General features: G+C 70.3%; 60 protein-coding genes and 1 pseudogene (1 of these 61 only partly in view). 36 read left to right on the plus strand and 25 right to left on the minus strand.

Annotation, left to right across the window (positions count from 1 at the left end; all coding sequences use genetic code 11):
- Nucleotides 1–40 precede the first annotated feature (40 nt).
- From EZJ19_RS13210 to EZJ19_RS13220, 3 genes are all read right to left on the minus strand, one after another.
- A complete protein-coding gene (locus EZJ19_RS13210) occupies nucleotides 41–277 on the minus strand; it encodes a hypothetical protein (RefSeq protein ID WP_131448349.1) in 237 nt (78 codons plus the stop codon).
- 70 nt (nucleotides 278–347) lie between these two features.
- Entirely contained in the window at nucleotides 348–851 is a 504-nt protein-coding gene (locus EZJ19_RS13215; protein WP_131448351.1) for a CZB domain-containing protein, read from the minus strand.
- A gap of 141 nt (nucleotides 852–992) precedes the next feature.
- A complete protein-coding gene (locus EZJ19_RS13220) occupies nucleotides 993–1529 on the minus strand; it encodes a gamma carbonic anhydrase family protein (RefSeq protein WP_240754772.1) in 537 nt (178 codons plus the stop codon).
- Between the two features lie 67 nt (nucleotides 1530–1596).
- Here EZJ19_RS13220 and EZJ19_RS13225 point away from each other — a divergent pair, with 67 nt between their 5' ends.
- The 6 genes from EZJ19_RS13225 to EZJ19_RS13250 are packed head-to-tail and all read left to right on the plus strand — an operon-like array spanning nucleotide 1597 to nucleotide 6299.
- The gene (locus EZJ19_RS13225) at nucleotides 1597–3618 is read left to right on the plus strand and encodes a M3 family metallopeptidase (protein ID WP_131448354.1); all 2022 of its coding nucleotides are present in this window, start codon (nucleotides 1597–1599) and stop codon (nucleotides 3616–3618) included.
- A gap of 21 nt (nucleotides 3619–3639) precedes the next feature.
- Nucleotides 3640–4134 carry a glutaredoxin family protein gene (locus EZJ19_RS13230; RefSeq protein ID WP_131448355.1) on the plus strand — a complete coding sequence of 165 codons (495 nt, stop codon included), beginning with the start codon at nucleotides 3640–3642 and terminating at the stop codon, nucleotides 4132–4134.
- Nucleotides 4131–4484 carry a nucleotide pyrophosphohydrolase gene (locus EZJ19_RS13235; RefSeq protein WP_420813134.1) on the plus strand — a complete coding sequence of 118 codons (354 nt, stop codon included), beginning with the start codon at nucleotides 4131–4133 and terminating at the stop codon, nucleotides 4482–4484. The genes EZJ19_RS13230 and EZJ19_RS13235 overlap by 4 nt, the downstream gene beginning before the upstream one ends.
- Complete coding sequence (locus tag EZJ19_RS13240; RefSeq protein WP_131448356.1) at nucleotides 4481–4792, plus strand: (2Fe-2S) ferredoxin domain-containing protein; 312 nt, start codon at nucleotides 4481–4483, stop codon at nucleotides 4790–4792. Before EZJ19_RS13235 ends, EZJ19_RS13240 begins: the two co-directional genes overlap by 4 nt.
- Entirely contained in the window at nucleotides 4789–5391 is a 603-nt protein-coding gene (locus EZJ19_RS13245) for an alpha/beta hydrolase (protein WP_131448357.1), read from the plus strand. Before EZJ19_RS13240 ends, EZJ19_RS13245 begins: the two co-directional genes overlap by 4 nt.
- Nucleotides 5388–6299, plus strand: a complete 912-nt coding sequence (locus tag EZJ19_RS13250; protein ID WP_131448358.1) for an ATP-binding cassette domain-containing protein — start codon at nucleotides 5388–5390, stop codon at nucleotides 6297–6299. The genes EZJ19_RS13245 and EZJ19_RS13250 overlap by 4 nt, the downstream gene beginning before the upstream one ends.
- A 4-nt stretch (nucleotides 6300–6303) precedes the next feature.
- Here EZJ19_RS13250 and EZJ19_RS13255 read toward each other — a convergent pair whose 3' ends face one another.
- Both EZJ19_RS13255 and EZJ19_RS13260 read right to left on the minus strand, forming a co-directional pair.
- Entirely contained in the window at nucleotides 6304–9405 is a 3102-nt protein-coding gene (locus EZJ19_RS13255; RefSeq protein WP_131448359.1) for a bifunctional diguanylate cyclase/phosphodiesterase, read from the minus strand.
- Nucleotides 9406–9409: 4 nt separating this feature from the next.
- Entirely contained in the window at nucleotides 9410–10246 is an 837-nt protein-coding gene (locus tag EZJ19_RS13260; RefSeq protein WP_131448360.1) for a PhnD/SsuA/transferrin family substrate-binding protein, read from the minus strand.
- A gap of 123 nt (nucleotides 10247–10369) precedes the next feature.
- Between EZJ19_RS13260 and EZJ19_RS13265 the strand changes: the two genes are divergently transcribed.
- Nucleotides 10370–11122 (plus strand): ABC transporter permease, encoded by a 753-nt coding sequence (locus EZJ19_RS13265; protein WP_131448361.1) that lies wholly within the window; start codon nucleotides 10370–10372, stop codon nucleotides 11120–11122.
- Nucleotides 11123–11163: 41 nt separating this feature from the next.
- Nucleotides 11164–11595 (plus strand): hypothetical protein, encoded by a 432-nt coding sequence (locus EZJ19_RS13270; RefSeq protein WP_131448362.1) that lies wholly within the window; start codon nucleotides 11164–11166, stop codon nucleotides 11593–11595.
- 11 nt (nucleotides 11596–11606) lie between these two features.
- On the opposite strand, the gene EZJ19_RS13275 is transcribed toward EZJ19_RS13270, so the two are convergent.
- Genes EZJ19_RS13275 through EZJ19_RS13295 form a run of 5 tightly spaced genes read right to left on the minus strand, consistent with a single transcriptional unit; the run spans nucleotide 11607 to nucleotide 15322 of the window.
- Entirely contained in the window at nucleotides 11607–12884 is a 1278-nt protein-coding gene (locus EZJ19_RS13275; RefSeq protein ID WP_131448364.1) for a dihydroorotase, read from the minus strand.
- Nucleotides 12881–13837: an aspartate carbamoyltransferase catalytic subunit gene (locus tag EZJ19_RS13280; RefSeq protein WP_206199430.1), complete on the minus strand. Its 957-nt coding sequence runs from the start codon at nucleotides 13835–13837 to the stop codon at nucleotides 12881–12883. The genes EZJ19_RS13275 and EZJ19_RS13280 overlap by 4 nt, the downstream gene beginning before the upstream one ends.
- On the minus strand, nucleotides 13834–14328 hold the full coding sequence (gene pyrR, locus EZJ19_RS13285) for a bifunctional pyr operon transcriptional regulator/uracil phosphoribosyltransferase PyrR (protein WP_131448368.1): 495 nt from the start codon (nucleotides 14326–14328) through the stop codon (nucleotides 13834–13836). The genes EZJ19_RS13280 and pyrR overlap by 4 nt, the downstream gene beginning before the upstream one ends.
- The gene (gene ruvX, locus EZJ19_RS13290; protein WP_131448370.1) at nucleotides 14325–14762 is read right to left on the minus strand and encodes a Holliday junction resolvase RuvX; all 438 of its coding nucleotides are present in this window, start codon (nucleotides 14760–14762) and stop codon (nucleotides 14325–14327) included. Before ruvX ends, pyrR begins: the two co-directional genes overlap by 4 nt.
- Nucleotides 14762–15322 carry a YqgE/AlgH family protein gene (locus EZJ19_RS13295; protein ID WP_131448372.1) on the minus strand — a complete coding sequence of 187 codons (561 nt, stop codon included), beginning with the start codon at nucleotides 15320–15322 and terminating at the stop codon, nucleotides 14762–14764. The genes ruvX and EZJ19_RS13295 overlap by 1 nt, the downstream gene beginning before the upstream one ends.
- A 56-nt stretch (nucleotides 15323–15378) precedes the next feature.
- Here EZJ19_RS13295 and EZJ19_RS16710 point away from each other — a divergent pair, with 56 nt between their 5' ends.
- From EZJ19_RS16710 to mbfA, 8 genes are all read left to right on the plus strand, one after another.
- Nucleotides 15379–16167, plus strand: a complete 789-nt coding sequence (locus EZJ19_RS16710; RefSeq protein ID WP_338069437.1) for a deoxyribodipyrimidine photo-lyase — start codon at nucleotides 15379–15381, stop codon at nucleotides 16165–16167.
- A gap of 20 nt (nucleotides 16168–16187) precedes the next feature.
- Nucleotides 16188–16745: an FAD-binding domain-containing protein gene (locus EZJ19_RS16715; RefSeq protein WP_338069438.1), complete on the plus strand. Its 558-nt coding sequence runs from the start codon at nucleotides 16188–16190 to the stop codon at nucleotides 16743–16745.
- Nucleotides 16736–17272: a DOMON-like domain-containing protein gene (locus EZJ19_RS13305; RefSeq protein ID WP_206199431.1), complete on the plus strand. Its 537-nt coding sequence runs from the start codon at nucleotides 16736–16738 to the stop codon at nucleotides 17270–17272. Before EZJ19_RS16715 ends, EZJ19_RS13305 begins: the two co-directional genes overlap by 10 nt.
- A 68-nt stretch (nucleotides 17273–17340) precedes the next feature.
- Nucleotides 17341–17577, plus strand: coding sequence for a DUF4160 domain-containing protein (locus EZJ19_RS13310; protein ID WP_131448374.1), 237 nt, complete (start codon nucleotides 17341–17343; stop codon nucleotides 17575–17577).
- The gene (locus EZJ19_RS13315; protein WP_131448376.1) at nucleotides 17558–17833 is read left to right on the plus strand and encodes a DUF2442 domain-containing protein; all 276 of its coding nucleotides are present in this window, start codon (nucleotides 17558–17560) and stop codon (nucleotides 17831–17833) included. Before EZJ19_RS13310 ends, EZJ19_RS13315 begins: the two co-directional genes overlap by 20 nt.
- Nucleotides 17834–17890: 57 nt before the next feature.
- Complete coding sequence (locus EZJ19_RS13320; RefSeq protein WP_131448378.1) at nucleotides 17891–18325, plus strand: hypothetical protein; 435 nt, start codon at nucleotides 17891–17893, stop codon at nucleotides 18323–18325.
- A 10-nt stretch (nucleotides 18326–18335) separates the two neighbouring features.
- Nucleotides 18336–19541 carry an exo-beta-N-acetylmuramidase NamZ family protein gene (locus EZJ19_RS13325; RefSeq protein WP_131448380.1) on the plus strand — a complete coding sequence of 402 codons (1206 nt, stop codon included), beginning with the start codon at nucleotides 18336–18338 and terminating at the stop codon, nucleotides 19539–19541.
- Nucleotides 19542–19566: 25 nt separating this feature from the next.
- Nucleotides 19567–20577, plus strand: a complete 1011-nt coding sequence (gene mbfA, locus EZJ19_RS13330) for an iron exporter MbfA (RefSeq protein ID WP_131448382.1) — start codon at nucleotides 19567–19569, stop codon at nucleotides 20575–20577.
- Nucleotides 20578–20586: 9 nt separating this feature from the next.
- On the opposite strand, the gene EZJ19_RS13335 is transcribed toward mbfA, so the two are convergent.
- On the minus strand, nucleotides 20587–21450 hold the full coding sequence (locus EZJ19_RS13335) for an SDR family oxidoreductase (protein WP_131448384.1): 864 nt from the start codon (nucleotides 21448–21450) through the stop codon (nucleotides 20587–20589).
- A 24-nt stretch (nucleotides 21451–21474) separates the two neighbouring features.
- Between EZJ19_RS13335 and EZJ19_RS13340 the strand changes: the two genes are divergently transcribed.
- Nucleotides 21475–22479: a CDP-6-deoxy-delta-3,4-glucoseen reductase gene (locus EZJ19_RS13340; protein WP_131448386.1), complete on the plus strand. Its 1005-nt coding sequence runs from the start codon at nucleotides 21475–21477 to the stop codon at nucleotides 22477–22479.
- 6 nt (nucleotides 22480–22485) lie between these two features.
- On the opposite strand, the gene EZJ19_RS13345 is transcribed toward EZJ19_RS13340, so the two are convergent.
- The 4 genes from EZJ19_RS13345 to hemC are packed head-to-tail and all read right to left on the minus strand — an operon-like array spanning nucleotide 22486 to nucleotide 25760.
- On the minus strand, nucleotides 22486–23013 hold the full coding sequence (locus tag EZJ19_RS13345; RefSeq protein WP_131448388.1) for a heme biosynthesis HemY N-terminal domain-containing protein: 528 nt from the start codon (nucleotides 23011–23013) through the stop codon (nucleotides 22486–22488).
- A complete protein-coding gene (locus tag EZJ19_RS13350; RefSeq protein WP_131448390.1) occupies nucleotides 23013–24053 on the minus strand; it encodes a uroporphyrinogen-III C-methyltransferase in 1041 nt (346 codons plus the stop codon). The genes EZJ19_RS13345 and EZJ19_RS13350 overlap by 1 nt, the downstream gene beginning before the upstream one ends.
- The gene (locus EZJ19_RS13355; protein WP_131448392.1) at nucleotides 24046–24834 is read right to left on the minus strand and encodes a uroporphyrinogen-III synthase; all 789 of its coding nucleotides are present in this window, start codon (nucleotides 24832–24834) and stop codon (nucleotides 24046–24048) included. The genes EZJ19_RS13350 and EZJ19_RS13355 overlap by 8 nt, the downstream gene beginning before the upstream one ends.
- The gene (gene hemC, locus EZJ19_RS13360; protein ID WP_131448394.1) at nucleotides 24834–25760 is read right to left on the minus strand and encodes a hydroxymethylbilane synthase; all 927 of its coding nucleotides are present in this window, start codon (nucleotides 25758–25760) and stop codon (nucleotides 24834–24836) included. Before hemC ends, EZJ19_RS13355 begins: the two co-directional genes overlap by 1 nt.
- 56 nt (nucleotides 25761–25816) lie before the next feature.
- Between hemC and EZJ19_RS13365 the strand changes: the two genes are divergently transcribed.
- From EZJ19_RS13365 to EZJ19_RS13375, 3 genes are all read left to right on the plus strand, one after another.
- A complete protein-coding gene (locus EZJ19_RS13365; protein ID WP_131448396.1) occupies nucleotides 25817–26305 on the plus strand; it encodes a thioredoxin family protein in 489 nt (162 codons plus the stop codon).
- Between the two features lie 28 nt (nucleotides 26306–26333).
- Nucleotides 26334–27728, plus strand: a complete 1395-nt coding sequence (gene argH, locus EZJ19_RS13370; protein WP_131448398.1) for an argininosuccinate lyase — start codon at nucleotides 26334–26336, stop codon at nucleotides 27726–27728.
- 116 nt (nucleotides 27729–27844) lie between these two features.
- Nucleotides 27845–28213 carry a hypothetical protein gene (locus EZJ19_RS13375; RefSeq protein WP_131448400.1) on the plus strand — a complete coding sequence of 123 codons (369 nt, stop codon included), beginning with the start codon at nucleotides 27845–27847 and terminating at the stop codon, nucleotides 28211–28213.
- A 7-nt stretch (nucleotides 28214–28220) separates the two neighbouring features.
- On the opposite strand, the gene EZJ19_RS13380 is transcribed toward EZJ19_RS13375, so the two are convergent.
- From EZJ19_RS13380 to cyaY, 4 genes are all read right to left on the minus strand, one after another.
- Nucleotides 28221–29567 carry an MATE family efflux transporter gene (locus EZJ19_RS13380; RefSeq protein WP_131448402.1) on the minus strand — a complete coding sequence of 449 codons (1347 nt, stop codon included), beginning with the start codon at nucleotides 29565–29567 and terminating at the stop codon, nucleotides 28221–28223.
- Nucleotides 29568–29648: 81 nt separating this feature from the next.
- Nucleotides 29649–30116: a Crp/Fnr family transcriptional regulator gene (locus EZJ19_RS13385; RefSeq protein WP_131448404.1), complete on the minus strand. Its 468-nt coding sequence runs from the start codon at nucleotides 30114–30116 to the stop codon at nucleotides 29649–29651.
- Complete coding sequence (locus tag EZJ19_RS13390; RefSeq protein WP_131448406.1) at nucleotides 30116–30670, minus strand: Crp/Fnr family transcriptional regulator; 555 nt, start codon at nucleotides 30668–30670, stop codon at nucleotides 30116–30118. The genes EZJ19_RS13385 and EZJ19_RS13390 overlap by 1 nt, the downstream gene beginning before the upstream one ends.
- Entirely contained in the window at nucleotides 30667–30990 is a 324-nt protein-coding gene (gene cyaY, locus EZJ19_RS13395) for an iron donor protein CyaY (RefSeq protein ID WP_131448408.1), read from the minus strand. Before cyaY ends, EZJ19_RS13390 begins: the two co-directional genes overlap by 4 nt.
- Nucleotides 30991–31044: 54 nt before the next feature.
- On the opposite strand from cyaY, the gene lptM reads away from it, so the two are divergent.
- Nucleotides 31045–31167 carry an LPS translocon maturation chaperone LptM gene (lptM, locus tag EZJ19_RS16475; RefSeq protein ID WP_240754773.1) on the plus strand — a complete coding sequence of 41 codons (123 nt, stop codon included), beginning with the start codon at nucleotides 31045–31047 and terminating at the stop codon, nucleotides 31165–31167.
- The gene (lysA, locus tag EZJ19_RS13400) at nucleotides 31164–32408 is read left to right on the plus strand and encodes a diaminopimelate decarboxylase (protein ID WP_131448410.1); all 1245 of its coding nucleotides are present in this window, start codon (nucleotides 31164–31166) and stop codon (nucleotides 32406–32408) included. The genes lptM and lysA overlap by 4 nt, the downstream gene beginning before the upstream one ends.
- Nucleotides 32409–32535: 127 nt before the next feature.
- Here the strand turns inward: lysA and EZJ19_RS15925 are convergent, their stop codons facing one another.
- Nucleotides 32536–32922: a hypothetical protein gene (locus tag EZJ19_RS15925; protein ID WP_165873574.1), complete on the minus strand. Its 387-nt coding sequence runs from the start codon at nucleotides 32920–32922 to the stop codon at nucleotides 32536–32538.
- Nucleotides 32923–33354: 432 nt separating this feature from the next.
- On the opposite strand from EZJ19_RS15925, the gene EZJ19_RS13410 reads away from it, so the two are divergent.
- From EZJ19_RS13410 to EZJ19_RS13420, 3 genes are all read left to right on the plus strand, one after another.
- Nucleotides 33355–34488 (plus strand): pyridoxal-phosphate-dependent aminotransferase family protein, encoded by a 1134-nt coding sequence (locus tag EZJ19_RS13410; RefSeq protein ID WP_206199432.1) that lies wholly within the window; start codon nucleotides 33355–33357, stop codon nucleotides 34486–34488.
- Nucleotides 34489–34612: 124 nt separating this feature from the next.
- Complete coding sequence (locus EZJ19_RS13415; RefSeq protein ID WP_131448412.1) at nucleotides 34613–34957, plus strand: hypothetical protein; 345 nt, start codon at nucleotides 34613–34615, stop codon at nucleotides 34955–34957.
- 78 nt (nucleotides 34958–35035) lie between these two features.
- On the plus strand, nucleotides 35036–35320 hold the full coding sequence (locus tag EZJ19_RS13420) for a hypothetical protein (RefSeq protein ID WP_131448414.1): 285 nt from the start codon (nucleotides 35036–35038) through the stop codon (nucleotides 35318–35320).
- On the opposite strand, the gene EZJ19_RS13425 is transcribed toward EZJ19_RS13420, so the two are convergent.
- Together EZJ19_RS13425 and msrP are read right to left on the minus strand one after the other, a co-directional pair.
- The gene (locus EZJ19_RS13425) at nucleotides 35317–35925 is read right to left on the minus strand and encodes a protein-methionine-sulfoxide reductase heme-binding subunit MsrQ (RefSeq protein ID WP_131448416.1); all 609 of its coding nucleotides are present in this window, start codon (nucleotides 35923–35925) and stop codon (nucleotides 35317–35319) included. The two genes, EZJ19_RS13420 and EZJ19_RS13425, sit on opposite strands and share 4 nt — an antisense overlap.
- Nucleotides 35925–36845, minus strand: a complete 921-nt coding sequence (gene msrP / locus EZJ19_RS13430) for a protein-methionine-sulfoxide reductase catalytic subunit MsrP (RefSeq protein ID WP_131448418.1) — start codon at nucleotides 36843–36845, stop codon at nucleotides 35925–35927. Before msrP ends, EZJ19_RS13425 begins: the two co-directional genes overlap by 1 nt.
- Nucleotides 36846–36935: 90 nt before the next feature.
- Between msrP and EZJ19_RS13435 the strand changes: the two genes are divergently transcribed.
- The 8 genes and pseudogenes from EZJ19_RS13435 (at nucleotide 36936) to EZJ19_RS13470 (ending at nucleotide 47005) form a co-directional block, all read left to right on the plus strand.
- On the plus strand, nucleotides 36936–38069 hold the full coding sequence (locus tag EZJ19_RS13435; protein ID WP_131448420.1) for an efflux RND transporter periplasmic adaptor subunit: 1134 nt from the start codon (nucleotides 36936–36938) through the stop codon (nucleotides 38067–38069).
- Nucleotides 38070–38109: 40 nt separating this feature from the next.
- A complete protein-coding gene (locus tag EZJ19_RS13440; RefSeq protein WP_131448422.1) occupies nucleotides 38110–41178 on the plus strand; it encodes an efflux RND transporter permease subunit in 3069 nt (1022 codons plus the stop codon).
- 98 nt (nucleotides 41179–41276) lie between these two features.
- Nucleotides 41277–41648: a thioredoxin gene (trxA, locus tag EZJ19_RS13445; protein WP_131448424.1), complete on the plus strand. Its 372-nt coding sequence runs from the start codon at nucleotides 41277–41279 to the stop codon at nucleotides 41646–41648.
- A 38-nt stretch (nucleotides 41649–41686) separates the two neighbouring features.
- Complete coding sequence (locus tag EZJ19_RS13450; protein ID WP_276320115.1) at nucleotides 41687–42382, plus strand: pseudouridine synthase; 696 nt, start codon at nucleotides 41687–41689, stop codon at nucleotides 42380–42382.
- Entirely contained in the window at nucleotides 42373–42909 is a 537-nt protein-coding gene (locus EZJ19_RS13455) for a YaeQ family protein (RefSeq protein ID WP_131448426.1), read from the plus strand. Before EZJ19_RS13450 ends, EZJ19_RS13455 begins: the two co-directional genes overlap by 10 nt.
- Before the next feature lie 38 nt (nucleotides 42910–42947).
- Nucleotides 42948–46028, plus strand: a complete 3081-nt coding sequence (locus EZJ19_RS13460; protein WP_131448428.1) for an ATP-binding protein — start codon at nucleotides 42948–42950, stop codon at nucleotides 46026–46028.
- A 350-nt stretch (nucleotides 46029–46378) separates the two neighbouring features.
- Nucleotides 46379–46426, plus strand: a pseudogene (locus EZJ19_RS16815) (hypothetical protein); the annotation flags it as partial.
- 150 nt (nucleotides 46427–46576) lie between these two features.
- Nucleotides 46577–47005, plus strand: a complete 429-nt coding sequence (locus EZJ19_RS13470; RefSeq protein WP_131448432.1) for a hypothetical protein — start codon at nucleotides 46577–46579, stop codon at nucleotides 47003–47005.
- Between the two features lie 12 nt (nucleotides 47006–47017).
- On the opposite strand, the gene EZJ19_RS13475 is transcribed toward EZJ19_RS13470, so the two are convergent.
- The 3 genes from EZJ19_RS13475 to mtnA are packed head-to-tail and all read right to left on the minus strand — an operon-like array spanning nucleotide 47018 to nucleotide 49855.
- The gene (locus tag EZJ19_RS13475; RefSeq protein WP_131448434.1) at nucleotides 47018–48088 is read right to left on the minus strand and encodes a hypothetical protein; all 1071 of its coding nucleotides are present in this window, start codon (nucleotides 48086–48088) and stop codon (nucleotides 47018–47020) included.
- A 22-nt stretch (nucleotides 48089–48110) separates the two neighbouring features.
- The gene (gene hda, locus EZJ19_RS13480) at nucleotides 48111–48779 is read right to left on the minus strand and encodes a DnaA regulatory inactivator Hda (protein ID WP_240754774.1); all 669 of its coding nucleotides are present in this window, start codon (nucleotides 48777–48779) and stop codon (nucleotides 48111–48113) included.
- Entirely contained in the window at nucleotides 48776–49855 is a 1080-nt protein-coding gene (gene mtnA, locus EZJ19_RS13485; RefSeq protein ID WP_131448436.1) for an S-methyl-5-thioribose-1-phosphate isomerase, read from the minus strand. The genes hda and mtnA overlap by 4 nt, the downstream gene beginning before the upstream one ends.
- 153 nt (nucleotides 49856–50008) lie before the next feature.
- Between mtnA and EZJ19_RS13490 the strand changes: the two genes are divergently transcribed.
- The 3 genes in view from EZJ19_RS13490 to ubiB are tightly spaced (at most 54 nt apart) and all read left to right on the plus strand, a layout consistent with a single transcriptional unit that may run on beyond the window.
- The gene (locus tag EZJ19_RS13490; RefSeq protein WP_131448438.1) at nucleotides 50009–51085 is read left to right on the plus strand and encodes a GGDEF domain-containing protein; all 1077 of its coding nucleotides are present in this window, start codon (nucleotides 50009–50011) and stop codon (nucleotides 51083–51085) included.
- Between the two features lie 54 nt (nucleotides 51086–51139).
- Complete coding sequence (locus tag EZJ19_RS13495; protein WP_131448440.1) at nucleotides 51140–51715, plus strand: ubiquinone biosynthesis accessory factor UbiJ; 576 nt, start codon at nucleotides 51140–51142, stop codon at nucleotides 51713–51715.
- Nucleotides 51712–53214, plus strand: partial view of a ubiquinone biosynthesis regulatory protein kinase UbiB gene (gene ubiB, locus EZJ19_RS13500; RefSeq protein ID WP_131448442.1) — the 5' portion only. The gene runs 12 nt beyond the window's last position; the window shows 1503 of its 1515 coding nt (coding positions 1–1503); it begins with the start codon at nucleotides 51712–51714; its stop codon lies beyond the right edge, outside the window. Before EZJ19_RS13495 ends, ubiB begins: the two co-directional genes overlap by 4 nt.

Consider the following 53214-nt stretch of genomic DNA (forward strand, 5'->3'; position numbering starts at 1 on the left):
ACACCCTGGCCTGCCGGGTGCGCGCGACGACTGAGGCCGGTCAGGACCGGCCGGCCTGCCTGATGATGTCCTGCAGCAGGCCTTCCAGCTCGTAGTCCGGCACGCTTGGATAGAGCTTGTGCAGCTCCACCAGGGCCAGATAGAGCACGGTATCCATGTCCTTCTCGCCGGCCAGCCCCAGGATGGGCGCGACCCTGTGGCGGACGAGTTCCTGATCGAAATGGTAACGGACCGGTGCCCGGAGCACGGGCCCGGCCGCCGCTTGCGACGCTGTCATGATGGTGTCTCCCCGGAAATGCCTTCGGTATACCGCCGTTCAGTTACAGCCTGATGTCGGCGGGCGGCGGTCAGTGCTTCTCGGCGACCTGGACGTAGAGCCGGGCCAGATGCAGCTTGACCCTGGCGGAGGCACGCGAGTAGTCGCCGGAACGCAGCTTCTGGCCGGCGCCTTCCTTGTCCCCGGCGATGCAGCAGGCGAGGACGTCACCCGCGCAGAGATGGAAACGGGCGTGTTCCATCTTCATCTCCTGGAACTCGCGCAGGTGGCCGAAGCGCTGGCTGCCGACGCCCTGGATCCACTTGCCCAGCGGGCATTGGTCGTCGCGCGACACCACGTCGACCAGCAGACCCTCCTGGTTGTCGTTCTCCATGCACGCTTCCAGGCGCACCTTCCACTTCATGTGGGCGTCGATCGCGGTCTTGAAGTTGAGCCCCGCCACGGTGCCTTCCTCCTCCGCCGCGCCGGCGGCCTGGGCCGGCTGCGCCAGCCCGCCCTCCGGTGCCGCGTCGGACGCGGCCTCGTCGCCCGGCGTGCCGGCGGCGAGATTCTTGAACCAATCCATCAGTCCCATGCTTGTTCCTCCATCCAGATCATCCAGGACACGTACTCGTTATGTGGGCGACGCGCCGTGACGGCCGCCCCCGGGGGCTCGCCGGACGGCCGCACCCGATAGGTATTTGTACGCGATGATACCGCCTGCGGCGGCGCCGGCCTACTCCCGGCCGCCCCGGTACTCGGCGGCCAGGGCCTGGTAACGCTCGGCACCGGCACGGAGATCGGCGATCTCCGCCTCGGCCAGGCGCCGCACCGGCCGGGCCGGACGGCCCAGATAAAGCCAGCCCGACTCCAGCACCCGGCCTTCCGACACCAGGCTGCCGGCGCCGACCAGGACCTGCGGTTGCAGCACGGCACGGTCCATGACGATGGCGCCCATGCCGATCAGGCACTCGTCGCCGATCTCGCAGCCGTGCAGGATGCAGGCGTGGCCGACGGTGACGCGGCGGCCGAGGACCAGCGGCGCGCCGCCCGGGTGGGCCGGGCTGGGCCGGCTGACGTGCAGCACGGAATTGTCCTGGACGTTGCTGCCGGCACCGATGCGGATGTGGTTGACGTCGCCGCGCACGACGACCCCGGGCCAGATCGAGACCCCGTCGCCGAGGACCACGTCGCCGATCACGCTGGCGGACGGGTGCACGTAAACGGCAGCGCCCAGGGTCGGGGCCACGCCTTTGTAGGAATCTATGGACACGATAGGAAGCTCCCTCCGAAGGCCACCAGTATAATTCCCGCCAACACAGCCCAGATCGATTGCCACCATGAACCCATTGCTCGACTTCTCCAGCCTGCCGCGCTTCGCGGAGGTCAAACCCGAACACGTCACCCCCGCCATCGACCAGTTGCTCGCCGAGGCGCGCGCCGAGGTCGAGCGCCAGGCGGGCGCCCAGGGCGAACCGGGCTGGGACGATTTCGTCGCCCCCCTGGAAGACGCCAACGAACGCCTGGCCCGCGCCTGGGGCCAGGTCTCGCACCTGCATTCCGTGCTGGACAGTCCGGAACTGCGCGAGGTCTACAACGAGAACCTGCCCAAGATCACCCAGTACTATGCCGAACTGGGCCAGCATGCCGGCCTGTTCGCCCGCTACAAGGCGCTGCGCGCCCGGCGCGCGTTCCAGGACCTGTCGCCGGCCCGGCGCAAGGTGGTGGAGAACGAGCTGCGCGACTTCCGCCTCGGCGGTGCCGACCTGCCCGAGGACCAGAAGGCCCGCTTCATGGCGATCCAGGAAGAACTGGCCAAGCTGTCCGCGAAGTTCGAGGAGAACCTGCTCGACGCCACCAATGCCTGGAGCAAGCTGATCGAGGACGAGGCCGAACTGGCCGGCGTGCCCGAGGACACCAAGGCGATGTTCCGGGCCCAGGCCGAGAAGGCCGGCAAGACCGGCTTCCTGCTCAACCTGCGCGGCCCGTCCTACCTGCCGATCATGCAGTTCTGCGGCAACCGTGCCCTGCGCGAGGAGATGTACAAGGCCTACGTCACCCGGGCCTCCGAGTTCGGTCCCGAAGCCCTCGACAACAGCCGCCTGATCGACCGCATCGTCGAGTTGCGCGGCGAGGCCGCCCGCATGCTCGGCTTCGCCAACTACGCCGAGCTGTCGCTGGAGCCCAAGATGGCGCGTGCGCCGGCCGAGGTGCTCGACTTCCTGGAGACCCTGGCCGGGCGCGCCAAGCCCTACGCCGAACGCGACATGGCCGAGATCCGCGAGTTCGCCGGCCAGGAACTCGGCCTGGCCGACCCGCAGGTCTGGGACGTCGGCTACGTCTCCGAGAAGCTGCGCGAGGCGCGTTACGCCTTCTCCGAGCAGGAGGTGAAGCAATACTTCCCCGAGCCGGTGGTGCTCAAGGGCCTGTTCCACCTGATCGAAACGCTGTACGGCCTGGACATCCGCGCCGACGACGCCCCAGTCTGGCACGAGTCGGTCCACTTCCACGCCATCCACGACAAGGCCGGCAAGCTGGTCGGCCAGTTCTACCTCGACCTCTACGCCCGCGAGAGCAAACGCGGCGGCGCCTGGATGGACGACGCCATCACGCGCCGGCGCACGGACGGGGGCATCCAGACCCCGGTGGCCTACCTGACCTGCAACTTCACCAGCCCGATCGGCGACAAGCCGGCCCTGTTCACCCACGACGAGGTGATCACGCTGTTCCACGAGTTCGGCCACGGCCTGCACCACCTGCTCACCCGGGTCGACGAACTGGGCGTGTCGGGCATCAACGGCGTCGAGTGGGATGCGGTCGAACTGCCGTCCCAGTTCATGGAGAACTTCTGCTGGGAATGGGACGTGCTCAAGCACATGACCGCCCACGTCGACAGCGGTGCGCCGCTGCCGCGCGAGCTGTTCGACAAGATGCTCGCGGCGAAGAACTTCCAGGCCGGCATGCAGACCATGCGCCAGCTCGAGTTCGCCCTCTTCGACATGCACCTGCACAGCGACTTCGACCCGGCCGGCCAGAGCCCGCAGCAGCTGCTCAACGCCATCCGGCGCCGCTTCGCCGTGCTCATCCCGCCCGAGTACAACCGCTTCGCCAACAACTTCTCGCACATCTTCGCGGGCGGCTATGCGGCCGGCTACTACAGCTACAAGTGGGCCGAGGTGCTGTCGGCCGACGTCTACGCCCTGTTCGAGGAACACGGCGTCCTCAACCCGGAGATCGGCGAGCGTTTCTGGAGCGAAATCCTGGGCGTCGGCGGCAGCCGCGACGCGATCGACTCGTTCAAGGCCTTCCGCGGCCGCGAACCCACCATCGATGCCCTGCTCAGGCATAATGGCATGGTCTGATCCCACCCCGGGAGGCGTGCCATGAAACGTGTCTGCGTCCTGCTCTTCGCCCTGCTCGCCGGCCTGCCCGTCCTGGCCGGCGACCTTTACCGCTGGACCGATTCGCACGGCCAGGTGCACTACTCGGACCAGCCGCCGCCGGCCGGCGCCAAGACCGTCAAACGGCTGGGCGCCAGTGCCGATACCGGCACCGACACGGTCCGCCAGCCAGTGGTGCTGTTCACCGCCAACTGCGGTTCCGCCTGCGACCAGGCGGCCGACTACATGAGCCAGCGCAACATTCCCTACACGCTCAAGAATGTCGACGGCAACGCCAAGCTGCTCGCCGAGTTGAAGCAGCGCACCGGCAACAACGAGGTGCCGGTGCTGTTCGTCGGCGAGTCGATGCAGCGGGGCTTCTCGCCCGGCATCTGGGACAAGATGCTCGAGATGGGCGGCTACCCGGCGGGCGCCGCTCAGGCGCCGGCCGGCGCACCGGCCGACCAGCCGCCCGGGCCGCCGCAGGAGCAGCCGTGACCATCGCCACCCTGCCCGAACTGGCCGAGGCGGTACGCGCCTTCGGCCGCGAGCGCGACTGGCACCTCTACCACACGCCCAAGAACCTCACCGCCGCCCTCATCGTCGAGGCCGCCGAACTCCTGGAGCCGTTCCAGTGGCTCACCCCGGAGCAGAGCCTGAACCTGCCCGCGGCCAAGAAGGAGGCGGTGCGCCAGGAAATGGCCGACGTCCTGATCTACCTGGTCAGCCTGGCCAACTGCCTGGACATCGACCTGATCAAGGCGGCCGAGGACAAGCTGGCCATCAACGCCGCCAAGTACCCGGTCGAAAAGGCCAAGGGCAACGCGGCCAAGTACGACGAACTATGAGCCATTTCCGACACCACCTGTTTTTCTGCCTCAACCGGCGCGAGGACGGCGGCCAATGCTGCGGCGACCGCGACGCCGAGGCGATGTTCGAACACGCCAAGAAGAAGGCCAAGCAGATGGGCCTGCACGGCAAGGGCGGCGACTGCCGGGTCAACCGGGCCGGCTGCTTCGACCGTTGCGGCGAGGGCCCGGTCTGCGTGGTCTACCCGGACGCCGTCTGGTACACCTACGTCGACGCCGCCGACATCGACGAGATCCTGGAATCGCACCTGCGCGACGGCAAGGTCGTCGAACGCCTGAAGATTTGAAGGCGCACCGACTCCAGATCGCCTGCCCGGGCGCCAGCGTCGAGACCGTGGTGGAGGACCCGGGCCGCGAGTTGGCCGGCCTCGCCCTGATCGCCCATCCGCACCCGCTGCATGGCGGCAGCCTGGACAACAAGGTCGCCTATACCCTGGCGCGTGCCGCCCTGGCGCGCGGTTACCTGGCGGTGCGGCCGAACTTCCGCGGCGTCGGCGCCAGCACCGGCGCCTACGACTACGGCATCGGCGAGGCGCGCGACCTGGTCGCCGTCGCCGAACACCTGGCCGCCCAGTTCGGCTACCTGCCCTGGACCCTGCTCGGCTTCTCCTTCGGCGCCTACGTGCAGCACCGGGTGGCGCGCGAGATCGAGGCCCGGCGCCTCGTCATGGTCGGCCCGGCCGTGTCCATGTACGACTTCGGTGCCCCGGCCGTACCGACCGCCATCGTGCACGGCGAGGAGGACGAGTTGATCCCCCTGGCCGCGGTGCGCGCCTATGCCGAGGCGCACGCCGTCCCGCTCCACACGATCCCCGGCGCCGGCCACTTCTTCCATGGCAAACTGGTGCCCCTGCGTACCCTGGTGGAAGGCCTGCTCGAACCATGACCGCCCCTCTCGTCCTGACCAACCTGACCAAGCGCTACGGGGCGACCGCCGTGGTCGACGGCGTCAGCCTGAGCATCCGGGCCGGCCAGTGCCACGGCCTGCTCGGGCCCAATGGCGCCGGCAAGACCACCACCCTGCGCCTGGCCCTGGGCCTGATCGCGGCCGACGCCGGCGACATCCGCCTGCTCGGCGAGCCGATGCCGGCCGGCGCGCGCCGCGCCCGGGCCCGGGTCGGCGTGGTGCCGCAGACCGACAGCCTGGACCCGGACTTCACGGTGCGCGAGAACCTGCTCGCCTACGGCCGTTACTTCGGCCTCAAGCCCGCCGAGGTCGAGGCCCGGGTACCCGACCTGCTCGACTTCGCCGGCCTGGCCGGCAAGGCCGACGCCACGGTGCCCAGCCTGTCGGGCGGCATGAAGCGGCGCCTGACCCTGGCGCGCGCCCTGATCAACGACCCCGACCTGGTGGTCCTGGACGAACCCACCACCGGCCTCGACCCGCAGGCCCGCCACCTGGTCTGGCAAGGTCTGCGCCGGCTCACCGCGCGGGGCAAGACCCTGCTCCTGACCACCCATTTCATGGACGAGGCGGAGCGCCTGTGCGACGTCATCAGCATCATCGACCGCGGCCGCATCATCGCCGAGGGCTCGCCGCGCGCGCTCATCGCCGAGCATATCGAGCCGCAGGTGGTGGAGATCTTCGGCGACACCCTGGCCGACTGGCGCGATTGCGCCCTGGACTACTGCCAGCGCTGCGAGCGGGCCGGCGAGTCGCTGTTCTGCTACACCGGCGACCCCAGGCCGGTGATCGCCGAGCTGGACCGCCAGGCCGGCCTGCGCTACCTGCACCGGCCGGCCAACCTGGAGGACGTGTTCCTCAAGCTGACCGGGCGCGACCTGCGCGACTGAGCGGCTAGAGCGGCAGGCTGCCGCCCGCCTGCAGCAGCGCGGTGGCCTCGGCGGCCGGGATCGGCCTGGAGAGGTGGTAGCCCTGGGCGCTGTCGCAGCCCATCTCGCGCAGCAGGTGCAACTGTTCCACGGTCTCCACCCCCTCGGCCAGCACGCGCAGGCCGAGCTCGTGGCCGAGCGCCACGGTGGCCCGGACGATGGCGCGGTCGCTGACGTCGTCGACGATGTCGCGCACGAAAGCGGCGTCCACCTTGAGCACCGAGATGGGCAACTGCTTCAACCGGGCCAGGGACGAGTGGCCGGTACCGAAGTCGTCGATGTACAGCTTCACGCCGAGGTCGCGCAGCTGGCTCAGCTTGGCGAGCACGCCGGCCGGCTGCTCCATGATCGCCGTCTCGGTGATCTCCAGGCCCAACTGCGCCGCGTCCAGGCCGGTCTCGCGCAGGACCTCGCGCACCAGTTCGCCGAGGCGGTCGCCGGACAGCTGGCTGCCGTCGACGTTGACGCTCACGGCCGCGCCCAGGCCGGCGGCGTGCCAGGCCGCCGCCTGGGCCGCCGCGACGCGCATCACCCAGCGGCCGATGTCGTGCATCATGCCGGCCTCGCTGGCGACGTGCAGGAAGGCCGCCGGAGAAAGCATGCCGCGGCCGGGATGGCGCCAGCGCAGCAGGGCCTCGAAGGCCAGGATGCGGCCGCTGCCGAGTTCGACCTTGGGTTGGTAATGCAGGACCAGTTCGTCCTCGGCCAGCGCCCGGCGCAGTTCCGCCTCCAGGACCAGGCGCTCGGCCGCGTCGCGGGCCAGGGACGGGTTGGAGAAACGGTAGGTGTTGCCGCCTGCCTGCTTGGCCAAATACATCGAGGCGTCGGCGTGGCGCAGCAGGGTGGGCACGTCGACACCGTCGTCGGGGTACAGGCTGATGCCGACCGAGCCGCCGACGTAGACGCTGTGGCCCTGCACCGCGAAGGCCGGGCGCAGGGCGGCGATCAGCTTGTCGGCGACCTGGGCGGCGTCGCGGCCGTCGCCCAGATCCTCGACCAGGATGACGAATTCGTCGCCGCCCTGGCGCGCCAGGGTGTCTTCCTCGCGGATGCAGGCGGTCAGGCGGGCCGCGCAGTCGACCAGCAGGCGGTCGCCGGCGTCGTGGCCGAGGCTGTCGTTGACCTGCTTGAAGCGATCCAGGTCCATGAACATCACGGCCAGGTGGCGGCGGTTGCGGGCGGCGCGCGCGATGGCGTGTTCGAGGCGGTCGCCGAACAGGGCCCGGTTGGGCAACCCGGTGAGCTGGTCGTGGTGGGCCAGGAAGTCCAGCTTGGCCTCTTTCTCCTTGATGTCCGAGATGTCGTTGAACACCGCCACGTAGCTGGTCGCCCGGCCCTCGTCGTCGAGGATCGCGGCGATCGACAGCCAGGCCGGGAACAGGCTGCCGTTCTTGCGCCGGTTGTACACCTCGCCCTGCCAGTAGCCGGTCTCCGCGATGCTGGCCCACATGGCGCGGAAGAACTCCGGCGTATGCCGGCCGGAACGCAGCAGCTTGGGTTCCATGCCGACGATGTCGGATTCCGTGTAGCCGGTCATGCGGGTGAAGGCGTGGTTGACCGCGACGACCCGGTTGCGGGCGTCGGTGATCATCACGCCCTCGACCGTCTGGTTGATGGCGGCGTCGCTCTGGCGCAGCTTGGATTCCACCGCCAGGCGCTCGCGGATGTCGCTGAACACGGTCACCACGCCGGATATCTCGCCCAGCTCGCGGATCGGCGAGGCGGTGACCTCGACCGGCACCGTGGTGCCGTCCTTGCACCGGAAGGTCTCGGCGCTGCTCACGTAGTTGCCGCCGTTCAGGGTGACGCGGACGATCGGGCAGTCGGCGGCCGGTACCGCCATGTGGTCGCTCTCCAGGTGCAGCAGGTCGTGCGCGTGCTGGCCGACCAGTTCGTCGGGACGGTAGCCGAGTATCGCCTGCACCGCCGGGTTGGCGTAGGTGACGACGCCGGCCCGGTCGATCACGTAGATGCCCTTGCCGACGTGTTCGCTGATCGCCCGCATGCGGGAGCGGGCGCGCAGGCCGGAGACGCCGAGGAAGCCGAGGCCGAGCACGGACAGGGCGCCGAACAGGAAGGTGCCGGACAGGAACGCCACCCGGCTGACCTGGCCGACGTCCGGGCCGTAGGCCACCACGTAGGCGGCCAGCGCGCCGCCGGCCTCGCGGACGGGCAGGAAGTTGACCAGGTAGCAGTCGTCCAGCGCCAGGCAGGCGTGCCGCGAGAACTCGGCGCCGGTCGCCATGCCGGCGGCCACGGCGGCATCGCCGCCGATCACCCGTTCGAGCCGGCCGGCGTAGCCGGGCAAGGGCTCGGCGGCCTCGCCGAAGAGCGGGTGGACGAGGTCCTCGGTCAGGTAGCCGTCGTTGATCGGCGAGACCAGGTACATCGACTTCATCAGGGCCAGCATGCCGGACCGGTCCTCGCCCGAGGCCAGGGCCTGGGCCAGTTCGTCCCGGCGCAGCAGGAAGCGGACCGTGGTGCCTTCCGGCAGCGTCTTGCCCATCAGGCGCCGGATGGCGGTGAACGACAGGCTGATTTCCATGGCGCCGGCGACCCGCTCGCCGGTGTACACCGGATAGACGAAGCGGAAGCCGCTGAACACGCGGCCGTATTCGAAGCCGGTGCGCGGCTGCCCGGTGGCCAGGACCGAGGCGACCAGGGGGCGCAAGTCGGCGATCTTGTCGCCGTACAGGTCGGGCGCGTGCATGCGCAGGCGGGAATAGCCCTCCCGGTCGATGAAGTGGAGCTGGCGCACCTGCTTGGCGCGCAGGGACTCGTACATCGGGTACAGCCGGCGGTAGAGCAGGCCGGCCGCGTCCGGCCGGCGGCCGAACAGGTCGTGGACCAGGTCCGCGTTGCCGGCGTCCTGGAGCAGCCAGCGCGCCGTCACGTCGGCGAATTCGTTGTAGCCTTGCAGCACGCCGGCGTACGCCGCCATGGCCTGGGCCGCGCCGATATCCAGGCGCTGACCGACCTGGCGCAGGTAGAGGCCGTACAGCAGGCCGGCCAGGGCGAGCACCGCCGCGGCCAGCCAGGTGATGAGCTTCCTCTCGGCGCCGAGCATCGTTCTAGCGGATCGAGAGCATGCCCGGGATCGGCGCTACCGTCTCCAGGTTGCGGCGCACCTCCTCGTAGAGCTCCTCCTGGACCGGCACCGTGCCGCGCTGGATCAGGCCGCCCCATTCGGCCCGCGCAGCCGGGTCCGCGGCCAGCATGGCGGCCCGGATGGCACGCCGTTTCGCGACCGACAGGCGGCGGCTGTTGGCAACCAGGACGAAGGCCGGGAACGGCCCGGCCTCGGCGATCACGGTCAGGCCCAGATGGGCATAGCGGTCGGCCAGGTTGCGCTTCACCCCGGCGACGTCGTAGCGGCCCTGGAGGACGCCGAGCGCCGCCTTGGTGTGGTCGTCGGCGTATTCGAAGCGGTTGCCGTCGCGGTCCGGCGCCAGGCCGACGCGCTTGAGCATGAGCGCAACGGCGAAATAGCCGCAGGTCGACTCCGGCTGGGTGAGGCCGATGCGCTTGTCCCGGATGTCCCGCAGGGTCAGCTTGCCGGCCGGCCCGAAGCTCACCAGGGCGCAGTGGTAGTCGGCCTTGCCGTCGCTCTCGAGAAACTCGACCAAGGCCTCGAAGCCGCCCTTGCGGCCGGAAATCTCGGCATAGGGGAGCGGCCCGAGGACGGCGAGGTCGACCTTGTCGTCGACCAGGGCGGCGAGCAGGTCGTGGTACTGCTCGTAGTAGACCCAGCGATAGTCGTCGCCGGTTTTGGCCGCCAGGTAGTCGAGCATGGGCAGGTACTGGGTGCGCAACGTCTTCTCGTCCACCAGCGGCAGGGGCGCGAAGCGTATCGTGTCCGCTTGCGCGCAGGCCCCCAGCCACAACGCAACCAGCCATGCCCAGCGCATATCGTCCCTTTCGATTTTCTATCCCGCTATTGTAGGCATTTATACTCCGTCGTGCCGGACACGGCCGCGCCCGGGAAATCATGGATAATCCGGCCAACGCCCACCCACCGACGCCCTCCGCCCATGCACTTCTTCCCGGTCTGGCACCGCAACTACCTGGTCTGGAGGAAGCTCGCCATCCCGGCCATCCTGGGCAACCTGGCCGATCCCCTGCTCTACATGCTCGGCCTCGGCTACGGCCTCGGCCAGTTCCTGGGCGACATCGGCGGCGTCCCCTACCTGAACTTCCTGGCCGCCGGCACCCTGGCCTACAGCGTCATGAACAGCGCCACCTTCGAGACCCTGTACTCGTCGTTCTCGCGCATGCACGTGCAGAAGACCTGGGACGCCATCCTCAACACGCCGTTGTCGCTCACCGACGTCCTGCTCGGGGAATGGCTGTGGGCGGCCTCCAAGAGCCTGCTCTCCGGCCTCGCCATCCTGGCGGTGATCTGGGCGCTCGGCCTCTACGCCGACTTCGCCCTCACGCTCTGGCTGCTGCCGGTCATCGTCCTCACCGGCCTGTGCTTCTCCGGGCTGGGCCTGATGGTCAACTCGGTGGCGCCCAACTACGACTTCTTCATGTACTACTTCACCCTGATCATCACGCCCATGGTGCTGCTGTCCGGGGTGTTCTACCCGCCCGACGCCCTGCCCGGCTGGCTGGCCGCCTTCGCCGCCGCCCTGCCGCTCACCCACGCCATCGAACTGGCGCGCCCCCTGGCGCTCGGCCACGTGCCCTCCCTGGCCTGGCTGCACGGCGGGGTCCTGCTCGCCTATGGCAGCGCCGGCCTGGCCGCCGGCCTGCACCTGACCCGGCGGCGCCTGCTGCGCTGACGGCCGTTGCCGGCGGCGCGGCAGTTTGCTATCAAACGGAGATGAACCGCCTGCTCCTCTACCTGGTGCCGGACAAACAGGCCAGCCTGCTGGCGGGGGCGTTGTCGGCCATCGCCTTCCTGCTCGGCCTGATCGACATGGCGAGCCGCGACTTCGAGTCCGCGCGCATCCACCTGCACCTGTCGGTGGCCATCATGGCCTTCCTGTTCGTGCTCCGCTTCGTCAGCCTGCGCGCCACCTACCGGGTCGCAGAAAACGCCCAGGCGCAGTTGCGCCGGCACATCCGCGCGGTGAACGCGGCGCCGCGCCCGCGCGAGCGGACGGAAGCGGAGAAGCTGGCCCAGGAAAAGGCCGAGATGGCCGACCTAGCCGACCAGCTCAAGCAGGCGCTCAGCCACATCGCGCCCGACTCGCCGGTGCGGCCCAAGTACGAGGCCACCCTGGAGCTGATGGCCCGGATCGCCTCCCGGTAGCCGGCCGGCGTTCAGCCGGCCCGGTAGTCGAGGTGGCCGTCGATCACCGTGTAGCGCACCCGGCCCTGCAGCTCCATGCCCAGGAAGGGCGAGTTCTTGCCCAGGCTGGCCAGGCTCTTGGTGCTCACGGTCCAGGGCGCATCGGGGTCGAACAGGCACAGGTCGGCCGGCTTGCCGGCACCGATCCGGCCGCCGTCGACGCCCAGGATGTCGGCCGGCTTGCGGGTGACGCGGTCGAGCGACTCGGCCAGCGACAGGCCCGCCTCGGCACCCCACTTCAGGGTCAGCGGCAGGAGCAGCTCCACTCCCGTGGCGCCGGCCTCCGATTCCTGGAACGGCTTTTCCTTGGCATCGGCGTCCACCGGCGCATGGTCCGAGCAGATGCAATCGATGGTGCCGTCGAGCAGGGCGGCCCGGAGGGCATCGCGGTCGCGCTGGCTGCGCAGGGGCGGCACCAGGTGGCAGTTGGCGTTGAAGTCGGCGGTGTCGAGCTCGGACAGGTGGACGTGGTGGACGCCGACGTCGCAGGTCACCGGCAGGCCGTCCGCCTTGGCCTTGCGCACCATCTCGACGCCGGCCCGGCTGGACAGCCGGCACAGGTGCACGCGCGCCTTGGTCTCGCGCACCAGGAGCAGGATGGTCTGCAGGGCCACGGTCTCGGCCGGCACCGGGATGGCCGGCAGGCCGTAGCGCGCCGAGACGACGCCGTCGTGGACGACGCCGCTGCGGGCCAGGTGGAAATCCTGCGGCCGCAGCCAGAGCGGATAGCCGAAGGTGTAGGCATATTCCATGGCCCGCAGCAGGACCATGGTGTCGACGATGGGATCGTCGGCCTGGCTGAAGGCGACGCAGCCGGCCTCGGACAGCTCGGCCATCTCGGTCAGGCGCTCGCCCTTGAGCTTCCAGGTCAGGGCGCCGATCGGGTAGACGCGCGGGCCGGGACTGTTCTTGGCCCGGAACTTGAGCATCTCGACCAGGCCCGGCTCGTCCAGGGGCGGGTCGGTATCGGGCGGGCAGGCCAGCGAGGTAATGCCGCCCACGGCGGCGGCGTGCATCTCGGACTCCAGGGTGGCCATGTATTCCAGGCCCGGCTCGCGCAGGCGCACCGACAGGTCCACCAGGCCGGGGGCCACCACCAGGCCGGAGGCGTCGACCTCGGCATTGGCGTGGAAATCGGCCGGCGCCGCACCCAGGGCGACGATCCGTCCGGCGGCGATGTAGATGTCCCGGACGGCGTCCAGCCCGCTCGCCGGATCGATGACGCGGCCGTTGCTGATCTTGATCTTCATGCGTTGCTCCCCGTCACCATGCTCATCACCGCCATGCGCACGGCAATGCCGAAGGTCACCTGCGGCAGGATGACCGAATGCTTGCCGTCGGCCACCCCGGAATCGATCTCGACGCCCCGGTTCATCGGCCCCGGGTGCATGACGATGGCGTCCGGCCTGGCCAGCTTGAGCTTGTCCTCGGTCAGGCCCCAGAACTTGTAGTACTCGCCCGCCGAGGGCAGGAGGGCGCCCTGCATGCGCTCGTTCTGCAGGCGCAGCATGATGATCACGTCGCAGTCCTTCACGCCGGTCTCCATCTTGTGGTGCACGTGCACCCCCATGCTCTCGACGTCGCGCGGCAACAGGGTCTTGGGGGCCACGACGCGGATTTCCGGGCAGCCCAGGATGGACAGGGCATGGATCTGGGAGCGCGCCACGCGGGAATGCAGGACGTCGCCGACGATGGCCACGCGCAGGTTGTGGAAGCCGCCCTTGTAGTGGCGGATGGTGTACATGTCCAGGAGGCCCTGGGTCGGGTGCGCGCAGCGGCCGTCGCCGGCGTTGACCACCGAGATGTGCGGGGCGACGTGGCGGGCGATCAGGTGCGGGGCGCCGCTGGAGGCGTGGCGGACCACGAACATGTCGGCCTGCATGGCGGACAGGTTGGCCACCGTGTCGAGCAGGGTCTCGCCCTTGTTGGTCGCCGAGGTGGCGATGTTCAGGTTGATGACGTCGGCCGACAGGCGCTTGGCGGCGATCTCGAAGGTGGTGCGGGTGCGGGTGGAGTTCTCGAAGAACAGGTTGAACACCGCCTTGCCGCGCAGGAGCGGCACCTTCTTGATCTCGCGCTCGCCGACCGAGACGAAGGATTCGGCGGTGTCGAGGATCTGGGTCAGGATGCGCGCCGGCAGGCCTTCCAGGGTGAGCAGGTGGCGCAGCCTGCCGTCCTCGGTCAATTGCAGGTTGGCGCTCACTTGGCCTCCTCCTTCAACACCAGATCGAATCGTCCCTCGGCGTCGCGGACCAGGCAGATGTGCTGGCCCAGGTCCAGGGTCGCGCCCGTGTAGTGCGCGCAGATGGGCAGCTCGCGGCCGCCGCGGTCGACCAGGACGGCGAGCCGGATGCGGTTCGGCCGGCCGTAGTCGAACACCAGGTTCATGGCCGCCCGGATCGTGCGGCCGGTGTAGAGGACGTCGTCGACCAGCAGGATGTTGCGGCCCTCGACGTCGAACGGGATGCTGGACGGCTTGACCTGCGGGTGCAGGCCGATGCGCGAGAAGTCGTCACGGTAGAAGGCGATGTCGAGGACCCCGCAGGGGATGTCGCCGCCCAGCCGTTCGGCGAGCGCCTCCATCACCCAGACGCCGCCGGTATGGATGCCGAGCATCGCGGTATTGGGCATGAGATTGGGCCGGATCTGCTCGGCCAATGCGTCGATGAGTTGGTTCGGATCGGGTAGGTTCATGGCTGATTCGCAAAATGGTCCTGCAGGATTTCCTGGGCGGCCAGGCTATCGACCGCCGCCTTGTCGGCGCGAACCGGGTGGCCCGCCTCGCGCAGCCGGCGCTCGGCCTCGACCGAGGTCAGACGCTCGTCGACCAGCGCCACGGGCAGGCCGAAGCGGCCGTTCAGCTGGTTGGCGAAACGCCGGCAGCGCCGGGTCAAATCGTGTTCCTGGCCGTCCAGGCCGAGGGCCAGGCCGACCACCAGTTGCACCGGTCGCCACTCGCCGATCAGGACGCCGATGCGCGCGAAGCGCGGCGCGTTGGCCTCCTCGGCGATGGTTTCCAGGGGATGCGCCAGGCGCGTCTCCCACTCCCCCACCGCGACACCGATGCGCTTCTCGCCGAAATCGAAGGCCAGCACGGCGCCCTTCATCGCGGCAGCGCTGGTGGCCATCAGGCGTGGCCGGCCTCTTCCGAGAGCATGGAGGGGTCGATGCCGAGCGACTGCAGGGCGGCGTGGAAGCGCTCCTCGGGCGGCAGCTCGAAGATCAGGGCGGGGTCGGCCGGCACGGTCAGCCAGGCGTTCTGCTTGATCTCGTTCTCCAACTGGCCCGGCCCCCAGCCCGCGTAGCCGAGGGCGACGATGATCTGTTCCGGGCCGGCGCCGTGGCCGGCCGCCTCCAGGATGTCCTTGGAGGTGGTCAGGCCGACCTCGTCGTTCACCGTCAGGGTGGAATTCCAATGCCCGACCGGCCGGTGCAGGACGAAGCCGCGCTCGACCTGCACCGGGCCGCCGAAATAGGCCGGCGCGTCCTTCAGGCGTTCGTCCTCGAGGGCGATGCCGATCTGCTCGAACAGCTTGTCCAGGCTGAGGTCGATGGGCCGGTTCACGACGACGCCCAGCGCCCCGTCCGCGTTGTGGTCGCAGATGTAGGTCAGGGCCCCGGCGAAATTGGGGTCCGTCATGTTGGGCATGGCGATCAGGAAGTGATCGGTGAAGTTGGCGTTGTCCATGGACGCGGATTGTACCTCTCGAAAGCGAGCCTAAACATGAAGATAAAATAGCCCGGATGAACGCCTCACTGGTCTGGTTCCGCCGCGACTTGCGCCTCGACGACCACGCCGCCCTGCACGCCGCGCTGGCGGCCGGGGGGCCGGTCCACTGCGCCTTCGTTTTCGACACCGACATCCTGGCCGGCCTGAGCGAACGCGCCGACCGCCGGGTGAGCTTCATCCACGCCCGCGTCGCCGAGCTCCGGGCCGCCCTGGCGGAGCGGGGCGGCGGCCTGCACGTCCTGCACGGCCCGGCCCGCCGGGTCCTGCCCGAGCTGGCGCGCCGGCTCGGCGTCGCCGAGGTCCATGCCGCGCGCGACTACGAGCCGTACGCCCGCCGGCGCGACGACGCGGTCGCCGAAGAACTGGCCGGCCAGGGGCAACGCCTGCACCTGCACAAGGACCAGGTGATCTTCGAGGCCGACGAGCTGGTCGGCGCCAGCGGCCGCCCCTACCGCGTCTTCGGCCCCTACCGGCGCGCCTGGCTGGCACGCCTGACGGCCGCCGACCTGGCACCCTGGCCGAGCGCCGCCGGCCGCCTGGCACCGGCACCGGACGGCCGCCTGCCCGAGCTGGCCGAACTGGGCTTCCGGCCGGCCGACCCCGGCCTGCCCCCGCCACCGTGCTCTGGCACGACTTCCGTACCCGCATCGGGCGCTACCACGTCGAGCGCGACTACCCCGCCCTGGCAGCCACCTCCGGCCTCTCGGCCCACCTGCGCTTCGGCACCCTGTCGATCCGCGAGCTGGTCCGCTACGCCCGCGCCGACGCAGGCGAGGGCGCCCAGGCCTGGCTGGCCGAGCTGATCTGGCGCGAGTTCTACCAGATGCTGCTCTGGCACTACCCGGACACCGTCGAGCATGCCTTCCTGGCCAACCTGGACGCCCTCCCCTGGCCCAACCCGCCCGGCCATTTCGCGGCCTGGACCGAGGCACGCACCGGCTACCCGATCGTCGACGCGGCCATGCGCGAGCTGGCCCGGACCGGCCGCCTGCACAACCGCCTGCGCATGGTCACGGCCTCGTTCCTGGTCAAGGACCTGCATTGCGACTGGCGCCAGGGCGAACGCTGGTTCGCCAGCCAGCTGCTCGACTACGACCAGGCCGCCAACGTCGGCAACTGGCAGTGGTGCGCCTCCACCGGCACCGACGCGCAACCCTGGTTCCGCCTCTTCAACCCGGTCAGCCAGTCCGAGCGTTTCGATCCGGACGGGACCTACATCCGGCGCTGGCTGCCCGAGCTGGCCGGCATTCCGGCCCGCCACATCCACGCCCCCTGGACCCTGCCGGCCGGGCAGGCGGCCCGCCTCGACTATCCGCCCCCGATCGTCGACCACGGCCGCGCCCGCGCCGCCACCCTGGCGTTGTACAAATCATGCCGGTGAGCGTCGAACTGCGCCCGCACCCGGATACGGCCGGCCCGGCAGGGGTCCGGCTCACCGTCGCGGTCGCCCGGGAGGCCGACGGCGCGCTGGTCCTGAGCTATCGCCTGGCCGGCGACCTCGCCGCCCTGGCCATCCCGGCGCCGGCCGCGCCGGAACGCCGCGACGGCCTCTGGCGCCACACCTGCTGCGAGGCCTTCGTCATGGCCGGCGACGGCCCGGCCTATCGGGAATTCAACTTCGCCCCGTCCGCGAGCTGGGCCGCCTACGCCTTCACCGCCTACCGGGCAGGCGGCCGCGATCTCGCCATGCCGGCACCGGACATTGCCTGCCGGACCCGCGCGGACGGCTTCGAGCTGAGCGCTCGCTTACCCGGGATCGCCCTGCCGGGTGGGCGCCTGCGCCTGGGCCTGAGCACGGTGGTCGAGGATGCGGCTGGACGAGTCGGCTACTGGGCGTTGCGCCATGCGCCCGGCAAACCCGACTTCCATCACCCGGATAGCTTCGCCCTGGAACTACCCGGATCATGACATCGAAGCCCGACGTCGTGCCGGCGTTTCCGCTATCCTTGACAGACAAATCCTTTGTCGAATAAGCAATGCCCACTGTCCTGCGATTGCTCAACTGGCGCTTTCATTTTTATTCGGACGAAGGTCAGGAGCCACCCCATATCCACGTCAGGACACCGGATGGCGAATGCAAATTCTGGCTCTCTCCTGTACGGCTCGCCCGAGTCGACGGCGTGAAACCGGCGGAAGTCCGGCGTATCGAATGCGCAGTGATGGAACATGAAGCGTTATTGATGGAGAAATGGCATGAACACGGCCGCGCTTGATCTCGACCCCCGCGCCATCAGGGCCTGGATTTCGAACCGAATGATCTTCGTCGAATTGACCGACGGCCGGCAGATCGGTTTCCCGGCCGCCCGTTTCCGGCTGCTCGCGCAAGCGACGGACGCGGAATTGGCGCAAGTGGAACTCTGCTTGAACGGTGCCGCGCTACGCTGGGAAGACCTCGACGAGGACATCACCGTGCGTGGCGTGGTCGAAGGCCGCTTCCAGTTGCCGCTGCCTTTGGCCGTTGCAGCCTAATTGCCGTTTCATCCCGATACGAATAGCGCTTCCGGATATCGCCCTCCGGCGCGGCACATGGTCATTCGCCTTCTAGCCGGCCTGATTGCCGCGGTTGCCTTGTGGTCGGCCATATCCGCCGGGACGAGAACCGGCAGCTACTGGGGCGTTCTGATCGTGCTCGCCGCAGCGGGCGCATTCTTGTTCCTTGAAGCCAGGCCCCGCCGAGGCACTGCCCTTTATGCATTTCAGTATTTGTTCGTTCGCTTGCTGCTCGCCTTGGCGGTCATCGGTCTGGGGATCTTTGCCATTTACCTCGGCCTGTCCGAGCTTGTCGAGCCGCTACAGTTCGGCCGCATCCGGCTTGACCTTGCCAGCCGGGTGATTCGCCAGCTGGTTGGCTCGCCTGGCTTGTCCATACTGTTCTGCGCGATCGGCGCCTGGCTCATATTCAAAGGCTTCCGTATGCTGCCCGGCTCGAGCTTGCGCTCCTCCCATAAATCGTCCAATTAGCGTTCCCGCCATGAAATTCGGCCTCGACCGCCTGCTCGAAGACCCGGCCCTGCGCGCGCCCCTGCAGGGCCGCCGGGTCGCCCTGCTGGCCCATCCCGCCTCGGTGACGGCCGAGCTGACCCACGCCCTGGACGCCCTCGCCGGCCTGCCCGGGATCGAGCTGGCCGCCGCCTTCGGGCCCCAGCACGGCCTGCGCGGCGACAAGCAGGACAACATGATGGAGTCGCCCGACTACCTGGACCCGGTGCACGGCATCCCGGTGTACAGCCTGTACGGCAGCGTGCGGCGGCCGAGCGAGGCCATGCTGGCGAGCTTCGACGTCCTCCTGGTCGACCTCCAGGACCTCGGCTGCCGCATCTACACCTTCATCACCACCCTGCTCTACGTGCTCGAGGCGGCCGCCCGGCACGGCAAGTCGGTGTGGCTGCTGGACCGGCCCAACCCGGCCGGGCGCCCGGTCGAGGGGCTGACCCTGCAGCCGGGCTGGCAGAGCTTCGTCGGGGCCGGCCCGATGCCCATGCGGCACGGCCTCAGCCTGGCCGAGATGGGGCGCTGGTTCGTGCGCGAATACGACCTCGACGTCGACTACCGGGTGGTCGAGATGGCCGGCTGGCAGCCGGACGCGGCGCCGGGCTACGGCTGGCCATTGGCCGAACGGAGCTGGGTCAATCCGAGCCCGAACGCGCCCAACCTGGCGATGGCGCGCTGCTACGCCGGCACCGTGATGCTGGAGGGCACCACCCTGTCGGAGGGCCGCGGCACCACCCGGCCGCTGGAGCTGTTCGGCGCCCCCGACCTGGAACCGCGCCGGCTGATGGCCCGGATGCAGGCCCTGGCGCCGGACTGGCTGGCCGGCTGCCGGCTGCGCGAATGCTGGTTCGAGCCGACCTTCCACAAGCACGCCGGCAGGCTGTGCGCCGGCATCCAGATCCACGTCGAGCACGGCCACTACGACCACCGCGCCTTCCGGCCCTGGCGCCTCATGGCCCTGGCCTTCAAGGCCCTGCGCGACCTGCGCCCGGACTACTCGCTCTGGCGCGACTTCGCCTACGAATACGAGCACGACCGCCTGGCCATCGACCTGATCAACGGCGGCCCGCTGCTCAGGCAGTGGGTGGACGACCCGGCCGCCGAGCCGGGCGACCTGGAACGCCTGGCGACGGCCGACGAAGCGGCCTGGCGGGCCCAGTGCGCCGACCTGTTGCTTTATCCTTGAGCTTTTCATCGAACCGGACGCCGCCATGCCCCTGACCTCCTGGCTCAGCTTCCCGGTCAGCCCCTGGCGGGGCTCGGCCGGCCTGCGCTTCTCCGACCTCAGCGAACAGCAGATACTCAGCCTGGCCATCGCCCTCGAGGAGGAGGACGCGCGCATCTACAACACCTATGCCGAGGTCCTGGCCGAGGAGTTCCCGGACTCCGCCAAGCTGTTCCGGGCCATGGCGGCCGAGGAGGACGGTCACCGCCACCGCCTGATCGAGCTCTACCGCCAGCGCTTCGGCGAGCGCATCCTGCTGATCCGGCGCCAGGACGTGCGCGGCTTCGTCGAACGCAAGCCGGTCTGGCTGATTCGCCCGCTCGACCTCGAGAAGATCCGCGCCCAGGCCGAGATCATGGAGGCCGATTCGCGCCGTTTCTACGCCCAGGCGGCCCGCCACACCACCGACGCGGCGATCCGCCAGCTGCTCGGCGACCTCGCCGCCGAGGAAAGCCGGCACGAGTCCCAGGCGGAACGCCTGGGCGACCGCTTCATCACCCCGGACGCCGTGCACAGCGAGCACCAGACCCAGCGCCGGCTGTTCGTCCTGCAGTTCGTCCAGCCCGGCCTGGCCGGCCTCATGGACGGCTCGGTGTCGACGCTGGCACCCCTGTTCGCGGCCGCCTTCGCCACCCACGACACCTGGAGCACCTTCCTGGTCGGCCTGGCCGCGGCGATCGGCTCCGGCATCAGCATGGCCTTCGCCGAGGCGCTTTCCGACGACGGCGCCCTGACCGGGCGCGGCAGCCCGTTCCTGCGCGGCTGGGTGATCGGCCTGATGACCACCGTGGGCGGCCTCGGCCATGCCCTGCCCTACCTGATCCCCCACTTCGAGCTCGCCACCGCCCTGGCCTTCGCCGTGGTGGCCGTGGAACTGGGCCTGATCGCCTGGATACGCAAGCGCTACATGGACACCCCGTTCGGCCTGGCGGTGCTCCAGGTCGTGGTCGGCGGCCTCCTGGTGTTCGCCCTCGGCATCGCCATCGGCAGTGCCTGAGCGCGCCCTTCAGGCGCCCCCGGCCAGGCCCTCGCGCACGCTCGGGTAGCGCAGGGCATAGCGCAGCTCGGTCTTCAGGCGGCGGTTGGCCATGCGCCTGGACTCGCTCAGGAAGCTGCGCATGGCCGGCGTCACCGCCGCCATCACCTCGGCCCGCGCCAGGCGCGGCGGCCGCGCCACGCCGATGTGGTCGGCGACCACGTCGAACCAGTCGGCCATCTTCAGGCCGCTGTCGTCGACCGCGTTGTAGACGCGGTTGCGGCGGCCCCGGAACAGGGCCGCCACGGCCAGGCCGGCGAGGTCCTCGGCGTGGATGTGGTTGGTGTAGATGTCGTCTTCGGGCAGCAGGGCCGGCAGGCCCTTGCGCACCCGTTCCTCGGGCATGCGGTCGCCGGCGTAGATGCCCGGCGCGCGCAGGATGGCGAGGCCGACGCGGGTGCGCGCGGCCCAGGCGCGCAGGCGCCGCTCGGCGTCCAGGCGGCGGCGCGCGCGGGCGTTGCCGGGGCGCGCCGGCCGGGTCTCCGGCACCGGCGCGCCGGCGCAGTCGCCGTACACGCCGCTGGTGCTGACGTAGATCAGGGTGCGGGGTAAACTTGCCCGCCCCAGCGCCCCGATCAGGCGCCGGGTACGCGGGTCGGCCGCGCCCTCGGGCGGCGGCGGCGCGAAGTGCAGGACGACGTCGGCCAGGCCGGCCAGGCGCGCCAGGCTGGCCCGGTCGTCGAGGTCGCCGGGCACCGGGATCACCCCGGCGGCGCGCAGTTCGGCGGCGCGCTCGGGCGAGCGCAGGAGGCCGTAGACGCGGGCGCGTCCACGCAGCAGGCGGGCGGCGCGCAGGCCGACGTCACCGCAACCGACGATCAGAATTCGCAACATAGCTTTCGCATAAAGGGAACCAAGATGTCTCACCAGGTCACCATCCAACCCAGCGGCCACCAGTTTACCGTGCAGGACGACGAAACCGTGCTGGCGGCCGCCCTGCGGGAAAATTTCGCCCTCCCCTACGGCTGCCGCAACGGCGCCTGCGGGGCCTGCAAGGGCAAGGTGCTGGCAGGCGAGGTCGACTACGGCAGCCACCAGCCGGCCACCCTGACCGCGGACGACAAGGCCAAGGGCATGGCCCTGTTCTGCACAGCCCGGCCGAAGACCGACCTGGTCATCGAGGTGAAGGAGATCGGCGCCGCCAAGGACATCCCGATCAAGACCCTGCCCTGCCGGATCGAGAAGATGGAAAAGCTGGCCGACGACGTCATGGCGCTCTGGCTCAAGCTGCCCAGCAGCGAGCGCCTGCAGTTCCTGCCCGGCCAGTACATCGACTTCCTGCTCAAGGACGGCAAGCAGCGCAGCTTCTCGCTCGCCAATGCGCCCGAAGAGGACCAGCTCCTGGAACTGCACATCCGCCACGTCCCCGGCGGCTTCTTCACCGACCAGGTGTTCGGCACCATGAAGGCCAAGGACATCATGCGCATCAAGGGCCCGCTCGGCAGCTTCTTCCTGCGCGAGTCGGACAAGCCGGCCCTGTTCCTGGCCGGCGGCACCGGCTTCGCGCCGATCAAGAGCATCCTGGCGCACGCCTTCCAGCACGGCATCGGGCGCCAGATGGTGCTGTACTGGGGCGCCAAGTCGCTCGCCGATCTGTATCAGCCGCAACTGCCGGCCGGCTGGCAGCAGGCGCACGACAACTTCCGCTTCATCCCGGTCCTGTCCGAGCCCAAGGCCGCCGACAACTGGCCCGGCCGCACCGGCCACGTGCACCAGGCGGTCCTGGCCGACATCGCCGACCTGTCCGGCTGGCAGGTCTACGCCTGCGGCGCCCCGGCCATGATCGAGGCGGCCAAGCGCGACTTCATGGCCCGGGGACTGCCCGAGGACGAGTTCTACTCGGACGCCTTCTCGTTCCAGTAACGGGGCTCAGGCGGCCGGCGGCGGCAGTTCCGCCGCCGTCTCCGCCTCGGCCAGCCTGGCCTCGGCGGCCTGGCGGGCGGCGGTCAGTTCGCCGGCATCGGTCTTCAACTCGTCCACGTACAGGTGGGCGGTGAGCGCATCGCCCTCGGCCAGGGCGGCATGGGCGGCAACCAGGGCGGCGAGCTGGTCGCCCTCGCGCTTGAAGGCGCTCGCGGCCAGCTTGCGGGCGTGCGCCGGCTGCCCCGACAGGTAGGCGGCGGTGGCGCGGGTGAGTTCGTCGTCGGCCTTGTCGCTGCGCCGGCGGTGGTGCCAGGCACGCACGTCGGCGGGCAGGCTGAGCGCCATGTGGAGCAGCTTGGCGACGGCGTAGAGGGCGACGAACAGGCCCAGCATGGACAGCGCCGCCATCACGAAGGACATCTCCATGCGCCAGGGCGGCATGACGATGATGACGTAGCCCTCGTCGAAACGCGCCGCCAGGGTGAGCGCCACCGCGAGCGCGAACAGGCCGAGCAGCCAGAGCACCGGCCGCATCAGTGGTCTCCCTTGGCCAGGCTGCGCAAGACCTTGAGGCTCTCGTCCAGATTGGCGTTCTGGAGCGCCACCGGCATCGTCTCCAGGGCCTTGAGGTCCTTGTCCATGGCCACGCTGACCGGATCGCTGCGCCGGAAGTAGCGGGCCAGCCACTGCCGCGCCGCGCTCATGTCGGCGTGGAAGGTGGCCTCGTCGCGCTGCAGCACGGCCAGGCGCGCGGAAAGCAGGCGCAGCTTCAGGTTCTCGCGCAGAAAATAGGTCTGCGACGGTGCCAGCAACTCGGTATTCGGATTGTCCAGGCGCCGTATGCGCACCAGCTGCTTGATCTCGGACCAGGTCTCGCGGCCGATCCGGCCCATCCAGTCGACCGGCCCGGTCTCGGGCGCCGGGGCCGGCCGGGCGGCCGTCTCCGGCTCCATCTCCAGCTTGAGCTGGTCGACGCCCAGCAGGAGGGCGTCCAGGCGGCCGTTGATGCCCACGACGTCGGCGGCCGGCAACAGGCGCAGGTGCGCGGCGTCATGGTTGATGGCATCGCGCAGGCGGTCGAACTGCGGCTTCTTCATGCGGACCAGGCGCTGCTCGGCGGCGTCCAGGCCGAGCAGGGCGGCGCGCACGTTGCCGGCCATCTGGAGCTGCTGGTCGGCCAGGAGCAGGGTCTGCTCGATGTCGGCCAGCAGGCGCTCGTCCTGGCTGCGCGCGATGTCCTGGTACATGGCCTCCAGGGCCAGTTGCTGGTTCTGCGTCTCGAGCGCCTTGGTCTCCAGGGCGCCGATGCGGGCGACCACGTTCTCGATGCTGGCGCGCGCCTCCTTGGCGGCGGCCCGGGCCTCCTGGCTGGAGGTGTCGAACTGGCCGATGCGCCGGGCCAGTTGCACCTCGAGGTCCTGCATGCGCATCTGCATGTACCAGAACACCCCGCCCGTGGTGGCGAAGGCCAGGACGGCCAGGATCAGCGCCAGGGGCAGCACCCAGCCGTGCCGGGCCGGCTCGGCGGCGGGCGGCGGCGCGGCGGCCGTTTCGGGAGCGGGGCTATCAGTCATGATGGCGATTGAACCAGTCGATCAGCGCGGAGACAAGCCCGGCGTCGCCGGGCGGGGTGGCGACGACCTCGGCGACGCCCCACTGCCGGGCCGCCTCGGCGATGCGCGCATGCGGCGCGAACAGGGGTGTGGCGCGCAGGCGGCCGGCGCCGGCCTCGCCCAGCATGGCGGCCAGGTTGGCGAACACCTCCCGGCTGGTCACGGTCACCGCCGCGATGCCACCGGCCGCCCAGTCCGCCAGCAGGGCGGCCGGGTCGCCGTCCGGGCGGACGCGCCGGTAGCACTCGGCGTAATCGACCCGGGCGCCGCGCCCGCGCAAGGCGTCGGCGATGAGTTCGCGGCCGCCCTCGCCGCGTATTACCAGGACCCGCTTGCCGGCCACCGCCGCGTAGGCGCCCAGGGCCAGCAGGCTTTCGCTGTCGGCGCCCGCCTCGGCGGCCAGGATCGGGCCGACGCCGAGCCGGGCCAGGGCACGCGCGGTGGCCTGGCCGACCGCGCCTGCGGCGACGCCGGCCGGCCAGCCGCCGTGGCCGGCCAGGATGCCCGGCCAGGCCATCTCAACGCTGGTCGGACTGACGAAGATGGCGTGGTCGTAGCCGGGCAGGGCCGCCAGGGCGTCGGCACAGGCGCCCGGATCGGCGGGCGGGGCGATGGCCAGGGCGGGGAACAGCACCGGCCGGGCGCCCAGCTCGGCGAGCCGCGCGGCCAGGCCGGCCGCCTGGTTGGCCGGCCGGGTGACCAGGATGCCGCGCCCGGCCAGGGGCTGCCCGCCGGCGTCCATCAGTGGCGCTGGATCAGTTCCGCGAGCAGCGTGTCGGCGCCCTGGCCGATCAGGTCGGCGGCGACGCGCTGGCCGAGCGCCTCGGCGTCGGCCAGGTCGGCCTCCGCCTCGGCGTGGTAGAAGCGCACGCCCTCAAGGTCGGCGACGAAGCCGCGCAAGTGCAGACGGCCGTCCGCCTCGACGCAGTAGCCGCCGATCGGGGCCTGGCAGCCGCCCTGCAGCATCCGGCTCATGGCCCGCTCGGCGCCGACGCAGGCGGCCGTGATCGGGTCGTTGAGGGGCGCCAGCAGCTTGGCCACCTCGGCCTGGCCGGCCCGGATCTCGATGCCCAGGGCGCCCTGGCCGACCGCCGGCAGGCTTTCGGCCGGGCTCAGGCAGGCGGCGATGCGCTTGGCGAAGCCCAGGCGCTTGAGGCCGGCCGCAGCCAGGATGATGGCGTCGTACTGGCCCTCGTCGAGCTTGCGCAGGCGGGTGTTGACGTTGCCGCGCAGGGTGTCGACCACCAGGCCGCGATGCTTGGCGCGCAGCTGGGCCTGGCGGCGCAGGCTGGAGGTGCCGACGCGGGCGCCGGGCGGCAGTTCGGCGAGCGACTTGTACTTGTTCGAGACGAAGGCGTCGCGCGGGTCCTCGCGCTTGCCGATGGCAACCAGCTCGAAGCCCTCGGGCAGGTCCATGGGCACGTCCTTCAGGGAATGCACGGCCAGGTGGGCCCGGCCCTCGAACATGGCCTGTTCCAGTTCCTTGACGAACAGGCCCTTGCCGCCGATGCGCGAGAGCGGCGAATCGAGTATCTGGTCGCCCTGGGTGGTCATGCCCAGGAGTTCCACGGCGAGCCCCGGATGCAGGGCCTCGAGGCGGTCGCGGATATGGTGGGCCTGCCAGAGTGCGAGCTGGCTTTCCCGGGTGGCGATGATCAATTTGTGCATAGTGCGCGCGCAGGTGTTGGGAATAGAATTCCGCCAGGAGACGAGGAGATACCGGCATGAAACCGACACTGGCCTGGCTGGGCGCGATTCTAACATGGGCCTCGGCGAGCGCCTGGGCGGCCGGCGGGGTACCGCCGGTGAGCGACCTCAGCCGGGATGCCGAGGCGGCGCGCGCCATCAACGGCGCCATCCTGGTCGTCCTGACCGGCCAGCACTGCGTCTATTGCGAACGGGTGCTGAACAACTTCCTGATCCCGATGAGCGGCAACAAGGACTACCAGGCCAAGGTGGTCATGCGCCGCATGGTGGTCTCCGACGACAGCCCGATCCGCGGCTTCGACGGCAAGCCGAACACGCCGGCGAAGCTCGCCGCCCTGTACGGCTACACCCTGGTGCCGACCGTGCTGCTGCTGGACGGCAAGGGCCGCCTGCTGGCCAAGCCCGTGGTCGGCCTGACCACCGAGGACTACTACGGCATGTACCTGGACGAGGCGATCGACGGCGCCCTGGCGAAGATTCGGGGCCCGGCCCGGGGATCGCTATAATTGCGCCTTTCCCTGCCCCAGACGCATCATGTCCAGCCCCGACAAAACCTGGTCCGAACGCTTCTCCGAGCCCGTCTCGGAACTGGTCAAGCGCTACACCGCCTCGGTCTTCTTCGACCAAAGACTCGCCCGGCATGACATCAAGGGCTCGCTCGCGCACGCCCGGATGCTGGCCCGCCAGGGCATCATCCCGGCCGCGGACCTGGCCGCCATCGAGGACGGCATGGCGACCATCCTGGCCGAGATCGAGCGCGCCGAGTTCGTCTGGAACCTGGACGACGAGGATGTCCACCTCAACATCGAGAAGCGCCTGACGGCGCTCATCGGCGACGCCGGCAAGCGCCTGCACACCGGCCGCTCGCGCAACGACCAGGTGGCCACCGACATCCGCCTCTGGCTGCGCGACGAGATCGACAACGTCATCGGCCTGATCGGCGACTTCCAGCAGTCCCTGCTCGACCTCGCCGAGCGGCACGCCGACACCCCGATGCCCGGTTTCACCCACCTGCAGGTGGCCCAGCCGGTCACTTTCGGCCACCACCTGATGGCCTACGTGGAGATGAGCCGGCGCGACAAGGAACGCCTGCTCGACGCCCGCAAGCGGGTCAACCGCCTGCCCCTGGGCGCCGCCGCCCTGGCCGGCACCAGCTATCCGATCGACCGCGAATCCGTGGCCCGCGAACTGGGCTTCGACGAGGTCTGCGAGAACTCCCTGGACGCCGTCTCCGACCGCGACTTCGCGATCGAATTCACGGCCGCCTGCGCGCTCCTGATGACCCACCTGTCGCGCCTGTCCGAGGAGCTGATCCTGTGGATGAGCCCGCGCTTCGGCTTCATCGACCTGCCCGACCGCTACTGCACCGGCTCGTCGATCATGCCGCAGAAGAAGAACCCGGACGTGCCCGAGCTGGTGCGCGGCAAGACCGGCCGCGTCAACGGCCACCTGGTCGGCCTGCTCACCCTGATGAAGTCGCAGCCCCTGGCCTACAACAAGGACAACCAGGAGGACAAGGAACCCCTGTTCGACACGGTCGACACCGTGGTCGACACCCTGCGTATCTATGCCGACATGCTGGCCGGTTTGAGCGTCAAGGAACACGGCGTGCGCACCGCCAACATGCGCGCCGCGCTGACCCAGGGCTACGCCACCGCCACCGACCTGGCCGACTACCTGGTCAAGAAGGGCCTGCCGTTTCGCGACGCCCACGGCGCCGTGGCCAAGGCGGTGCGCATCGCCGAGACCTCGGGCCGCGACCTGCCGCAACTGAGCCTGGAAGAACTGCGCGAATTCTCGCCCTTGATCGAGGCCGACGTCTTCGAGGTGCTCACCGTGGAGGGCTCCCTGGCCAGCCGCGACCACGTCGGCGGCACCGCGCCGGCGCAGGTGCGTGCGGCGATCCGGCGGGCGCGCGAACGCCGGTGAGCGGGCGGCGGGCGGCTGTCCCGCAACCGCGGCGTCATCGGCCGGCGGCAATAATGGCCTTGCCCGCCCGGGACGTGCCCCCGCCGCGCCCGTTTTAGCTGCCTATAGACGATCCGATGGCCACCTTTGACGAAGCCGCCGGTGCGGCGTCCCGCGCCGGCAACCCGCACCGCAAGATTCCCCACCCCAGGTTCGGCGACCTGGACGGCCTCCTGGCCGGCATCGAGAGCGCGCTCGCCACCGACCGCCCGGTCGGCGGCGCCGCCCTGGTGGAACTGTTCTACCTGTCCGAGATGGACCGCTACGGCATGGTCAGCGCCGACAAGTACCTGGACGAGGCGCACGGCTACCCGCTCAAGAACTTCCGCATCGAGATCAACCGCTGCGTCGCCGCCGTGCGCACCCGGCTGGACAAGGGCGAGGTGCCGGCGGACTGGCACCCGCAGATGCTCAAGCAGCTCGGCATCGCCAAGGACCGACGCTAGCCGCGCCTCAGCGGCCGGCCGCCGCCCGGCTCACCCGATCCAGATAGAGCGCAACCAGCCCGGCCGCCAGGGCCAGGCTGGCGATCCCGGCCAGCCAGAAACCGGCCGCGCCGCGCGCCGGACCGAGCCGGTCGGTGAGGCCGAGCAGCACCCCGCCGCCGAGGCCGAGGCCCCACAGGCTGGTGGTATAGATGACCATCGGGATGGCGGTGCGCTTGTAGCCGCGCAGGGCATTGACGGCGATCGCCTGGACCGTGTCGGCGAGATGATAGGCGGCCACCAGGACGATCAACGGCGCCGCCAGCCGGCGGACCGCCTCGGCCCCGGTGTAGAAGGCGGCAATCCAGGGCGCGCCGAGCCAGAACGCCAGGCTGGTCAAGCCGCCGCACACCAGTCCGAGGCCGAGCCCGCGGCCGCACACCCGGCGGGCGCGTCCCGGCTGGCCGGCGCCCAGGGCCTGGCCGGCCAGGATGGCGCTGGCGTTGCCGATCGAGAGCGGCAACATGAAGGCGAGCGCGGCCAGGTTGGCGGCGATCTGGTGCGCGGCCGAGACGGCCGGGCCGAGCCGGGCGATGAACAGTGCCATGAAGGTGAAGGCGGTGATGTCGGCGATGAAGGTCAGGGCGATCGGCACCCCCAGCTTCAGGTAGGCGGCGATGGCGGCGTAGTCCGGCCGCGCCAGCGGCGCGCCCAGGCGGTAGCCGGCGTAGCGCCGGTTGCCCAGGCAGCCGGCCCAGGCCAGCACGGCGATCAGGCTGATCTCGACCGACGTCGCCACGGCGCAGCCGGGCGCGCCCATGGCCGGCAGGCCGAGGAAGCCGTACATGAACAACGCGTTGAGGGGCGGCTTGAGCGCCAGCGCGACGAGGTTGTAGGCCATCACCGCACGCGGTTCGCCGATGCCGGCGGAGAAGCCGAAGAAGATCCGGAAGGCCATGAAGCCGGGCACGCCCCAGACCGAGGCGTCGAGGTAGGCGCGGACCTTGGCCTCGACGTCGGGACGCAGGTCCGACATGGCCAGGAAGGGCTCCGGATGCATGAGCAACAGGACGGCGACGACACACAGGACGAACGCGATCCACAGGCTCTGATGGACGTCGCGACCGACCTCGGCCGGCCGCCCGGCGCCCTGGCTGTGGGCGATGAGCGCCGGCAGGGCGAACAGCACGCCGGCCAGGGACATCAGGATGGTGACCTGGATCGAGCTGGCGACGCCCACCACGGCCAGGTCCACCGCGGACAAGCGGCCGGCCATGACGGTGTCGATCGCGGCGCTGGCCATGGTGGCGATCTGGGCGACGTAGACCGGCCAGGCCAGGCGAACGAGTTCGCCGGTGAGGGAGGTGGCTTTCATGAGGGCGGAGCGGGGCTGGCGGCGCGCGCGGCCCGCCGCGCCACGCGGGTGCGGGCGCTCAGCGGGACGCCGGCACGGCCGTCAACCGGCCGGGTACATCTTGCCGAGCAGGTCGCGCAGGGCGACGTGGCGGGCCTTCAGGTCCCAGGCCAGCTGGGTCGCGATGACGTGCTGGAAGTGGCAGCCGATGGCCGAGTTCGGCTGGTACAGGAGCAGGAAGGCGGACAGCGGCATGCTCGCCACCTTGACCATCCCGTCGGCACTGTAGTTGGCCATCACCGGCTTGCTGTCGACCAGCGACAGGCCGCCGAAGAACTCGCCCGGCTTGAGGACGCGGATCGCGTAGTAGCGGTTCTCGCGCCCGTAGTAGCCGACCTTCACGGCGCCTTCGAGGAGAAGATGGAAGGCCCGCGCCGGCTTGTCCTGGTACAGGAAGACGTGCGCGTCCGGGTATTCCTCGACGGTCATCGCGCTGGCGATGTGGTCGACATCCTCGGCGGTCATGAAGGCGAAGCCCGGCAAGGTGCTCAGGTAGCGTTTCAGCAGCATCAGCGCACCCCCGCCAGTTTGCGGATGAAGTCGAGCACGCCGCCGTGACGATGCGGCTGCTGGTCGATCGGAATGGACAGGTCGCCGAGCATGAGCAGGCGCCCTTCCGGGTCCAGGACGGGGTCGTTCACCGTGGCGCGCAGGCGCTGCACCTGCATGGCGATGAGCAGGTGGCTGAGCCGGCAGGCGACCTCGGCCTGGCTCTTTATCAGTTCCGTGTAGCGCGCGAACCGCAGCCGCAGCAGGGTGCTCGGCGCCAATGCCGTGACGGTCGAGCAGGCGGCGTCGTTGTGGGTGTAGTAGGCGACTTCGCCAACCCAGTTGCCGGAGGCGATCTCACCCAGGCGGATGGTGTGTTCGCCCAACTCGACGTGGACCTCCAGGCGGCCGTCCAGGACCAGGTACATGGAGTCGGTCGGCTCGCTGTCCTTCAGCAGCGTCTCGCCGGCGCCGACGCCTTGCAGTTCGGCACGCTCGAGCAGCGGCGCGAGGTCGTCGGTGCCGAGCAGGTCGGCCAGCAGGCCGCGGTATTCGGACCAGGGATCGTCGCTCATGGCCGGGCTCCGCCCAACGTCACCTCGCGGCCGGCCTGGGCCGAGGCCATGCCGGACAGGGCGGCATGGAATTCGGCGCCGCTGCGGGTGTCGCGCCAGGCGCCGTCCTGCCAGCGGTAGTGGAAGCCGCCGCTCTTGGCCGCCACCCAGACCTCGCGCAACGGCGTCTGGCGGTTGACGATGATCTTGGAGCCGTCGTCGAACTCGATCTCGAGGATGCCGCCGGCGGCCAGTTCGTAATCCAGGTCGGCCGCCTCCAGGTCTTGTTCCAGGTCGCGGAACAGTGCCTCGGTCGACTGGAGGTATTCGCTTTCGGTCATTCGCCTTCCTCGTGCGTGATAGACTTTTCCAACCCAATTTTAGCCGTATTCCCCATGCGCCTGATCCTCGCCTTGTTGATCGCCGTGCCGCTCGTCGCCGGCTGCGGCAAGAAGGGCTCGCTCTACCTGCCCGACCAGCCCGGACAACCCACCGCCACCCAGCCCGCCCAGCCATGACCCCGTTCAACCGCCGCGCCGGCCTGCTCCATTGCGAGGACGTGGCCCTGGACGCCATCGCCCGCGATTTCGGCACCCCCACCTACGTCTACTCCAGCGCCGGCCTGAGCGCGGCCTACCAGGCCTACGACCAGGCCTTCGCCGGCCATGAGCACCTGATCTGCTATGCCGTGAAGGCCAACTCCAGCCTGGCCATTCTGAACCTGTTCGCCAAGCTGGGCGCCGGCTTCGACATCGTCTCCGGCGGCGAACTCGCGCGCGTCCTGGCCGCCGGCGGCGACCCCGCCAAGGTGGTGTTCTCCGGGGTGGGCAAGACCGCCGCCGAGATGGAAGCGGCGCTGGCCGCCGGCATCCATTGCTTCAACGTCGAATCGGAGAGCGAACTGGCCCGCCTGAACGCGGTCGCCGGCCGGCTCGGCAAGGTCGCCCCGGTGAGCTTCCGGGTCAACCCCAACGTCGACGCCAAGACCCACCCCTACATCGCCACCGGGCTCAAGGAAAACAAGTTCGGCATCGCCTACGACGACGCACCGCGCCTGTACCGGGAAGCGGCCGGACTGGCCAATCTGCGCGTGGTCGGCATCGACTGCCACATCGGCTCCCAGTTGACCGAATCGTCGCCCTTCGGCGAAGCCCTCGACAAGGTGCTCGACCTGGTCGACCGCCTGGCCGCGGACGGCGTCGTACTGGCCCACATCGACCTCGGCGGCGGCCTCGGCGTGCGCTACAAGGACGAGACGCCGCCGGCCATGTCGGAGTACGCCGGCGTCCTGCTCTCGCGCCTGGCCGGACGCACCCAGAAACTGGTCCTGGAACCCGGCCGTTCCCTGGTCGCCAACGCCGGCCTGCTGCTCACCAAGGTGGAATACCTGAAGCATGGCGAGGCCAAGGACTTCGCCATCGTCGACGCCGCGATGAACGACCTCATGCGGCCCTCGCTCTACGACGCCTGGCACGACGTCCAGCCCGTCCGCGAGCGCAGCGCAATCGCACGCCGCTACGAAATCGTCGGACCGGTCTGCGAAAGCGGTGATTTCCTGGCCCGCGAGCGTGACCTGGCCCTGGCCGAAGGGGACCTGCTGGCCCTGCTTTCGGCCGGCGCCTACGGCATGAGCATGAGCTCCAACTACAACACCCGCCCGCGTGCCGCGGAGGTCCTGGTGGCGGGCGGGAACGCCGTCCTGACGCGGCGGCGCGAGCGCGTGGAAGACCTGTTCAGCGACGAAATCGTCCCGGCCTGACAACGTCGGATGTGCGCTGGATAAAAATGCATACACACCCTTGCAGTATTAAGTTTTTTTTGCTCTAGAATGAGTTGCAACACGCAATATCGCGTGGAACCCATTGAGGCACAAGGCTTTCCTGCCTTCATGAACCAAAGGAGTGTGACATGCCCGCTGCTAAATCCACCGCCAAGTCCACAACCAAGGCGAAGGCTGCCGCAAAGCCCGTCGCCGCTGAAGCTGCGGCCGTTCCGGCCGTGACCGCCAAACCCGCCGTCAAGAAGGCTGCTGCGCCCAAGGCCGCCGCCAAGCCCACTGCCGCAAAGAAGGCCGCTGCTCCCAAGGCCGCCGCCAAGCCCGCCGCCGAGAAGAAGGCCGCTGCGCCCAAGGCTGCCGCGAAGCCCGCCGCCAAGAAGGCCGCTGCGCCCAAGGCCGCTGCCAAGCCGGCCGCCGAGAAGAAGGCCGCCGCCCCCAAGGCCGCCGCCAAGCCCGCTGCTGCAAAGAAGGCCGCTGCTCCCAAGGCCGCTGCCAAGCCCGCCGCCGAGAAGAAGGCCGCCGCCCCAAGGCCGCCGCCAAGCCCGCTGCTGCAAAGAAGGCCGCCGCTCCCAAGGCCGCTGCCAAGCCCGCCGCCGAGAAGAAGGCCGCTGCCCCCAAGGCTGCCGCGAAGCCCGCCGCCAAGAAGGCCGCTGCGCCCAAGGCCGCCGCCAAGCCCGCTGCCGCCAAGCCCGCTGCCGCCAAGAAGGCCGCCGCTCCCAAGGCCGCTGCCAAGCCGGCGGCCAAGAAGGCCACCGCAAAGAAGGCCTGACCCACTCCGCGCCGTTGTGCGCCCGGGAGCCCGTCCAGCCATGGACGGGCTCTTTTCGTTCCGGCGCCCGCGGCGGCCCGGGGACTTGCGGGCGGCCGGGGCAAGGCTGGCATAATACCCAACCCGAACGATCAACTATACAGCCGCCGAGGAACCGACATGCGCATCCCCGCTCCGCAGATCTCCTCCTTCAACCCGCCCCGCCGTACCCTCATGGGACCGGGCCCGTCCGACGTGCCGCAACGCATCCTGGAGGCCATGGCGCGGCCGACCATCGGCCACCTCGACCCGGCCTTCTCGACCATGATGGAAGAAACCAAGGCGCTGCTGCGCTACGCCTTCCAGACCGAAAACAAGCTGACCTTCCCGGTTTCCGGGCCCGGCTCGGTTGGCATGGAAATGTGCTTCGTCAACCTGGTTGAACCCGGCGACAAGGTCATCGTCTGCGTCAACGGCGTGTTCGGCGGCCGCATGGTGGAGAACGTCAAGCGCACGGGCGGGATAGCGGTCGTCGTCGAGGACGCCTGGGGTACCCCGGCCGACCCGGCCAAGGTGGCGGCCGCCTTCGCCGCCAACCCGGACGCGAAACTCCTCGCCTTCGTCCACGCCGAGACGTCCACCGGTGCCCAGTCGGATGCCGCCGCCCTGGCCGCGGTCGCGGGCCGGCACGGCGCGCTCACCATCATGGACTGCGTCACCTCCCTGGCCGGCACGCCGGTGCTGGTCGACGAGTGGGGCATCGACGCCGCCTACTCGGGCAGCCAGAAATGCCTGTCCTGCACGCCCGGGATCGCGCCGGTCACCTTCGGCGAGCGTGCCGTCGCCAAGGTCCGGGCGCGCAAGACGCCGGTGCAGAGCTGGTTCATGGACCTCAACCTGGTGCTCGGCTACTGGAGCGGCGAAGGCAAGCGCACCTACCACCACACCGCGCCGATCAACCCGCTCTATGGCTTGCATGAAGCATTGCGGATGCTGGCCGAGGAAGGCCTGGAGGCCGCCTGGGCGCGCCACCGCGCCATGCACGAAAAGCTGCGCGACGGTCTCGAGACCCTGGGCCTCGGCTTCGTGGTCGCGGAAGCCGCCCGCCTGCCGCAACTCAACTCGGTCTACATCCCCGCGGGCGTCGACGATGGCGCCGCGCGCAGCCGGCTGATCAACGAGTTCAACCTCGAGATCGGCGCCGGCCTGGGTGCCCTGTCCGGCAAGATCTGGCGCATCGGCCTGATGGGCTACAGCGCCCGCCAAGGTAACGTGGACTACTGCCTGAAGGCGGTCAAGGCCGTCGTCGGCTAGGCGGGCGCCGGCCTGACCGGCACCTCCACCGGGCGCCCGCTCGCCGGATGACCGGCAAACGCTTGAATAGTTGAGTTCTTTACTATACTAAGCGAGCCGCGGCCACTCACGGGGAGGTGTTCAAGTGATCGACGTCAGCATCCATACCGATGCGCTGTGCGACTCCAGCCAGCTCACGCTCGAGGCCATCGACCTGGTGCGCAACCGGTTGCCGCGGGAGTCCTATCCGCAGCAGACCATCGAGCGCTACCCGCGCATCGTCAACATGACGGCCCTGCTCTGGGACGAACCGGCGGGGTTCCGGCAGTACTACGACGAACTGCTCAACGATGAGCGCGGCGATCGCCAGGGCTTCCCCTTCGAGGTCCTGGTGGAACTCACCAACCTGCGCGAGGCGCACGAGCATAGCCACCCCGAGAAGCGCGGCCAGATCGAGTACCGCCTCGACGCGCTCGGCCGACGCATCTGAACGCGACGACCGAATGAACTTAGGCGCCGGTACGGCGCTCCATATCGCTACCCGAACTGAAACCGGAGAGGTGCGGACATGGACGACACACCCGATGCCGAAATCGACGCGGCAAACGCCAAGCTGGAGGACGGCGCCGTCGTCGCCGACCTGATCGTCAAGGACTCCCGGCAAACCCGCCACGTCGTCCCGGTCACCTGGCGCCCCGGGCATGAGGACGACTGGACCTGGCAGGGCGAGGAGACCTGGCTGCAGACCGAGCGCTACGCCGAACACATGGGCATGGATCCGGCCCGCCTGGTGGCGTTGGCCGCCCGCGCCGTGAAGGACGCGGTGCTCGGGCCGCTCCTGCGCCCCGCCTAGCCGGCCGACAGCCGGGTGGCCGGTGCGCCGGCCCGCTTGCGCCACCACCAGACCAGGCGCAGGCCCAGCAGCACGGCCAAGACGGCCGCGTAGACGGCCGGCTGGGTGATGTCCCGCTTGACCAGCCACCAGTAGTGCAGCACCGCCAGGACGGCGGCCGGATAGACCAGCTTGTGCAGGCGCGACCAGTTGCGCTTGAGCGCGCGCACGGCGCGGTCGTTCGAGGTCGCCGCCAGGGGCACCAGGAGCAGGAAGGCGGTCATGCCGGCGGTGATGAACGGCCGCTTGGTGATGTCCTTGAGGATGTCCGGCCAGTCGAAGAACTGGTCCAGCCAAAGGTAGGTGGTCAGGTGCAGGACGCCGTAGAAGAAGGCGAACAGGCCGAGCATGCGCCGATAACGCAGCCAGTGGCCCTGGCCGGTCAGGCGGCGCAGCGGGGTGACCGCCAGGGTGACCAGCAGGAAGCTCAGCGTCCAGGTGCCGAGCGAGCGGGTGACGAACTCGATCGGGTTGGCGCCCAGGCCGTGGCCGAGGCCGAGCCCGACCAGGCGCGCCAGGGGCAGCAGGCAGGCCAGGAACAGCCAGGTCTTGGGATTGCGCCACATCAGAAGTACCGGCGCAGGTCCATGCCGGTGTACAGGCTGGCGACCTGGTCGCCGTAGCCGTTGAACATCAGCGTCTTGCGCTTGAAGAACTCGCCGATGCGGCGCTCGCGCGCCTGGCTCCAGCGCGGGTGGTCGACCTCCGGATTGACGTTGGAATAGAAGCCGTACTCGCCCGGCGCCGCCCGGTTCCAGGCCGTGGCCGGCGGCTTCTCGACCAGGCGGATGCGGACGATCGACTTGGCGCTCTTGAAGCCGTACTTCCAGGGCACCACGAGGCGGATGGGGGCGCCGTTCTGGTTCGGCAGCTCGCGCCCGTAGATGCCCACCGACAGCAGCGTGAGCGGATGCATGGCCTCGTCCAGGCGCAGGCCCTCGGCGTAGGGCCAGTCGAGTACCGGCCAGCGCTGGCCGGGCATCTGCTTGGGATCGTACAGGCTGGCGAACTCGACGTACTTGGCCCGGCCGGTGGGCTGCGCCTGCTTGAGCAGCTCGCCGAGCGGGAAACCCAGCCAGGGGATGACCATCGACCAACCCTCGACGCAACGCATGCGGTAGATGCGCTCCTCGAGCGGGAAGGCCTTGGTCAGGGCGTCGATGTCCCAGGTGCGCGGCTTCAGGCAGGCCCCCTCCACGCTCACCGTCCAGGGCCGCGTGCGCAGGCTGCCGGCGTTCTTGGCGGGGTCGTCCTTGCCGGTGCCGAACTCGTAGAAGTTGTTGTAGGTGGTGACCTCCTCCCAGGTGTTGGGCGACTCGTCGCGCCCCCAGGCGGTCTTCTTCCAGGCCGGCAGGGCGGCCTGCGCGGGCAGGGCGGCGTAGAGGGCCAGGGCCAGCGAACCTTTAAGGAACTCGCGGCGTCTTTCGTATACGCTCTCGGGCGTGATTTCGGTCGGTAGAATGCGCGGCGTGGATTCGGTGGCCATGGTGACACTCCTCTCGTGGTTGCCCATTGGTCGCGGCGGCAATGAAAACCTGACACCCCTGCGTTGAAATAATTCCTGCGAGACCATTGCATGCGGCTTGTTCTGAAACTCGTGGTCGTCGCCGCGGTCCTGGCCGTCGGCTTCTACCTATACCAGCGACCGGGCGGCGACGCCAACGCCGGGGCGAAGAAGGACGCCGGCCCGGTGCCCATCCTGGCCGCGCACGCCGAACGCGCCGACCTGCCCGTGGTGGTCGACCTGGTCGGCCGCGGCGAGGCCTACGAATCGGTCTCGGTGAAGGCGCGGGTCGACGGCCAGGTGCAGAGCGTACCCTTCCGGGAGGGCCAGCACGTGCACACCGGCGAGCTCCTCGTCCGTCTCGACCCGGCCGACTTCGACGCCCGCCTGCGCCAGGCCGAGGCCGACCTGGCGCGCGACCAGGCGCAGTTGCAGAAGGCCCGCGCCGACGTCGTCCGCTACCAGGCCCTGCGCGACCAGGGCTTCGTCTCGGCCGAGAAACTGACCGACCTGAACGCCGCCCTGGCCGCCGCCGAGGCGACCGTGCAGGCCGACCGGGCGGCCGCCGACCTGGCCCGCCTGCAACGCGCCTACGCCACCGTGCGGGCGCCCATCGACGGCGTGGTCGGCGCCCGCCTGGTGTTCCCGGGCACGGCGGTGAAGAACAACGACACCGTCCTGGCCGTGATCAACCGCATGCAGCCGCTCCTGGTCAGCTTCGCCCTCCCGGAACGCCATGTCGCCGCCCTGCGCGCGGCCATGGCACGCGGCCCGGTCGGCGCCGCCGTCGCCACCCCGGACCAGGCCGGCCCGGCGCATACGGCGACGGTCCACTTCCTCGACAACGCGGTCGATCCCGGCACCGGCACCCTGCTCGTCAAGGCGCGCCTGGACAACCGCGACGCGGCCTTCGCACCGGGCCAATACCTGCGCGTCGAACTCGTCCTCGACACCCTCAAGAATGCCGTGACGGTCCCGGCCGAAGCGGTCCAGCAAGGTCCCAAGGGCAGCGTCGTCTACGTGGTCCGGGGCGACGACGGCATCGACATCCGGCCGGTCAAGGCGGTCGCCGAACGGGCCGGCCGGGTCGCCCTGGCCGGCGTCCAGGCCGGCGAGACGGTGGTCACCGACGGCCACCTGCGCCTGACCCCGAAATCGAAGGTGAAGATCAAGGAGGCCGCACCGGGCACCGGTGCCGGCCGCTGACGCCATGCTCGCCGCCCGCCCGCGCCCGGAAGCCTGAGCCATGCAACTGCCCGAACTGTGCATCCGCCGGCCGGTGATGACCACGCTGCTGATGGCGGCGTTCCTGGTCTTCGGCCTGATCGCCTACCGCGGCCTACCGGTCTCGGAACTGCCCAACGTCGATTTCCCGACCATCTCGGTCTCCGCCAGCCTGCCGGGCGCCGCGCCCGAGACCATGGCCTCGGCAGTGGCGACGCCGCTGGAGGCGCAGTTCGCGACCATCGCCGGGGTCACCTCGATCAACTCCACCAGCGCCCAGGGTTCGACCTCGATCACCCTGCAGTTCGACCTCGACCGCGACATCGACGCGGCCGCCCAGGACGTCCAGTCGGCCATCGCCGCCGCCCAGCGCAAGCTGCCCACGGACATGCCGTCGCCGCCCTCCTTCCGCAAGGTGAACCCGGCCGACAGCCCGATCTTCTACATCGCCATGCGCTCCGACACCCTGCCCATGTCGGAGGTCAACGAGTACGCCGAGACCCAGCTGGCGCAGCGCATCTCGACCGTCTCCGGGGTGGCCCAGGTGAACGTCTACGGTTCCCAGAAGTACGCCGTGCGCATCCAGGCCGACCCCGACCGCCTGGCCGCGCGCGGCATCGGCCTGGACGAACTGGCCCAGGCCATCCAGGCCGGCAACGTGAACCAGCCGACCGGCAGCCTGGACGGGCCCAAGCAGAGCTTCGCGGTGAAGACGGCCGGCCAGTTGGAGACCGCCGCCGCCTACCGGCCGCTCATCGTCGCCTACCGCAACGGCGCCCCGGTGCGCCTGGAGGAGGTCGCCAGCGCGCTGGACGACGTCGAGAACAACAAGCGCGCCAACTGGCTGGGCGACCAGCGCGCCATCGTCCTCGCCGTCCAGCGCCAGCCGGGTGCCAACACCCCGGCCACGGTGCAGGCCATCGAGGCCATCCTGCCCAGCTTCCTGGACAAGCTGCCGGCCTCCATCGAACTGTCGGTGCTGTACGACCGCAGCGTGTCGATCAAGGAGTCGATCGCCGACGTCCAGTTCACCCTGATCCTGGCCGGCTGCCTGGTCGTCCTGGTGATCCTGCTCTTCCTGCGCAACGTCTCGGCCACCGCCATCCCGGCCGTCGCCCTGCCGCTCTCCGTGATCGGCACCTTCGCCGCCATGTACGGCCTCGGCTTCAGCCTGGACAACCTGTCGCTCCTGGCCCTGACCCTGTCGGTCGGCTTCGTGGTCGACGACGCCATCGTCATGCTGGAGAACATCCACCGCCACATCGAGGCCGGCGAGCCGCCCTTCCAGGCCGCCATCGTCGGCGCCCGCGAGATCGGCTTCACCATCATCTCGATGACCCTGTCGCTGGTCGCCGTGTTCATCCCGGTGATGTTCATGGGCGGCGTCATCGGCCGCCTGCTGCACGAGTTCGCCCTCACCATCGGGGCCGCCATCCTGGTCTCCGGCTTCGTCTCCCTGACCCTGACGCCGATGCTCTCGAGCCGCTACCTGAAGCACGACACGGCCCGCCACGGCGCCGTCTGGAACGCCCTCGAGGCGGGTTTCGAGGCGGTCCGCGCCGGCTACCGGGTCAGCCTCGACTGGGCCCTCGCGCACCCGCGCCTAATCATGGCGGTGTTCCTGGCCACGGCGGCGGCGAGCGGCTGGCTGTACGTCAAGATACCCAAGGACTTCATCCCCGGCGGCGACTCCGGCCAGATCATCGCCTTCACCGAGGCCGGCCAGGACGTCTCCTTCGCCGGCATGGCTGAGAAGCAGCGCCAGGTCGCGGCCATCGCCGCCCGGGAGCCCGACATCGAGACGTTCATGTCGGTGGTCGGGGCCGGCGGCTCGCGCTCCTCGGCGAACTCCGGCCTCATGCTGTTCAAACTGAAACCGCGTAAGGAACGCAAGCTGTCCGCCGACGAACTGGTGCAGAAGCTGCGTCCCCTCCTCAACGTCGTGCCGGGCATCCGGGTGGCCCTGCAGAACCCGCCGCCGATCCGCCTGACCGGCCGCCTGACCACCGCGCAGTACCAGTACACGCTGCAGGGCCAGGACCTGGACGAGCTGTACGCCTGGAGCGAGACCATGCTGGCGCGCCTCCGCCAGCTGCCCGGCTTCGTCGACGTCAACAGCAACCTCAACAACAGGAGCCCGACCGTCACCCTGGACATCGAGCGCGACCGCCTGGCCCCGCTCGGCCTGACCTACGGCCAGGTCGAGGACGCCCTGCAGTCGGCCTTCAGCAGCCGCCAGGTGTCGACCATCTACGGTTCCAGCGCCCAGTACCAGGTCATCCTGGAGGTCGACCCGGCCTACCAGGCCGACCCCGGCATGCTGGCGCGCCTGCACGTGCGTTCGGCGAACGGCCAGCTGGTGCCGCTCGACAGCGTCGCCCGCATGCATCGGGGCAACCAGGCCCTGACCGTCAACCACCTCGGCCAGCTGCCCTCGGTGACCATCTCCTTCAACCTCGAACAGGGCGTCTCCCTGGGCGAGGCGGTCGGCCGCATCCGGGCCCTGGAACGGGAAATGCGCCTGCCGATCACCGTCGCCACGCAGCTGGAAGGCACGGCCCAGGCCTTCGAGGACTCCCAGAAGGGGCTCGGCCTGCTCCTCCTGGTCGCCGTGCTGGTGGTCTACATCGTCCTCGGCATCCTGTACGAGAGCTTCGTCCACCCGCTCACCATCCTGTCCGGCCTGCCCTCGGCCGGCCTGGGCGCCCTGCTCACCCTCTGGCTGTTCCACGTCGACCTGTCGCTGTACGCCTTCGTCGGCGTCATCATGCTGATCGGCATCGTCAAGAAGAACGCCATCATGATGATCGACTTCGCCCTCGAGCATCAGCGCCGGCACGGCATGGCGGCGGCCGAGGCGATCCGCCAGGCCTGCCTGATCCGCTTCCGGCCGATCATGATGACCACCTTTGCGGCCCTGGCCGGCACCCTGCCCATCGCCCTGGCCATCGGCGCCGGCGCCGACGTGCGCCAGCCGCTCGGGCTCGCCGTGGTGGGCGGCCTGGTCCTGTCGCAGTTCCTGACCCTGTACATCACCCCGGTGATCTACCTGTACCTGGAGCGCCTGGTGCCGAGCCGGGCCTCGCCGTGAAGCGGACAGCGGGTATTTCAGGAAACTCTGATATAGGCGGGCCGCGCCCACCGTGATATGGTGCGGGCTGCCGAACACACACCGCATTGGAGCACTCCATGGCCGTCATCGACCTCACCGAAGAGAACTTCGAACCCACCATCACCGGCAACGACTTCGTCGTCGTCGACTTCTGGGCGCCCTGGTGCGGCCCCTGCCGCGGCTTCGCCCCGGTCTTCGAGGCCGCCGCCGAGAACAACCCGGGCATCACCTTCGCCAAGGTCAACACCGAGGAACAGCAGGGCATCGCCGGCCATTTCCAGATCCGCTCCATCCCCACCCTGATGATCTTCCGCGAGCAGGTCATCATCTACGCCCAGCCCGGCGCCCTGCCGGCCGGCGCCTTCGACGACCTGATCGCGCGCGCCAAGGAGATCGACATGGCCCAGGTGCACGCCGAGATCGCCAAGGAACAGGGCCAGCAAGCCTGACCCTGAGCATCGTCTACCGGGACGACCGGCTGGTCGCCATCGACAAGCCGGCCGGACTCCTGGTCCATCGCAGCGACCTGGACCGCCAGGAAACCCGTTTCGCCGTGCAGTTGCTGCGCGACCAGATCGGCCGTCCGGTCTGGCCGGCGCATCGGCTCGACAAGGGCACCTCGGGCGTCCTCCTGTTCGCGCTCGATGCCGAGGCGGCCGCGGCGCTGTCCGGCCAGTTCGAACGCGGCGAGGTGGCCAAGACCTACTGGGCCGTGGTGCGCGGCCACCCGGCCGAGGCCGGCGAGATCGACCACCCGCTCGGCCGCCTGCGCGACGAGTACGGCTACCGCGGCGAATCCGACGTCGCCCAGCCGGCCGTCACCCGCTACCGCCGCCTGGCCACCGTGGAACTGCCCTGGCCGGTGGACCGCTACCCGACCAGCCGCTACGCGCTGGTCGAACTGGCCCCGCTGACCGGGCGCCGGCACCAGCTGCGCCGGCACATGAAGCACATCGCCCACCCCATCGTCGGCGACGCCAGCCACGGCAAGGGCCGTCACAACCGCATGTTCCAGGAGCGCCTGGGCTGCCACCGCCTGCTTCTGGCCGCCGTGCGCCTGGCCGTCCGGCACCCCGACGACGGCCGCCCCCTCACCCTCGCCGCCGCCCCGGCGCCGGACTTCGCCGCCTGCATCGAGCAGTTGGGCTGGGCCGACCTGCTGCAGGACACCCCATGGCATTGAAGGCCACCATCTACAAGGCGGAGCTCCAGATCGCCGACCTGGACCGCAACTACTACGCCGACCACGCCCTCACCCTGGCGCGCCACCCTTCCGAGACCGACGAACGCATGATGGTGCGTCTGCTCGCCTTCGTGCTCTACGCCCGCGACGGCCTGGGCTTCGGCAAGGGCCTGTGCGAGGACGACGAGCCCGACCTCTGGGCCAAGGACCTGACCGGTGCCATCGAGCTCTGGATCGACGTCGGCCAGCCGGACGAGCGCTGGCTGCGCAAGGCGTGCAGCCGTGCCCGCGAGGTCGTGCTGATCGCCTACGGCGGCCGCGCCGCGGACGTCTGGTGGAACCAGAACCAGGCCGCCCTGGCGCGCCTGGAGCGGCTCAGCGTGCTGCGCCTGCCGGCCGACGCGGGCGCCGGCCTGGCGGCCCTGGCCGACCGCAACATGCGCCTGCAGTGCACGGTGCAGGACGGCCAGGTCTGGCTGACCGACGGCAGCCGCAGCGTCCACATCGAACCGGTCCGGCTGACCTGACCCCGCCCGCGCACGCGGCGGCTGCCAGAAGCGCGGCCATGCGCTACAACTCAGATAGTCGAGCGCCCAACCCGAACGTCATGACCGACCAGGCAGGACCGCTACGCTTCCAACGCCAGATCGTGCTCCCGGTCGCCATCGTCCTGATCGCGCTGGTGGCGGCCCTGCTGCTCGGCTTCCAGCGCTACATCGACTGGCAGGAAGCGGAACACACGCGCTTGACCGTGCGCCAGGCCGGGCAGGTGTGGGAACGCCTGCGCACCATGGACACCCGGCAACTCGATTACTTCGCCAGCCGGGCCGTCGTCGACCCCGCCCTGGTGGCGGCCATGCGCCGGCGCGACGGCGCCGCCCTGCTGGCCCTGGCCAAGCCGGCCTACGACCGCCTGCACGACCAGTTCGGGGTCAGCCATTGGTACTTCATCACGCCCGACCGCCACGTCCTCATGCGCGTGCACGCGCCGAGCAACGTCGGCGACCTGGTCAACCGCAAGACCCTGCTCGAGGCGGTCGCCACCGGGCGCCCGGCAACCGGCCTGGAACTGGGCGCCACGGCCACCCTCACCCTGCGCCACGTCGTGCCCTGGCACGCCGACGGCGAGTTGATCGGCTACCTGGAGATGGGCACCGAGGTCGACTGGTTCGAACGCGTGATCAAGGACATGCTCGGGGTGGAGGTCGCCTCGGCGGTGCACAAGCCGTACACCTCGGCGGCCGACTTCGAGTTCGGCAAGCGCGCGCTCGGCTTCACCGGCCAGTGGCAGGACTACCCCGGCATCGCCATCCTGGGCCAGACCGTGCGCCCGCTGCCGGCGGGGTTGATGGCGCCCTGGCAGGCCTACGCGGCGGGCGGCCCGGAACTCGTCACCGAGGTCGCCGCGGCCGGCCACGTCTGGTCGATCGGCTTCCTGCGCGTGCAGGACTACAGCGGCCGCCCGGTGGCCTCGCTGGCCTTCCTTCGCCCGCTCGACACCGCCCTCGCGGCGCGCGCCGAGCAACTGATGCTGGCGGTCGCCCTGGCCACCGTCCTCACCGTCCTGCTGATCGCCGCCCTGGTCCACCGGGTCCGCCGCATCGAAACCCAGATGGTCGCCGCCCAGTCCGCGCTGCGCGAGAACGAACAGCGCTTCCGCGACTTCGCCTCGGCGTCCTCCGACTGGTGGTTCTGGGAAACCGACGCCGACATGCACTTCACCTACATGTCCGAGAACACGCCGCAAGTGGTCGGCCTGCCGGTCGCCACCATGCTCGGCAAGCGCCGGGACGAACTCGCGGCACCGCCCAAGGCCGGCGAGGAGCCGCGCTGGCAGGGCTATCTGGACACCGTCGCCCGGCGCCAGCCGTTCAACCAGTACGAATACCGGATCGCCCTGCCGAACGGCACCTGCCGCTGGCTCTCGGTGAGCGGCGTGCCCCGCTTCGGCCCCGAAGGCCGCTTCCAGGGCTACCGCGGCACCGGCGCCAACATCACCGAACGCAAGGCGCGCGAGGAGGCGGAGGAATACGTCCGCGAAGGCACCGAGATCAAGCTCGCCGTGGCGCGCGCCATGCAGGAGGTCGAACAGCCCTTCCGGGCGCGCCTGGATGCCGCCTTGCGTGCCCTGGCCGGCCTGCGCGGCGCCCTGCCCGGCGGCGGCGTCCGCGTCGAACTGGCCGGCGAGGAGGCTGGCCCGGGCGGCTTCCACTCCGGCGAGGCGCTCTGGCAGCAGGCCATGCCCGGCATCGAACCGGGCGAGGTGCGCCTGGTGGCGCATTGCCAGGTCCGGCCCGAGCCCGGCCACGGCCACTATTTCATCGCCTTGTCGCACGGCCGCGAGGTGCTCGGCGTGCTCGAGGTCGACACGGTCGCCAAGCCGCCCGACAACCCGGCCCGCCTCGAGGCCCTGCGCCAGATCGGCGAGCTGGTCGCCCTCGGCGTGCTCAACGAGCGTACCGCCCGCCTGCAACGCCAGGCCGCCGTCCAGGCCGAGGCGGCGAGCGTCGCCAAGAGCCAGTTCCTGGCCACCATGAGCCACGAGATCCGCACCCCGCTGAACGGCATCCTGGGCATGGCGCAGTTGCTCCAGGACCCGGACCTGAGCGGCGCGGAGCAGCTCGACTACGCGCAGACCATCCTCAACTCCGGGCAGACCCTGCTGGCCCTCCTGAACGACATCCTCGACCTGTCCAAGATCGAAGCCGGGAAGCTGGAGCTGGACCAACGGCCGCTCATGCCGGCGACCCTGCTGAACGAGTTGCCGCGCCTGTTCCGGGAGGCCGCCGGCCGCAAGCAGCTGGCCATCTCGACGGCCTGGGGCGGCCCGGATTCGGCCGCCTACCTGGGCGACGAGACCCGCCTGCGCCAGATGCTGGCCAACCTGATCAACAACGCCATCAAGTTCACCGAACGGGGCGAGATCCGCCTCGCGGCCCATGAGCTCCGGCGCCAAGACGGCCGGGCCCGGCTGCGCTTCAGCGTCACGGACACCGGCATCGGGGTCGCCGAGGACAAGCTCGACCGCCTGTTCCAGCCCTTCACCCAGGTGGACGGCTCGCACACCCGGCTGTACGGCGGCACCGGCCTGGGCCTGTCCATCGTGCGCAAGCTGGCCGAGGCGATGGGCGGCGCGGTCGGCGTCGAGAGCCGCGCCGGCGAAGGCTCGACCTTCTGGTTCGAGATCGAGGCCGAGTGTGCCGACACCGGGCCCGACCCCACCCGCGACGCCGGCCCGGCCGGCCCGGTGCCGCGCCCGGGGCGGGCGGCCGCGATCCTCGTCGTCGAGGACAACCCGGTCAACCAGATGGTCATCAAGGCGATGCTCGGCAAGCTCGGCCACACCGTGCAGTGCGTCGAGAACGGCCAGCTCGCGGTCGACGCCATCCGCCAGGGCCTGGCCCCGGACCTGGTCTTCATGGACATCCAGATGCCGGTGATGACCGGCTACGAGGCCACCCGCCTGATCCGCCGGTGGGAGGCCGAGCAGGGCCGGCCGCGCCTGGCCATCGTCGCCCTGACGGCGAGCGCCTTCCCGGAAGACCGGGCCGGCTGCGAGCGCGCGGGCATGGACGACTACCTGGCCAAGCCGGTGCAGCTGCCGGCGCTCAAGGCCACCCTGGCCCATTGGCTGGGCGAGCCCTGACGGCCTCGACGGTGGCGGCCGAATACCGGATATCCGAACTGGATTACGTGCGCGCCATGCAGCTGTTCGGGCGCCCGACGGCGCGCCAGCGCCTGGCCTATGCGGCCAGCGCCCTGGTCCTGGCCGGCCTGGTGCTGTTCGCTGGCCCCCTGGTCGCCGGCATGGCGACCGGCGGCCTGATCGGCGGGGGTGCCGGTTATCTGATCGTGCGCCGGCTGATTTCCCCGGCCCTGGCCCGGCGCCACTACCGCCGGTACAAGGCCATGCACGATCCGTTCACGGTCGAGTTGGCCGCCGAGGGGGTCCGTTTCAGGACGCCGGACGCAACCGGCCTGCTGCCCTGGGACAAGATGCTGAAATGGCGCCAGGACGCGGACTACGTCCTCATCTACCCCATGCCGCGCCTGTTCCACATCGTCCCCAAGGCGGTCGCCGGCCAGGGCTTCGACGTCCAGGCGCTGACCGACCGGCTGCGGGCCGAGCTCGGCGAGCCGGTCTGAACGCGTCCGGGCATAATGCCGGTTCGCCATCCGACCGAGAGTGCCACCGTGCCGCTGCCGTCCCGACCCCTTGCCCGCCGCCTGTTCCTGGCCGCCGCCCTCCTGGCCCCGGGTGCCGGCGCGGCCGCCGCGGAGGCGACGCCGGCCCCGGCCGACTTCTCGCCCTACGTCGCCCGCCTGGTCGGCAACCTGTGCCCCGCCTTCGTCGCCCAGATCGCCGACAAGCCGGCCATCGCGCCGATGCTGCGCCGGCGCCCGATCGACGTGGCCGACGTCTGCGCCTGCACGGAGCGCGGCTTCCTCGCCGACGGCCGCCTGCGCAGCGAGTTTGCCCGCCCGCCCGAGCAGGTCGCCGAAAACATGAAGACGGACAACCTGCGCGCCTATTTCACCATGCGCCTGCTGCAAGCGACCATGGCCTGCCTGGCGGCGGAGTTCTCCGACATCCTGGCCGACAACGACCCGGCCCGGCGCTAGCCGCCGGGGCGCTCAGGCCAGCGCCAGCAGCCGGCCCGCCACCTCGGCGGCGCCGTCCGCGACCACCGGGGCCGGGGCGGCCTGCGCCCACAGGGCGGCCAGCGGCGCCGCCAGTTCGCCGTTGAGCAGGACCGCCTCGTCGATCCGGCGCATGCGCGCCACGCGCGCCAGCCAGTCGTCCAGGTAGGGCGTCTCCGGCCAATCGGCGCGCGGGATGGTGAGCACCGGCACGCCGGCCGCCGCCGCCTCGGCGTAGCTGCCGTAGCCGGGCTTGGTGATGAGCGCGTCGGCCGAGGCGAGGACGTCGCGGAACACCATGCCGGTGTCGCGCAGGGCGCGCGTGCACGGGTGGTCGGCGCGCCAGTCGTCCGGGACCAGGAAGACCAGGCCGCGCCGGCACGGCCAGGACTCCACCGGCGGCCGGTAGCGGATGCCGCCCATGCCGACCAGGACCAGGCGGTCGCCGGCGGCGAGGCCGAGCCGGTCCAGCAGCTCGGCGCGGCGGACGCGCCCGGCCTGGACCACGGGCGGCACCGCCACCGTGTTGTCCAGGTCGGCCATGGGCATGGACGGCTGCGGGCGCAGGAACAGGTCGGCCCCGGCGTAGGCCGCGACCATGACGTCGAGGATGGCCGCGGCACCCGCTTCGCCGCCCAGGTAGTGGCGGAAGATGTCGGCCCAGTTGAGCGAGCACATGGCCGCGGAGGCCAGGCCGGCACGCTGCGCCGCGGCCAGGGGCAGGTAGCCGACGTTGCTGAACACGGCGTCGACGCCGAGGTCGTCGAGCCGGCGCGCCTCGGCCTCCACCCGGGCCGGCCAGTCGCGGTGGAATTCCCGGTACGCCGCCAGGCTCGCCGGCACGTCGGCGCGGATGGCGTCGCGCATGACCAGGTTGCAGTCGGAGGCCTCGGCGATGTGCCTGAACGGCATCGCCAGGCGCGCCGCCAGGGTCTCCGGCGCCAGGGCGCTGCGGACCACGAACTCCAGGTCCGGCGCGCGCGCGTGCAGGGCCTCCAGCACCGGCGCGGTCTGCGCCAGGTGGCCGAGGCCGTGGTGGCTGACGGCGACGTACAGGCGTCTCACGGCCGCGCCGCCCCGCCCGCGCTCAGGACCGGCCGGCCAGCCATTCGCGCACCAGCGGGACGGTGACCGGCCGCTTCAGGCTGAGCGAGTAGGCATCCAGGGCATCGACGCCGGCGAGCAGGGAGGGCAGGTCGCGACGGCCGTGGCTGAGCAGGTAGCGCACCACCTCCTCGGCGAGCGCGAGGCCTAGCGCACGCGCGCGTTCGTGAATGGCCGTGGCGCGGTCGGCCTCGTTGAGCGGGCGCAGGCCGAACACCAGGCCCCAGCCCAGGCGGGTGGCCAGGTCGGCACGCAGGGACAACTGGGCCGGGGCCGCCGGACCGGCCGCGAGGACCGTGCCGGCCCCTTCGCGGGCCTGGTTGATGAGCGAGAACAGGCGTACCTGGGCCGCCTCGTCGAGGCCGTCGACGTCGTCCACCGCGAGCAGGCCGTCCAGTTCGTCGGGCAGTTCGGGGCCGCCATAGCGGGCGGCGCGGCCGTGTCGGCCGGCCTCGGCGACCGTGGCCTGGAGCAGGTGGCTGCGGCCGCTGCCGGCGGCGCCCCAGACGTACACCACCGACTCGGGCAACTCGCCGCGCGCCAGGGTGTCGAGGGCGAGCAGCAACTCCAGGTTGTCGCCCGGCATGAAGTTGTCGAAGCGCGGCGGCGCCTCGGGCCGGATGTTCAGGACCAGTTGCCGGATGGCGCTCATCGCCGCCGCTCGGGGTAGAGGTCGAGCAGGCCGGCGCGGCTGGCCGGGCAGACCCCGCGCTCGGTGACCAGGCCGCTGACCAGGCGCGCCGGGGTGACGTCGAAGGCCGGGTTGGCGGCCGGGCTGGCGGCCGGCGTCAGGCGCACGCTGACCAGTTCGCCGGCCGCGTTCTCGCCGGTGATGCGGGTGACCTCGTCGGCCCGGCGCTCCTCGATCGGGATGGCGCGGCCGTCGGCGAGGTCCCAGTCGATGGTCGGGCCCGGCAGGGCGACGTAGAACGGCACGCCGTTGTCGTGCGCCGCCAGGGCCTTGAGATAGGTGCCGATCTTGTTGGCGACGTCGCCGTTGGCGGCCGTGCGGTCGCTGCCGACGATGCACAGGTCGACCTTGCCGTGCTGCATGAGGTGGCCGCCGGCGTTGTCGGCGATCACCGTGTGCGGCACGCCGTGCTGAACCAGTTCCCAGGCGGTCAGGCTGGCGCCCTGGTTGCGCGGCCGGGTCTCGTCGACCCAGACGTGGACCGGCAGGCCGGCGTCGAAGGCGGCATACACCGGCGCCAGGGCGGTGCCCCAGTCCACCGTCGCCAGCCAGCCGGCGTTGCAGTGGGTGAGCACGTTGACCGGCCCAGGCCGCGCCTCGGCGAGCGCGCCGATGAGGCCGGCGCCGTGGCGGCCGATGGCCCGGTTCAGCTCGACGTCCTCGTCGCAGATGGCGGCCGCCTCGGCCCAGGCCGCGGCGCCGCGCGCCTCGGCCGGCAGGGGCGCCAGGCGGGCACGCATGCGTGCCAGCGCCCAGGCCAGGTTGACCGCGGTCGGCCGGGTCGCCGCCAGGGTCGCGCAGGCGGCATCCAGGTCGGCGCCCTCGGTCATGGCCAGGGCGACGCCGTAGGCGGCGGTGGCGCCGATCAGCGGCGCCCCGCGCACGCGCATGACCGCAATCGCCTCGGCGGCGTCGGCCAGGCCGCGCAGGGTGCGCAATTCATAGCGGAAGGGCAGGCGCGTCTGGTCGATGATGACGACGCCGTCGCGCCCGGGCAGGGGCGCGATGGTGCGGGTGGAGAGGCCGTCGACTTTCATGGCCCCGGATTATCCCGCAATTCCGCCACGGCTTGGCTGCCACGGCCGCGGCCGCGGACCGGCGACGATTGCCCGGGGGTCGCGGAATGCATTCGGTTATCCTAATATTTTCATACACCCGGCCTCGGCGCCGGGCCAACCTGGGCTCCCGCCATGAACAACGAAGCTCCCGGCAACCGCTTCCACGGCCTGCTGGGCAATCTGGGCAAGCTGACCTCGATCCGCGACACCGAACTGGTGGAGCAGAGCCTGCTGCGCACCCTCGGCCCCCTGCTCGGCGTCCTCGACACAGAGCTCTACCGCCTGGACGAAAGCCAGACCGTGGTGCGGGTGATCTACAGCCACCGCTCCAAGGTGGTCGACAGCGACGGCGGCGCCCGCCTGGTCGAGCGCATCGAGGAGATCACCAATCCGGGCGACCTGCCGGCCGAGGTCGTCGCCCTGACCGACAACGTCCGCCTGCTGCGCCGGCCATGCACGCGCCGCCAGGGCGACCAGGTGCTGATCGCCTACCCGCTGGTCGGCGACGGCGACGTGCACGGCTACTTCCTGTTCAAGCGCGACCGCGAGGTCTCCCCGAACGAGGACACCGTGATCCGCGGCGTCCTCGAGGTGTTCTCGAACTACTACGCCCTGCTCGACGTCAGCATGCGCGACCGCCTGACCGGCCTGTTCAACCGCCAGGCCCTGGAGAACAGCTTCGAGCGCCTGTGGACGGCGGTCGGCCGGCCCACCTCGGTGTCCGCCGAGGACGACACCCCCGGCCGGCGCGGCCTCCCCAGCCATAGCTACTGGCTGGCCGTGATCGACGTCGACCACTTCAAGCGCATCAACGACACCTACGGCCACATGGTCGGCGACGAGATCCTGCTCCTGGTCGCGCGCCTGATGACTTCCATCTTCCGTTCCACCGACCTGCTCTACCGCTATGGCGGCGAGGAGTTCGTGGCCATCATCAACGCCGAGACGGCCGAGATCGCCCACAACATCTTCGAGCGCGTCCGGCTCGGCATCGCGGCGCACCATTTCCCGCGCATCGACAGCCTGGCGGTCAGCATCGGCTACGCCGCGATCGCGCCCAACCTGCTGCCGGTGGAGGTGCTCAGCCGGGCCGACCGCAGCCTGTACCAGGCCAAGCAGGACGGCCGCAACCGGATCTACGACTACCAGGAACTGGTCGACACCGGCGTCTTCAAGGACGTCGACTACGCCGAACCCGAATTCTTCTGAGCCGGCCGCCCCGCCGGGCCGGCGTGACGGCCGGCAATGCAATACAATCCGCCCATGTTCTCCGAAGCCACCCTGCTGTCCCTGCTCGACCGCCAGTTGATCCACCAGCCCGGCGCCCGCGCCTGTCTGGTCCGCCACGCCGGCAAGCAGGCGCGCCTGACCCTGCCGCTGGCGTCGGTGGCCTTCCGGATCGGCGACGACGGCGGCGTCGGTGCCGCCGACCCCGAGGACGCGATCGCCACCGAGATCGCCATCCGCGCGGAAACGCTGGCTGCCCTGGCGCTCGGCGACCACGACGCCTTCAGCCGCGCCGCGGTGTCGGGCGACGGCGTCCTGGCCGCCGACATCTCCGCCGCCCTGGCCCGCTTCGACTGGGCCCTGGCGCTGCGACCCTACGTCGGCGACATCCTGGCCGCCCGGGCCGCCCAGGCGCTGGCCGGGTTTGGCCACTGGCGCCTGCAGGCGCATGAGGCGGTCGGCCGCAACCTGGCCGAATACGCCACCTTCGAGGCCGGCATGCTGGCCGACAAACACGCGGTGCGCCGCTTCGTCGCCGACGTCGACGCCCTGCGCGACGACGTCGCCCGCCTGGAGGCACGCATCCAACTCCTGGAAGCCGGCCGCAAATGAGGGCGCTGCGCCTGGTCCGCATCCTCGTCACCGGGGCCCGGTACGGGCTCGACGAGTTCTTCCTCGGCCACGAACGCATCAAGGCCCTGCGCTGGCTGGTCAACCTGCTGTTCTTCTGGCGCCCGCTCAGGGAGCCGCGTGCCGTGCGCCTGCGCCGTGCCCTGGAGTCGCTGGGTCCGATCTTCGTCAAGTTCGGCCAGGTGCTGTCGACCCGGCGCGACATGCTGCCCAACGACATCGCCGACGAACTGGCCAAGCTGCAGGACCGGGTGCCGCCCTTCCCGTCCGAGCGCGCCCTGGCCGTCCTGCGCCGGGCCTACGGGCGCGACGCCCACGAGGTGTATGCCGAGTTCGATCCGGTGCCGGTGGCGTCCGCCTCGGTCGCCCAGGTCCACCGGGCCACCCTGAAGACCGGCGAGGCGGTCGCGGTGAAAGTGCTCCGGCCGGGCATCGACAAGGTCATCGACAGCGACATCGCGCTGCTCGACAGCCTGGCCGGCCTGCTCGAAACGCTCTGGTCGGACGGCAAGCGCCTGAAGCCGCGCGAGGTGGTGGGGGAGTTCGCCAAGCACCTCGCCGACGAGCTGGACATGGTGCGCGAGGCGGCCAACTGCTCCCAGCTGCGGCGCAACTTCGACGGCTCGCCCCTGCTCGCCGTGCCGGAGGTCTACTGGGACTACTGCGCCGCGGAAGTCATGGTGATGTCCTGGATGGACGGCACCCCCATCGCCCGCGTCGACGAACTGCGCGCACGCGGGGTCGACATCAAGAAGCTGGCGCGGGCCGGGGTGGAGATATTCTTCACCCAGGTGTTCCGGGACGGTTATTTCCACGCCGACATGCATCCGGGCAACATCCTGGTGACCGATTCCGGGCAGTACGTGGCGCTCGACTTCGGCATCATGGGCACCCTCAACGACGTCGACAAGAACTACCTGGCGCAGAACTTCCTGGCCTTCTTCCGGCGCGACTACAAGCGGGTCGCGCAGACCCACCTTGATTCGGGCTGGATCGCCCCGGACACCCGGGTGGACGAGTTCGAGGCGGCCATCCGGGCGGTCTGCGAACCGGTGTTCGACCGCCCGCTCAAGGAGATCGCCTTCGGCAAGGTCCTGCTGCGCCTGTTCCAGACCTCGCGCCGGTTCGGCATGGAGATCCAGCCCCAGCTGGTGATGCTGCAGAAGACCCTGCTCAACATCGAGGGCCTGGGCCGCCAGCTCGATCCCGACCTCGACCTCTGGGCGACCGCCAAGCCCTTCCTGGAACGCTGGATGAGCGAACAGCTCGGCTGGCGCGGCTGGACCCGCACGCTCAAGGAGGAGGCGCCCTACTGGGGCATGCTGATTCCGCAGCTGCCGCGCCTGGCCCATCAGGCGCTCAGGACCGACCGCCTGGTACGCCTGGAGGAAGGCGTCGAGCTGATGCTGCGCCAGCAGCGCGCGCGCAACCGCTGGCTGGCCGCCATCGCGACCATGCTCGCGGCACTGGTGCTGGCGGCC

This window comes from Parasulfuritortus cantonensis, from assembly GCF_004337445.1.
Lineage (GTDB): Bacteria > Pseudomonadota > Gammaproteobacteria > Burkholderiales > Thiobacillaceae > Parasulfuritortus > Parasulfuritortus cantonensis.

What these genes read in the sequence shown, in the direction of transcription:
- EZJ19_RS13210 (WP_131448349.1), bottom strand. Translation starts at nt 277, where the DNA reads ATGACAGCGTCGCAAGCGGCGGCCGGGCCCGTGCTCCGGGCACCGGTC.
- EZJ19_RS13215 (WP_131448351.1), bottom strand. Translation starts at nt 851, where the DNA reads ATGGGACTGATGGATTGGTTCAAGAATCTCGCCGCCGGCACGCCGGGC.
- EZJ19_RS13225 (WP_131448354.1), top strand. Translation starts at nt 1,597, where the DNA reads ATGAACCCATTGCTCGACTTCTCCAGCCTGCCGCGCTTCGCGGAGGTC.
- EZJ19_RS13230 (WP_131448355.1), top strand. Translation starts at nt 3,640, where the DNA reads ATGAAACGTGTCTGCGTCCTGCTCTTCGCCCTGCTCGCCGGCCTGCCC.
- EZJ19_RS13240 (WP_131448356.1), top strand. Translation starts at nt 4,481, where the DNA reads ATGAGCCATTTCCGACACCACCTGTTTTTCTGCCTCAACCGGCGCGAG.
- EZJ19_RS13250 (WP_131448358.1), top strand. Translation starts at nt 5,388, where the DNA reads ATGACCGCCCCTCTCGTCCTGACCAACCTGACCAAGCGCTACGGGGCG.
- EZJ19_RS13255 (WP_131448359.1), bottom strand. Translation starts at nt 9,405, where the DNA reads ATGCTCGGCGCCGAGAGGAAGCTCATCACCTGGCTGGCCGCGGCGGTG.
- EZJ19_RS13260 (WP_131448360.1), bottom strand. Translation starts at nt 10,246, where the DNA reads ATGCGCTGGGCATGGCTGGTTGCGTTGTGGCTGGGGGCCTGCGCGCAA.
- EZJ19_RS13265 (WP_131448361.1), top strand. Translation starts at nt 10,370, where the DNA reads ATGCACTTCTTCCCGGTCTGGCACCGCAACTACCTGGTCTGGAGGAAG.
- EZJ19_RS13270 (WP_131448362.1), top strand. Translation starts at nt 11,164, where the DNA reads ATGAACCGCCTGCTCCTCTACCTGGTGCCGGACAAACAGGCCAGCCTG.
- EZJ19_RS13275 (WP_131448364.1), bottom strand. Translation starts at nt 12,884, where the DNA reads ATGAAGATCAAGATCAGCAACGGCCGCGTCATCGATCCGGCGAGCGGG.
- pyrR (WP_131448368.1), bottom strand. Translation starts at nt 14,328, where the DNA reads ATGAACCTACCCGATCCGAACCAACTCATCGACGCATTGGCCGAGCAG.
- ruvX (WP_131448370.1), bottom strand. Translation starts at nt 14,762, where the DNA reads ATGGCCACCAGCGCTGCCGCGATGAAGGGCGCCGTGCTGGCCTTCGAT.
- EZJ19_RS13295 (WP_131448372.1), bottom strand. Translation starts at nt 15,322, where the DNA reads ATGGACAACGCCAACTTCACCGATCACTTCCTGATCGCCATGCCCAAC.
- EZJ19_RS16710 (WP_338069437.1), top strand. Translation starts at nt 15,379, where the DNA reads ATGAACGCCTCACTGGTCTGGTTCCGCCGCGACTTGCGCCTCGACGAC.
- EZJ19_RS16715 (WP_338069438.1), top strand. Translation starts at nt 16,188, where the DNA reads ATGCTGCTCTGGCACTACCCGGACACCGTCGAGCATGCCTTCCTGGCC.
- EZJ19_RS13305 (WP_206199431.1), top strand. Translation starts at nt 16,736, where the DNA reads ATGCCGGTGAGCGTCGAACTGCGCCCGCACCCGGATACGGCCGGCCCG.
- EZJ19_RS13310 (WP_131448374.1), top strand. Translation starts at nt 17,341, where the DNA reads ATGCCCACTGTCCTGCGATTGCTCAACTGGCGCTTTCATTTTTATTCG.
- EZJ19_RS13315 (WP_131448376.1), top strand. Translation starts at nt 17,558, where the DNA reads ATGAACACGGCCGCGCTTGATCTCGACCCCCGCGCCATCAGGGCCTGG.
- EZJ19_RS13320 (WP_131448378.1), top strand. Translation starts at nt 17,891, where the DNA reads ATGGTCATTCGCCTTCTAGCCGGCCTGATTGCCGCGGTTGCCTTGTGG.
- EZJ19_RS13325 (WP_131448380.1), top strand. Translation starts at nt 18,336, where the DNA reads ATGAAATTCGGCCTCGACCGCCTGCTCGAAGACCCGGCCCTGCGCGCG.
- mbfA (WP_131448382.1), top strand. Translation starts at nt 19,567, where the DNA reads ATGCCCCTGACCTCCTGGCTCAGCTTCCCGGTCAGCCCCTGGCGGGGC.
- EZJ19_RS13335 (WP_131448384.1), bottom strand. Translation starts at nt 21,450, where the DNA reads ATGTTGCGAATTCTGATCGTCGGTTGCGGTGACGTCGGCCTGCGCGCC.
- EZJ19_RS13340 (WP_131448386.1), top strand. Translation starts at nt 21,475, where the DNA reads ATGTCTCACCAGGTCACCATCCAACCCAGCGGCCACCAGTTTACCGTG.
- EZJ19_RS13345 (WP_131448388.1), bottom strand. Translation starts at nt 23,013, where the DNA reads ATGCGGCCGGTGCTCTGGCTGCTCGGCCTGTTCGCGCTCGCGGTGGCG.
- EZJ19_RS13350 (WP_131448390.1), bottom strand. Translation starts at nt 24,053, where the DNA reads ATGACTGATAGCCCCGCTCCCGAAACGGCCGCCGCGCCGCCGCCCGCC.
- EZJ19_RS13355 (WP_131448392.1), bottom strand. Translation starts at nt 24,834, where the DNA reads ATGGACGCCGGCGGGCAGCCCCTGGCCGGGCGCGGCATCCTGGTCACC.
- hemC (WP_131448394.1), bottom strand. Translation starts at nt 25,760, where the DNA reads ATGCACAAATTGATCATCGCCACCCGGGAAAGCCAGCTCGCACTCTGG.
- EZJ19_RS13365 (WP_131448396.1), top strand. Translation starts at nt 25,817, where the DNA reads ATGAAACCGACACTGGCCTGGCTGGGCGCGATTCTAACATGGGCCTCG.
- argH (WP_131448398.1), top strand. Translation starts at nt 26,334, where the DNA reads ATGTCCAGCCCCGACAAAACCTGGTCCGAACGCTTCTCCGAGCCCGTC.
- EZJ19_RS13375 (WP_131448400.1), top strand. Translation starts at nt 27,845, where the DNA reads ATGGCCACCTTTGACGAAGCCGCCGGTGCGGCGTCCCGCGCCGGCAAC.
- EZJ19_RS13380 (WP_131448402.1), bottom strand. Translation starts at nt 29,567, where the DNA reads ATGAAAGCCACCTCCCTCACCGGCGAACTCGTTCGCCTGGCCTGGCCG.
- EZJ19_RS13385 (WP_131448404.1), bottom strand. Translation starts at nt 30,116, where the DNA reads ATGCTGCTGAAACGCTACCTGAGCACCTTGCCGGGCTTCGCCTTCATG.
- EZJ19_RS13390 (WP_131448406.1), bottom strand. Translation starts at nt 30,670, where the DNA reads ATGAGCGACGATCCCTGGTCCGAATACCGCGGCCTGCTGGCCGACCTG.
- cyaY (WP_131448408.1), bottom strand. Translation starts at nt 30,990, where the DNA reads ATGACCGAAAGCGAATACCTCCAGTCGACCGAGGCACTGTTCCGCGAC.
- lptM (WP_240754773.1), top strand. Translation starts at nt 31,045, where the DNA reads ATGCGCCTGATCCTCGCCTTGTTGATCGCCGTGCCGCTCGTCGCCGGC.
- lysA (WP_131448410.1), top strand. Translation starts at nt 31,164, where the DNA reads ATGACCCCGTTCAACCGCCGCGCCGGCCTGCTCCATTGCGAGGACGTG.
- EZJ19_RS13410 (WP_206199432.1), top strand. Translation starts at nt 33,355, where the DNA reads ATGCGCATCCCCGCTCCGCAGATCTCCTCCTTCAACCCGCCCCGCCGT.
- EZJ19_RS13420 (WP_131448414.1), top strand. Translation starts at nt 35,036, where the DNA reads ATGGACGACACACCCGATGCCGAAATCGACGCGGCAAACGCCAAGCTG.
- EZJ19_RS13425 (WP_131448416.1), bottom strand. Translation starts at nt 35,925, where the DNA reads ATGTGGCGCAATCCCAAGACCTGGCTGTTCCTGGCCTGCCTGCTGCCC.
- msrP (WP_131448418.1), bottom strand. Translation starts at nt 36,845, where the DNA reads ATGGCCACCGAATCCACGCCGCGCATTCTACCGACCGAAATCACGCCC.
- EZJ19_RS13435 (WP_131448420.1), top strand. Translation starts at nt 36,936, where the DNA reads ATGCGGCTTGTTCTGAAACTCGTGGTCGTCGCCGCGGTCCTGGCCGTC.
- EZJ19_RS13440 (WP_131448422.1), top strand. Translation starts at nt 38,110, where the DNA reads ATGCAACTGCCCGAACTGTGCATCCGCCGGCCGGTGATGACCACGCTG.
- trxA (WP_131448424.1), top strand. Translation starts at nt 41,277, where the DNA reads ATGGCCGTCATCGACCTCACCGAAGAGAACTTCGAACCCACCATCACC.
- EZJ19_RS13455 (WP_131448426.1), top strand. Translation starts at nt 42,373, where the DNA reads ATGGCATTGAAGGCCACCATCTACAAGGCGGAGCTCCAGATCGCCGAC.
- EZJ19_RS13460 (WP_131448428.1), top strand. Translation starts at nt 42,948, where the DNA reads ATGCGCTACAACTCAGATAGTCGAGCGCCCAACCCGAACGTCATGACC.
- hda (WP_240754774.1), bottom strand. Translation starts at nt 48,779, where the DNA reads ATGAGCGCCATCCGGCAACTGGTCCTGAACATCCGGCCCGAGGCGCCG.
- mtnA (WP_131448436.1), bottom strand. Translation starts at nt 49,855, where the DNA reads ATGAAAGTCGACGGCCTCTCCACCCGCACCATCGCGCCCCTGCCCGGG.
- EZJ19_RS13490 (WP_131448438.1), top strand. Translation starts at nt 50,009, where the DNA reads ATGAACAACGAAGCTCCCGGCAACCGCTTCCACGGCCTGCTGGGCAAT.
- EZJ19_RS13495 (WP_131448440.1), top strand. Translation starts at nt 51,140, where the DNA reads ATGTTCTCCGAAGCCACCCTGCTGTCCCTGCTCGACCGCCAGTTGATC.